Origin of the sequence: Streptomyces sp. MMG1121 (assembly GCF_001280015.1) — a bacterium.
Lineage (GTDB): Bacteria > Actinomycetota > Actinomycetes > Streptomycetales > Streptomycetaceae > Streptomyces.
The window spans coordinates 1-54,107 of record NZ_LGDV01000206.1 but is presented as its reverse complement, the minus strand read 5'-3'; the positions used below and the strand labels follow the sequence as shown (position 1 = coordinate 54,107).

Annotated in this window: 50 protein-coding genes and 3 pseudogenes; 24 read left to right on the top strand and 29 right to left on the bottom strand. The window is 69.7% G+C overall.

Annotation, left to right across the window (positions count from 1 at the left end; all coding sequences use genetic code 11):
* Window positions 1-235: 235 nt before the first annotated feature.
* Both ADK64_RS28340 and ADK64_RS28335 read left to right on the top strand, forming a co-directional pair.
* Window positions 236-886: a papain-like cysteine protease family protein gene (locus ADK64_RS28340; protein ID WP_053663407.1), complete on the top strand. Its 651-nt coding sequence runs from the start codon at window positions 236-238 to the stop codon at window positions 884-886.
* A 4-nt stretch (window positions 887-890) separates the two neighbouring features.
* The gene (locus ADK64_RS28335; RefSeq protein WP_107093114.1) at window positions 891-1,793 is read left to right on the top strand and encodes a hypothetical protein; all 903 of its coding nucleotides are present in this window, start codon (window positions 891-893) and stop codon (window positions 1,791-1,793) included.
* 715 nt (window positions 1,794-2,508) lie between these two features.
* On the opposite strand, the gene ADK64_RS28330 is transcribed toward ADK64_RS28335, so the two are convergent.
* Entirely contained in the window at window positions 2,509-3,270 is a 762-nt protein-coding gene (locus ADK64_RS28330) for an ATP nucleotide 3'-pyrophosphokinase (RefSeq protein WP_053663405.1), read from the bottom strand.
* Window positions 3,271-3,873: 603 nt separating this feature from the next.
* On the opposite strand from ADK64_RS28330, the gene ADK64_RS46150 reads away from it, so the two are divergent.
* Window positions 3,874-4,563: a hypothetical protein gene (locus ADK64_RS46150; protein ID WP_159046347.1), complete on the top strand. Its 690-nt coding sequence runs from the start codon at window positions 3,874-3,876 to the stop codon at window positions 4,561-4,563.
* A 1,892-nt stretch (window positions 4,564-6,455) separates the two neighbouring features.
* Here ADK64_RS46150 and ADK64_RS46145 read toward each other — a convergent pair.
* Window positions 6,456-6,722, bottom strand: coding sequence for a hypothetical protein (locus ADK64_RS46145; protein WP_159046346.1), 267 nt, complete (start codon window positions 6,720-6,722; stop codon window positions 6,456-6,458).
* 318 nt (window positions 6,723-7,040) lie between these two features.
* On the opposite strand from ADK64_RS46145, the gene ADK64_RS48495 reads away from it, so the two are divergent.
* Both ADK64_RS48495 and ADK64_RS28315 read left to right on the top strand, forming a co-directional pair.
* Window positions 7,041-7,172 carry a hypothetical protein gene (locus ADK64_RS48495; RefSeq protein WP_267888567.1) on the top strand — a complete coding sequence of 44 codons (132 nt, stop codon included), beginning with the start codon at window positions 7,041-7,043 and terminating at the stop codon, window positions 7,170-7,172.
* A 284-nt stretch (window positions 7,173-7,456) separates the two neighbouring features.
* Window positions 7,457-8,020 carry a GNAT family N-acetyltransferase gene (locus ADK64_RS28315; RefSeq protein WP_053663399.1) on the top strand — a complete coding sequence of 188 codons (564 nt, stop codon included), beginning with the start codon at window positions 7,457-7,459 and terminating at the stop codon, window positions 8,018-8,020.
* A gap of 123 nt (window positions 8,021-8,143) precedes the next feature.
* On the opposite strand, the gene ADK64_RS28310 is transcribed toward ADK64_RS28315, so the two are convergent.
* Window positions 8,144-8,677 (bottom strand): GNAT family N-acetyltransferase, encoded by a 534-nt coding sequence (locus ADK64_RS28310; RefSeq protein WP_053663397.1) that lies wholly within the window; start codon window positions 8,675-8,677, stop codon window positions 8,144-8,146.
* Window positions 8,678-9,231: 554 nt separating this feature from the next.
* On the opposite strand from ADK64_RS28310, the gene ADK64_RS28305 reads away from it, so the two are divergent.
* From ADK64_RS28305 to ADK64_RS28295, 3 genes and pseudogenes are all read left to right on the top strand, one after another.
* The gene (locus ADK64_RS28305; RefSeq protein WP_053663395.1) at window positions 9,232-9,618 is read left to right on the top strand and encodes a DUF4440 domain-containing protein; all 387 of its coding nucleotides are present in this window, start codon (window positions 9,232-9,234) and stop codon (window positions 9,616-9,618) included.
* Window positions 9,619-10,341: 723 nt separating this feature from the next.
* The gene (locus tag ADK64_RS28300; RefSeq protein WP_053663393.1) at window positions 10,342-10,839 is read left to right on the top strand and encodes a peptidylprolyl isomerase; all 498 of its coding nucleotides are present in this window, start codon (window positions 10,342-10,344) and stop codon (window positions 10,837-10,839) included.
* A 100-nt stretch (window positions 10,840-10,939) separates the two neighbouring features.
* Window positions 10,940-11,278 (top strand): annotated as a pseudogene (locus tag ADK64_RS28295) (Tn3 family transposase); the annotation flags it as partial.
* Between the two features lie 34 nt (window positions 11,279-11,312).
* On the opposite strand, the gene ADK64_RS28290 reads toward ADK64_RS28295, so the two are convergent.
* Complete coding sequence (locus ADK64_RS28290) at window positions 11,313-12,134, bottom strand: class I SAM-dependent methyltransferase (RefSeq protein ID WP_053663391.1); 822 nt, start codon at window positions 12,132-12,134, stop codon at window positions 11,313-11,315.
* 73 nt (window positions 12,135-12,207) lie between these two features.
* Here ADK64_RS28290 and ADK64_RS28285 point away from each other — a divergent pair, with 73 nt between their 5' ends.
* Window positions 12,208-12,822, top strand: coding sequence for a TetR/AcrR family transcriptional regulator (locus ADK64_RS28285; protein ID WP_053663389.1), 615 nt, complete (start codon window positions 12,208-12,210; stop codon window positions 12,820-12,822).
* Between the two features lie 581 nt (window positions 12,823-13,403).
* Here ADK64_RS28285 and ADK64_RS28280 read toward each other — a convergent pair.
* Window positions 13,404-14,483 carry a polyprenyl synthetase family protein gene (locus ADK64_RS28280; protein ID WP_053663387.1) on the bottom strand — a complete coding sequence of 360 codons (1,080 nt, stop codon included), beginning with the start codon at window positions 14,481-14,483 and terminating at the stop codon, window positions 13,404-13,406.
* 777 nt (window positions 14,484-15,260) lie between these two features.
* On the opposite strand from ADK64_RS28280, the gene ADK64_RS28275 reads away from it, so the two are divergent.
* From ADK64_RS28275 to ADK64_RS47575, 3 genes are all read left to right on the top strand, one after another.
* Window positions 15,261-15,617 carry a hypothetical protein gene (locus ADK64_RS28275; RefSeq protein WP_199829727.1) on the top strand — a complete coding sequence of 119 codons (357 nt, stop codon included), beginning with the start codon at window positions 15,261-15,263 and terminating at the stop codon, window positions 15,615-15,617.
* A gap of 351 nt (window positions 15,618-15,968) precedes the next feature.
* A complete protein-coding gene (locus ADK64_RS47580) occupies window positions 15,969-16,340 on the top strand; it encodes a transposase family protein (RefSeq protein WP_053663383.1) in 372 nt (123 codons plus the stop codon).
* A gap of 138 nt (window positions 16,341-16,478) precedes the next feature.
* A complete protein-coding gene (locus tag ADK64_RS47575) occupies window positions 16,479-16,628 on the top strand; it encodes a hypothetical protein (protein WP_053663381.1) in 150 nt (49 codons plus the stop codon).
* 100 nt (window positions 16,629-16,728) lie between these two features.
* Here ADK64_RS47575 and ADK64_RS28260 read toward each other — a convergent pair whose 3' ends face one another.
* The gene (locus ADK64_RS28260; RefSeq protein ID WP_053663379.1) at window positions 16,729-17,562 is read right to left on the bottom strand and encodes a PIG-L family deacetylase; all 834 of its coding nucleotides are present in this window, start codon (window positions 17,560-17,562) and stop codon (window positions 16,729-16,731) included.
* Window positions 17,563-18,115: 553 nt separating this feature from the next.
* The gene (locus ADK64_RS28255; RefSeq protein WP_053663377.1) at window positions 18,116-18,367 is read right to left on the bottom strand and encodes a hypothetical protein; all 252 of its coding nucleotides are present in this window, start codon (window positions 18,365-18,367) and stop codon (window positions 18,116-18,118) included.
* Here ADK64_RS28255 and ADK64_RS43525 point away from each other — a divergent pair.
* Window positions 18,341-18,547, top strand: a complete 207-nt coding sequence (locus ADK64_RS43525) for a DUF4240 domain-containing protein (RefSeq protein ID WP_078992878.1) — start codon at window positions 18,341-18,343, stop codon at window positions 18,545-18,547. The two genes, ADK64_RS28255 and ADK64_RS43525, sit on opposite strands and share 27 nt — an antisense overlap.
* Before the next feature lie 106 nt (window positions 18,548-18,653).
* Entirely contained in the window at window positions 18,654-19,025 is a 372-nt protein-coding gene (locus ADK64_RS28250; RefSeq protein WP_053663375.1) for a hypothetical protein, read from the top strand.
* Window positions 19,026-19,424: 399 nt separating this feature from the next.
* On the opposite strand, the gene cspE is transcribed toward ADK64_RS28250, so the two are convergent.
* Window positions 19,425-19,634 (bottom strand): transcription antiterminator/RNA stability regulator CspE, encoded by a 210-nt coding sequence (cspE, locus tag ADK64_RS28245; protein ID WP_053663373.1) that lies wholly within the window; start codon window positions 19,632-19,634, stop codon window positions 19,425-19,427.
* A 111-nt stretch (window positions 19,635-19,745) separates the two neighbouring features.
* Between cspE and ADK64_RS47570 the strand changes: the two are divergent.
* Both ADK64_RS47570 and ADK64_RS48490 read left to right on the top strand, forming a co-directional pair.
* A pseudogene (locus ADK64_RS47570) lies at window positions 19,746-19,934 on the top strand (hypothetical protein); the annotation flags it as partial.
* Between the two features lie 345 nt (window positions 19,935-20,279).
* Window positions 20,280-20,711 carry a helix-turn-helix domain-containing protein gene (locus tag ADK64_RS48490; RefSeq protein ID WP_324614445.1) on the top strand — a complete coding sequence of 144 codons (432 nt, stop codon included), beginning with the start codon at window positions 20,280-20,282 and terminating at the stop codon, window positions 20,709-20,711.
* A 128-nt stretch (window positions 20,712-20,839) separates the two neighbouring features.
* Here the strand turns inward: ADK64_RS48490 and ADK64_RS28235 are convergent, their stop codons facing one another.
* Window positions 20,840-21,937, bottom strand: a complete 1,098-nt coding sequence (locus ADK64_RS28235) for an alkene reductase (RefSeq protein ID WP_053663369.1) — start codon at window positions 21,935-21,937, stop codon at window positions 20,840-20,842.
* Window positions 21,938-22,059: 122 nt separating this feature from the next.
* On the bottom strand, window positions 22,060-23,019 hold the full coding sequence (locus ADK64_RS28230; RefSeq protein ID WP_053663367.1) for an Lrp/AsnC family transcriptional regulator: 960 nt from the start codon (window positions 23,017-23,019) through the stop codon (window positions 22,060-22,062).
* Between the two features lie 454 nt (window positions 23,020-23,473).
* Here ADK64_RS28230 and ADK64_RS49125 point away from each other — a divergent pair.
* A pseudogene (locus tag ADK64_RS49125) lies at window positions 23,474-23,621 on the top strand (IS5/IS1182 family transposase); the annotation flags it as partial.
* A gap of 383 nt (window positions 23,622-24,004) precedes the next feature.
* Here the strand turns inward: ADK64_RS49125 and ADK64_RS48485 are convergent.
* Window positions 24,005-24,133: a hypothetical protein gene (locus tag ADK64_RS48485; protein ID WP_267888566.1), complete on the bottom strand. Its 129-nt coding sequence runs from the start codon at window positions 24,131-24,133 to the stop codon at window positions 24,005-24,007.
* Between the two features lie 59 nt (window positions 24,134-24,192).
* Between ADK64_RS48485 and ADK64_RS28225 the strand changes: the two genes are divergently transcribed.
* Together ADK64_RS28225 and ADK64_RS28220 are read left to right on the top strand one after the other, a co-directional pair.
* Entirely contained in the window at window positions 24,193-24,882 is a 690-nt protein-coding gene (locus ADK64_RS28225) for an SDR family NAD(P)-dependent oxidoreductase (RefSeq protein ID WP_053663365.1), read from the top strand.
* 305 nt (window positions 24,883-25,187) lie between these two features.
* Window positions 25,188-25,541, top strand: a complete 354-nt coding sequence (locus ADK64_RS28220; protein WP_053663363.1) for a hypothetical protein — start codon at window positions 25,188-25,190, stop codon at window positions 25,539-25,541.
* A 48-nt stretch (window positions 25,542-25,589) separates the two neighbouring features.
* Here ADK64_RS28220 and ADK64_RS28215 read toward each other — a convergent pair whose 3' ends face one another.
* The 6 genes from ADK64_RS28215 to ADK64_RS28190 form a co-directional block, all read right to left on the bottom strand.
* Window positions 25,590-28,115: an acyl-CoA reductase gene (locus ADK64_RS28215; protein ID WP_053663360.1), complete on the bottom strand. Its 2,526-nt coding sequence runs from the start codon at window positions 28,113-28,115 to the stop codon at window positions 25,590-25,592.
* Window positions 28,112-29,278, bottom strand: a complete 1,167-nt coding sequence (locus tag ADK64_RS28210) for an acyl-protein synthase (protein WP_053663358.1) — start codon at window positions 29,276-29,278, stop codon at window positions 28,112-28,114. The genes ADK64_RS28215 and ADK64_RS28210 overlap by 4 nt, the downstream gene beginning before the upstream one ends.
* Window positions 29,275-30,408 (bottom strand): GNAT family N-acetyltransferase, encoded by a 1,134-nt coding sequence (locus tag ADK64_RS28205; protein WP_053663356.1) that lies wholly within the window; start codon window positions 30,406-30,408, stop codon window positions 29,275-29,277. Before ADK64_RS28205 ends, ADK64_RS28210 begins: the two co-directional genes overlap by 4 nt.
* Window positions 30,405-31,676, bottom strand: a complete 1,272-nt coding sequence (locus tag ADK64_RS28200; protein ID WP_053663354.1) for an MFS transporter — start codon at window positions 31,674-31,676, stop codon at window positions 30,405-30,407. Before ADK64_RS28200 ends, ADK64_RS28205 begins: the two co-directional genes overlap by 4 nt.
* Window positions 31,673-32,935: a phenylacetate--CoA ligase family protein gene (locus ADK64_RS28195; protein WP_053663352.1), complete on the bottom strand. Its 1,263-nt coding sequence runs from the start codon at window positions 32,933-32,935 to the stop codon at window positions 31,673-31,675. Before ADK64_RS28195 ends, ADK64_RS28200 begins: the two co-directional genes overlap by 4 nt.
* 997 nt (window positions 32,936-33,932) lie before the next feature.
* Window positions 33,933-34,646: an SDR family oxidoreductase gene (locus ADK64_RS28190; protein ID WP_053663350.1), complete on the bottom strand. Its 714-nt coding sequence runs from the start codon at window positions 34,644-34,646 to the stop codon at window positions 33,933-33,935.
* 102 nt (window positions 34,647-34,748) lie between these two features.
* Here ADK64_RS28190 and ADK64_RS28185 point away from each other — a divergent pair, with 102 nt between their 5' ends.
* Window positions 34,749-35,585 carry a helix-turn-helix domain-containing protein gene (locus ADK64_RS28185; protein ID WP_053663347.1) on the top strand — a complete coding sequence of 279 codons (837 nt, stop codon included), beginning with the start codon at window positions 34,749-34,751 and terminating at the stop codon, window positions 35,583-35,585.
* A 662-nt stretch (window positions 35,586-36,247) separates the two neighbouring features.
* On the opposite strand, the gene ADK64_RS28180 is transcribed toward ADK64_RS28185, so the two are convergent.
* From ADK64_RS28180 to ADK64_RS28165, 4 genes are all read right to left on the bottom strand, one after another.
* Window positions 36,248-38,065 (bottom strand): hydroxysqualene dehydroxylase, encoded by a 1,818-nt coding sequence (locus ADK64_RS28180; protein ID WP_053663345.1) that lies wholly within the window; start codon window positions 38,063-38,065, stop codon window positions 36,248-36,250.
* A 71-nt stretch (window positions 38,066-38,136) separates the two neighbouring features.
* Complete coding sequence (locus ADK64_RS28175; protein WP_053663343.1) at window positions 38,137-38,487, bottom strand: DUF3224 domain-containing protein; 351 nt, start codon at window positions 38,485-38,487, stop codon at window positions 38,137-38,139.
* 406 nt (window positions 38,488-38,893) lie between these two features.
* On the bottom strand, window positions 38,894-40,024 hold the full coding sequence (locus ADK64_RS28170) for a PP2C family protein-serine/threonine phosphatase (RefSeq protein WP_234384724.1): 1,131 nt from the start codon (window positions 40,022-40,024) through the stop codon (window positions 38,894-38,896).
* A gap of 929 nt (window positions 40,025-40,953) precedes the next feature.
* Complete coding sequence (locus ADK64_RS28165; RefSeq protein ID WP_234384723.1) at window positions 40,954-41,985, bottom strand: Lrp/AsnC family transcriptional regulator; 1,032 nt, start codon at window positions 41,983-41,985, stop codon at window positions 40,954-40,956.
* A 189-nt stretch (window positions 41,986-42,174) separates the two neighbouring features.
* Between ADK64_RS28165 and ADK64_RS28160 the strand changes: the two genes are divergently transcribed.
* Window positions 42,175-42,891 (top strand): SDR family NAD(P)-dependent oxidoreductase, encoded by a 717-nt coding sequence (locus ADK64_RS28160; protein WP_053663338.1) that lies wholly within the window; start codon window positions 42,175-42,177, stop codon window positions 42,889-42,891.
* A 4-nt stretch (window positions 42,892-42,895) separates the two neighbouring features.
* The gene (locus ADK64_RS28155; protein WP_053663336.1) at window positions 42,896-43,870 is read left to right on the top strand and encodes an amidohydrolase family protein; all 975 of its coding nucleotides are present in this window, start codon (window positions 42,896-42,898) and stop codon (window positions 43,868-43,870) included.
* Between the two features lie 113 nt (window positions 43,871-43,983).
* Here ADK64_RS28155 and ADK64_RS28150 read toward each other — a convergent pair whose 3' ends face one another.
* From ADK64_RS28150 to ADK64_RS28130, 6 genes are all read right to left on the bottom strand, one after another.
* The gene (locus ADK64_RS28150) at window positions 43,984-44,547 is read right to left on the bottom strand and encodes a GNAT family N-acetyltransferase (RefSeq protein WP_053663334.1); all 564 of its coding nucleotides are present in this window, start codon (window positions 44,545-44,547) and stop codon (window positions 43,984-43,986) included.
* Between the two features lie 717 nt (window positions 44,548-45,264).
* Window positions 45,265-45,924 carry a DUF5825 family protein gene (locus ADK64_RS28145; RefSeq protein WP_053663331.1) on the bottom strand — a complete coding sequence of 220 codons (660 nt, stop codon included), beginning with the start codon at window positions 45,922-45,924 and terminating at the stop codon, window positions 45,265-45,267.
* A gap of 43 nt (window positions 45,925-45,967) precedes the next feature.
* On the bottom strand, window positions 45,968-47,926 hold the full coding sequence (locus ADK64_RS28140; RefSeq protein WP_053663329.1) for a RiPP maturation radical SAM C-methyltransferase: 1,959 nt from the start codon (window positions 47,924-47,926) through the stop codon (window positions 45,968-45,970).
* 94 nt (window positions 47,927-48,020) lie between these two features.
* Window positions 48,021-48,143, bottom strand: a complete 123-nt coding sequence (locus ADK64_RS48480) for a hypothetical protein (RefSeq protein ID WP_267888565.1) — start codon at window positions 48,141-48,143, stop codon at window positions 48,021-48,023.
* A gap of 56 nt (window positions 48,144-48,199) precedes the next feature.
* A complete protein-coding gene (locus ADK64_RS28135; protein WP_053663327.1) occupies window positions 48,200-50,041 on the bottom strand; it encodes a prolyl oligopeptidase family serine peptidase in 1,842 nt (613 codons plus the stop codon).
* Window positions 50,038-51,495, bottom strand: a complete 1,458-nt coding sequence (locus ADK64_RS28130) for an MFS transporter (RefSeq protein WP_053663325.1) — start codon at window positions 51,493-51,495, stop codon at window positions 50,038-50,040. The genes ADK64_RS28135 and ADK64_RS28130 overlap by 4 nt, the downstream gene beginning before the upstream one ends.
* An 840-nt stretch (window positions 51,496-52,335) precedes the next feature.
* Between ADK64_RS28130 and ADK64_RS28125 the strand changes: the two genes are divergently transcribed.
* Window positions 52,336-52,746, top strand: a complete 411-nt coding sequence (locus ADK64_RS28125) for an RICIN domain-containing protein (RefSeq protein WP_053663411.1) — start codon at window positions 52,336-52,338, stop codon at window positions 52,744-52,746.
* A gap of 340 nt (window positions 52,747-53,086) precedes the next feature.
* Here the strand turns inward: ADK64_RS28125 and ADK64_RS28120 are convergent, their stop codons facing one another.
* Window positions 53,087-53,401, bottom strand: a complete 315-nt coding sequence (locus tag ADK64_RS28120) for a hypothetical protein (protein WP_234384721.1) — start codon at window positions 53,399-53,401, stop codon at window positions 53,087-53,089.
* Window positions 53,398-53,538 carry a hypothetical protein gene (locus ADK64_RS46720; RefSeq protein WP_199829726.1) on the bottom strand — a complete coding sequence of 47 codons (141 nt, stop codon included), beginning with the start codon at window positions 53,536-53,538 and terminating at the stop codon, window positions 53,398-53,400. Before ADK64_RS46720 ends, ADK64_RS28120 begins: the two co-directional genes overlap by 4 nt.
* Before the next feature lie 350 nt (window positions 53,539-53,888).
* Here ADK64_RS46720 and ADK64_RS28115 point away from each other — a divergent pair.
* A partial coding sequence (locus tag ADK64_RS28115; RefSeq protein ID WP_324614444.1) for a tectonin domain-containing protein occupies window positions 53,889-54,107 on the top strand: 219 nt, incomplete at its 3' end.

Sequence of the window (54,107 nt, the reverse complement as noted above, 5' to 3'; positions counted from 1 at the left end):
CCACCCCCCTCTGTTCGTTCACCTGTGAACGTTCACTTTCCCGTCCCAGTGCGGGGCGTTACGTCCGCTGCCACCCGCTGGTACCTGCTGTGGCGTTCACAACCGTACGGGTGGAGTTCACTTCGCCGCCAGGCCTGTGGATAACTTTATTGACCTGGACCCGACAAGAGATCGATGCTGCTGTCGCAGCGTCCGGACGCGCTCCTCCACCCCCACCCTGACTGGGAGGAACGCCATGTCCATTACCACCAGGGGTCGTAGAGGGCCGGCGTCAGCGGCCCTTGCGGCCGTCGCCGCCCTGACGGCCGCCCTCATGCCGACGGCCACCGCTCACGCCGCCCCGCATTCCGCTCCGCATTCTGCTCCGCACGCCGATCCTCGGGCCGCCGCTCACCTGGCCGTTCCGGCCGCCAAGCGCCTCAACATCACCATGCAGGAGCAGGAGAGCAGCAACTGGTGCTGGGCGGCGAGCGGCGACACCATCGCGTCCTGGTTCGGGCGCAACTACACCCAGAACCAGTTCTGCGACGCCGCTTTCAACCGGCCCCAGGGCAGCACCTGCGGCAACTGGCAGGCGGCGCTGGACGACGTGCAGAACGCCCTCGACTGGATGGGCATCAACCCCGGTACGTACGTGCGTGGATATCTGCGCTACGGCACCGTGCAGAAGGAGATCGACGCCAACCGTCCCGTCGAGACGCGCATCGAGTGGAGCTCCGGGGGCGGGCACATGCATGTGCTGTACGGCTACGACACCTCCGACAACCAGGTTTACTGGGGCGACCCGTGGCCCTCCAACTACCGCTACAACTGGGGGGATTACGACTACTACGTGAGCAACAACTTGTTCACGTGGACCCACTCGCTCTACGGGATCGGAGCGTGACCCCATGACCCCGATCCGCACGTCGCCGATCCAGACCGCACCGACCCGGACGCCATCGAGCGGCACGTCACCGAAGCGCCGGACATCGAACCGGCACGCGCACGCCGGCCGTAGGCCCGTCCGCAAGAGCGCGACGGTCGCGGCGCTCGCCGCCATCACTACCCTCTGTGCCCTCGCCCCCGCCCACGCCGCAGCCGGCGACTTCCCCGCGCCCTTCACCGCCGCCGACACCGCCCGGGCGCGTGAGGCGGCGTCAGCCCCGGCCACCCTCCTCACCCTCTCGCGCTTCTTCGCCCGCGACGGCGCGATCGCGCAGAGCGCGGCCCGGCCGCACCTGGTCGGACCGTCGGTGACCGTCTACTTCCTCGACCCGGGATTCGTCTCCGGACGCACGGGCGCCCCTGTCGCCGACCCGCAGTTCGTCGCGAGCAAAGCGGTCTCCGCGGACGGTCAGGTCGCCTCGGTGTGGACCGTACGGACGGCGAAGGGGTGGAAGGCCGTCAACATTGCGACCGGCGGTGACGAGAGCGACTACGTCAGCAAGGCGCACGGACTCGGAACCGTCTTCCGCGAACCGCAGATCGACGCCTGGTACGTGGTGCGCGACGGCCGTGTGCTGCCGCTGGACCCCGATGCGCGGCGCGCCGTGGGGAAGAACGGCGTGACCCTGGCCGCCTACCAACGTCTGGTGCGCGCTAAGTACGGCGACAAGCTCCCGGGGTCCGACTACGACCGAGCGGGCGAGGGCGGCGGTTACGGCGGTACGGTCGCGCCCCCGCGCGCGTCCACCGCATCCGCGGCGACCACCGGGGCGGTAGTCACCGTGGCCTCAGCCTCTGCCGTCGCCGCCTTGTGCGGCGCCTGCTTCGGCCTTCGCCGCATGCGGCGGGCGCATCGCGCCGGCTGAGTCGCCTTCCGGCCCAGCGCCCCCGTGCCCCAGGCCCATCCGGTCTGGGGCATTGGCGGGGTGGTGGCACCCGAACGTCAAGCGGAATTCGGCCCAGAAGCGGATCTGCACGGTGGGTGAAGCGGATATGTGAACCTTCCCCTTCGTCGCTGAGCAGCCGCGACCAAGCGCCGCGCACTCTGCGGGAGCTGGTGGAGGGACGGCATGCCGGGGTGGTGCACGTGGAGGTTGAACCGGCGCTGGCGTCCGGCGGGGCCGGGGTCGTGTTCTGCTCACGGGTAGCTCTTCGGCGACCCACTGGCCGACGGGGGTGGGCGCCTCCAAGGAGCGCCCGGGAGCACCGCACATGACGAACACCCCCGTTGCAGCCGCGCTTCCAGAACTGCGGCGCCTGACCGGCCCGCCGTTCAGGACCAGCTGGAGGCGTTGCCCGCCTCCCTCATGCTGATCGGCCTCGGGTCGGACGGCCAAGTGGTCGTCGTCGAAAGGACGCCGCCGCGCACGTCCTGGTGTGCACAGGCAGCGGCGGTGGCATCACGACCCTCCTGCGCCCCTGCGCCCCTTCGCCGCGCGGCGACCGCGCCGACCGCGGCGGCGACGCCGACGACCTGCCGCGCCCGGTGGTCGTGCTCGAGGGCGCCGACGTCACATTCCGGCAGCTGACCCGCCGCTGGGACACGGCCCGGGAAGGGAACCCGACCACATCCCCGACCGGTCAGGGTGTGGCAGGAACCGGCACGGGGGCGGTCGGGTTGGCGGGAGGGGCGAGGCGGTCGGCTCCCGGTGGTACGGGGACGGCGTTGAAGACGGCGTCCTGCTGGGCCTGGAGTTGCCTTTTGCGGGCTTCGGTGGTGGAGGGCAGGCGCTGTTCCTCGTAGAGCAGGTGGGTGACTTCCTGGGCGTGCTTGCTTTCGGGGGTGTGGAACTGGATCTCGAACAGCTGGCCTGAACGTGGCGCGCGCCAGCCGGTGTTGAGACCCTTGTAGCCGCTGGTGCGGTTCCAGGTGTTGGACCACTTGGTGGAGTCGTTGCCCCAGGCCGCGAGGACGGCGGAGGCGTCGGTCACGCCTGTGGTGTAGGTGGTGTCGGTCCACTGGAGGGTGTAGCGGACGGCGTCGGTGAGCCGGGCCAGGACGGTGTCCACGTTCTGTCCGCGGTTGTCCTTGAGGGAGGTGGCGACTTTCCGCTTGAGCGAGTCGGCGGACTTCAGCCTGTGGTCGAAGCCGACCAGCTCCGCGCCCGAGGCGAGGGCTGCGGTGCGCACGTCCGTGCTGATCGACTTCTCGGCCTGTCGGGCCCGGTTGAGGTAGGCGTCGACCTTCGCGTTGTCGGCGCTGTTCAGCGTGAGCCCGCCGGCTCCCTTCCAGCCGTCATGGGTTGCGGCGGCCGCCGACGGCCCGGCCGACAGGGCGACGGCTGTGGTGAGCGCGGCCGCGAGCAGGCCCTTGCCGATGGAGTGGGTGGTGGTGACCGTCATAGAACGTCCGCCTTCACGCTGTTGGAATACCTTGCGGCAGGCACAACTGCCCAGGCGGAGAACGAGTTACTGACGCGGGGGGGGTGTGCGGTTCCGCGGTGCGTCGAACGTGACACCCGGGCCTGGCTCACCAACTGGGACGAACAGCCCAGGCCGTCTGTCTGGACAAAGGCCGCTCACGAAATCCTGGGCAAGGTCGCTGTTTACTGCCGACGAATCTCAGACTCGGGTCACGCGTAGTGTTTCGCTGACCGGGCTGAGTGCGACGCCTGCAAGCCCATTCGGCCCCACGGTTGCACGTACACCGGCTTGTCCACCCGACCGGGGAAGTAGGTCAGCCGCACCGAGCCCGCGAATTTTTCCATGCCTTGCCCCCGAGCGAGGAGGCCGCCCCACAGGCAGGCCGCCCGCCGTGCCGGTCACCCGGCCGAAGCTGCCCGCGACGTGCTCTTCCGCGCCTGACTGCTGCGGTTGGGTGACAAGGTGTACGGCTCCCCGAGGATGTTCACGATGTGAAGAGTTGATTCCTTTTAGCTTCTTCTGAGAATCGTATGTGTCGCCCAGCAGGTGGCCGCATGCGTCAACCCCCATGGAGGTCATCGGATGAATATTCGCCCCTGGGTAGCGCCGCTGGCGGGTGCGGTTATCGCCCTCGTGCCCTCGTCGGCCGACGCCGCTGCGCAAGCGTCTGCACAGCAGGCGTCCAACTCCCTGTGGCACCAAGAAGGGGATGGGCGCCGCGGTCACCACAATCCCTGGCGTAACTGCCACAGCCGCCGTCGTGTCGTGCTCATCGACAAGGGCACGAGGGCGATTCTGACCAATGGCCGGCGTGGGCCGGAGGCTGTCGTCCTCGTGGGCTCGGGAAAGTCTTCGGCGCCGGCGGCACCGTGGAACACCTTTTCTGTCACGACGTATCTGGACGTGAACTATCCCACCCAGACCACGTCCCAGTATGAGTTGGCGATTCGTGGCTTCTTCAGGGTGCACCCGCTCTTCGAGGTGAAGGCCTTCGACAACCACAAGCGAGAGTTTCCCTTCCCGGCCGCCCACTGCAAGGACGGCCAGGACGACGATGACCGCGAGGACGGCGCTCGTCCGCATGGTGGGAGAGCAGGTGACGGGAGTGGGTCCACCTCCCCGTCGCCCCAGAAAGGGCGTGAAAGCACGGCTGCCAGCTGGCGCGCCGACCTTCTGAGCACGAAGTACATCGTGATCGCGGCCGGAGGTTTGCTGATCGTTCTGGGAATGCTGGCTATGGCCTGGCTTCGCCGACGGCGTTCTGCCGAGTGACGGCCGGTCAGAAGGGCGAACCGGCAGCACCCTTGGTCTTGGGCATCATGTCGCATCGGGAGCCTGATGTGCTGCCGCCCCAGTCCTTCCAATTGACGAACAGCCGGCTTCCGGGGAGGGGGCCGGACTGGCCGCGCCGGGACGGCGCGATATCCGGGCAGCTCCGTCCAGTGGCCCACGGAGCCGTCGGACAGGCGCAGACGTTGTGCTCCGTCGCTGGATTTGCTCGTAGAAGACTCGCTGTGTTGCCTGCCTGGCTATCACGGTCCGGCACTGGCCGGCCGACCCCGGTGTGGGGTTCGGGGCGAGAACCGAGCAGGTCTTCATCCCTCGGCACCACCTGTTGTGCGACCGCCACCGGCGGGTGCGCACCGCCACTGCCACTGGTCACCGGAGGTCTTTCGGCGGAACTGGTCAGGAGGACCTGCTGCTTCTGGCCGTGCCTGCTATATCCGAGGGGGCTGGATGTGGCCGTGGGGCTGAGGGTGGCCGAGTCGTCGGGCCTGGCCAAGTGGCTGAGTGCGGCCGGTGAACTGCTGCTTTCGGGGGAGGCCGACGTGGCTGAGGGACTGGGTGTTTGCGAGGGGCTCGGGCGGGGGTCGTGGCGGCAGATCCACTCCGGATCTTTGAATCCGTAGCTCAGGCCCCACTCCCTGTCACAGCCACCCCAGTAAGGTCTCACCCAGCCGCAGTAGGGGCCGCCGTAGCTGTAACAGGGGGGCCCTTGTTCCTCCGGATCCGGATTCGTGAGGGGTGGCTGGAGGAATTCGGCTTCGCGCGGAGAGATGCCGGAGGCGCTGACCATGCGGACCTGTGTGGCACCGGAACCTTGGGGCATCCAGTCCGTGAAGAACAGGGGCAGGCCAATGGCTGAGGCAGAGACCGCTACCGTTGCGGCAGTGAGAGCGCAGCGGGTCAGGTGCATGACTGATCCTCTCGGCTTTGTGGTCTGGGGCAGGTGTGAACGAATTCCGTGCACGGACACCACCGCTGTGAGCACTAAAGCTGAACGTATGTTTTGCAGACCGTCTTAACAACCAGCGAACCGCCAGCCAGGGTGACATGCTCCGGTTTTTTCACTCAAAGAGTCTCGCCTCGATCTATTTGTCGCGTGACACCGAACTGCACTCTTCGCGCAAGCCGCTCTGTGGCGTTCGTCCTCGCCGCAGGCCAGGCCAGTGATGCGCCCGCTCGCACCTGTGTCATGGCCCGCCTGCGCGTTTTCCGAAGACGTGGCGGCGCCGGGGTGGCAGTTTGCCGGTATGACGTCCAGTGCTCCAGCGAGGGTGGGGATACGGGCCGTGTGGGTGCGGCAAGGGTGTTTCCCGGGTGGGTCTTTGAGCTGATGCCCGGCGTTCCTGTCCTTTAAATCGTCGGGGTCGTGGTCGGAGATGGCCCCGGATCGGTCGGTCAGGGTGGATGGGTCGGTCGAGCGACGGAGGGTGTGTGTTCTCCCGGGCGTGCGCGGTGTCTGGGCGGTGCGCGGTGATCAGTGGTTCGGGCCGGACGCGGGAGGCATTTGCGTCTCCGGCTCGTGCGGTAATGGGCTTACTGGCTGTCCTTGGGGGCTGGGGGCTCAGTAGGGGTTGAGGCGGGCCTGGTCGTAGTGCGGGTAGTTGAGGGGGCTGCTCGCTGCTGGTGACCGGGCGTCAGCGCACCGGGAGCAGTTTCAGGTGGCCCCGGCTGCCCGGCGTGAGTGGTGTGCAGCCGCTCGCACCGAGCAGGGCGCCCCCACATCTCGTTCGAGGTCAGGGCTGTGTCTGGGGCAGTACCGGGTGGCGTTGGCCGTCGTGCGGCCGGCGCTGCCAGCAGGCGGTGCCTCCATCCGCCGAGGGGATCCTGCGGCCGGGGCACCGTGAAACGGGCCTCGCCTTCCACACCCTGGCCACGGGTCAGGGTGTGGGGCCGGTGCGGCCGGCGACGTGCTGGGCGAAAAGGGCGTTGATGCTGCCGAAGGTGTGTTCTGTTGATCCCTTGGCGGTGGGGGAGCGGGGCGGGGCGGGCTGCACGCTCACTCCCAGGGTTTCGCAGTCGGTGAGGAAGGCGGCGGAGACGGACCCTCGTCCGAGGTCGATGACGATCATCTCGGGCACCGTCGCCGGCCGGGCCGCTCCCTGCGACGGGCGTTCATCCAGGGCCAGCAGCCGTCCGTAGGGCACGACGGCGTGGGACAGGTCCGGCGCGTACGGCCAGGTGGAGCGGCCGACCCGGCGACCAGGGCCACTCGTGCGGCACCGGGTCCCGCCACCCTCTCGCATCCGGTGGACCAGATGGTCGAGCTCACCTCCGCCGACGGCGGACGTGTCCTCACACGACACCTGGCCACCGGGTGTACGTGGCGGGCGGCGGCTGGATGACCGTGTCGGAGCCCGCCACGTACACCCCCTGGCGGGACGAACGCAGCCGCCGGGCCGCGGACACTGGCAGCGCCGCAGACAGCCCGGGACCTCACGGTCGACCACCTCCACACCTTCTACGTGCTCGCCGGCACCACACCCGTCCTCGTCCACGACTGCGACGAGATCCCCGGGATCGGGCACAGACCGAAGCTGCTTGCCGACCACCTCGCCAGTCGGCGCGGGAAGCTCACGGAACGGGACACCAGCTGAGGCTCACGAGTCGTCTACGACCGGGCCACGAGGGCGCTGGTGGTGCAGACGCCGCACACCATCTACGCCTGCCAGTACACCGCCGAGAGGTTCGAGAGAGGCGGGTTCTGCCGGGAGAACGCGTTCGACGTGACGAGCGGCCTGGCGTGCTTGCCGTCGAGAATCTTCATTCGCCAGGCGGTTACGCCCGGGACAAGTGCGACATCTAGTGAGCTCGCCGTTCACGTGCTGCCTCAGGGGTGGCGAGCCTGGAACTTGCGTGCGGCAGCGTGATCAAATAAGGGATGACATCGTTCTGGACCGGCAAACGGGTGCGCCTCCGCAGTATCGAGCCAGACGACTGGACGGCGTTCATGCGCTTCGCGGAGGACGAGGAAGGGCTGGGAGACCTGCTGCAGCTGCCTCGTTCCGCCGAGGGCTACCGCGTCTGGGCGAGGGAGCAAGCCGCCGCCAGGTCTGATGGCGACTGCTTCCAGTTGGCGATCGAGGCCGTCGACACGGGAGCGATAGTCGGTGCCGTCGGGTCACATCTCGCGGATCCCCGTGCCGGCTGGTTCGAGTACGGAGTGACGATCGGTTCTGACCACCGGCGCAAGGGCTACGCGGCGGAAGCCGTCGAGCTGCTGCTGACCTTCATGTTCGCCGAGCGGCGCTATCACAGGTGCCAAGCGCGGGTCTTCGCCCACAACGAGGCGTCGTTGGTACTCCACCGACGGCTCGGATTCACGGAGGAAGGGCGTCTTCGCGATCACGTCTTCCTCGCAGGCAGGCACCATGATCTCGTCATGATGGGCATGCTCGCCGACGAGTTCGCCGAACTGCGCCGTTCCGCAGTTCAGCAGACCTGAACGCAGCCTTCGTCTGAGCCGGTGCTCCGTCACAGAGGCAGCGGAACAGCGCGAAGGGTGTGGTCGTCAGCCTGGTGGATGAGGGGCCTGCGGGATGCGTTCGCTGAAGCGTCGGGCTGCGGCTCACGCCTGGAACTCGGTGAGATCGATGGTGTGCACGCGCAGCGGATAGCCGTACACCGGGTGTGCCGTCTCGCGCTCCAGCACCATGCCAAGCTTGCGGATGACGTTCTCGGAGGCGTGGTTACCCACCCGGTTGATGCTGATGACGCGATCGAGGCCACGGTCCTGCAGCGCGAACTCCAGGGTGGCCTGGGCGGCTTCGGACGCGTATCCCTGGCCCCAGAACTGCGAGCCGAACCGCCAGCTGATCGCCACGGCGGGCAGCACCTCCGGCAGGAACTCAGGCACGGACAGACCCGTGAAGCCGGCCAGTTCGCCCGAGGCCAGCATCTCGACGGCGAAGAGGCCGAAGCCCTCCTCGTCCCACTCCTCCTCCCACCTCTCGATGTCCTCCGCCGTGCGGTCGAGGTCGAGCACCGAGCCGTCGTCGATCCAGCGCATGACCCGCGGGTCCGCGTTGACGCTCGCCAGGGGCGCGAGGTCGTCGTCATGCCAGCGACGGAGGAGGAGGCGGGGGGTGCGGATCTCGGTCATGGCACCCATCCTGCCGAAGGCAGGGGCTTCAGCGGTAATCGGCTCTCACCCATGGTGCCGCTCTGCGACAACCAGGGCGCGGACCAGGACTCTCCGCCGGCCTGTCTGCTGGTCGGGCAGCCCATCCTCAGACCCACCATGAAACGCGGCGTCCTGGCGGCGCTGGCGCAGCAGACAGTCCTGCGTTACACGATGCCGGGCATGACCTCGAAGGAGACGACCTGTTACGTCGCCCACCACCTGAAGATCACCGGCCCCGGACCCGCTGTTCACCGAGGACGCCCTCACCCTGATCCACACGACCTCGCGCTGCTATCTCCAGGCGGTCAACAACCTCTCCGTCGAGGAACTGGCCGCGTTCGCCACCGGCAAGAACCTCGTCGACGAGACCGTCGCCCGCACGCCCGTGAGCCAGGTGGTCGGCACCTGAGTTCTCGAACCCCGGTGAACGGGAAATACGGAAGGCCAAGCTTGATCAAGGATGGGGACGGTTTCGCCGGACGGCAGATGAAGACAGTTGCGGCGGGACTCGCGGCCCCGGCAAGGATACCTCCATGGACGATGCAACAGACGATGTGAACCAGGCGATCGCGGGTGAGTTGCAGCTCATGGATCCGCGTGTCCGCGCCTCGCGAGAACGCGCCGCACAGCTTCTCGACCCGGAGTTCGTGGAGGTCGGCGGGTCGGGGCGGCGATGGACGTATGACGCCATGCTCGCCGAACTGCCCGACCATCCGGGCAGTTCGGCGGACGGCCCGCGCTATGAGCCCTCGGAGATCTCGGGAGTGCTGCTCGCGCCGGGTCTGGTGCATCTGACCTTCGAGACCACGCTCGGCGAACGCAGGACCAGGCACAGTTCGATCTGGCGCAAGAGGGACCAAGCCGCAGGCTGGCGGATGTACTACCACCAGGCCACGCGCGTGCCGCCCGGAGTGGACTGAGACCAGCGGCACCTCCCGACGAAACCGACCATTCGCCGACGACCGCCCCGCCGGGACACCGGCGGGGCGGTCGTCGTCCCCCTTCGTCGCCATCGTGACCGCCGCCCTCGTCGGCATTTTCAACGCCGGGCAACATGGCCCTGGCGGCGGCCGTCACTGCCTACTACGCGGTGCACGCGGACATCACCTGGTTCGGGCTCCTGTCAGCCTCGCTCGCCTGGGGCGCAGCAAAGCTTGCCCGGCCCGGCGGGCGGGAGCGGTGGCCGAGCGGCAGCGACTGCGCCTCGGGCTGGCGGATGGGAGGGCGTGAGTGGACTCGCGCTCCTATATCCGCGTCTTCCGCCATGAGCCGCACCGGGTGCAGTGCGGCACCAATCACGCACGGTAGAGAGAACAGCGCACTGCGACCGCTGCGTCGTTGGCCGCACCAGCCTGTTCCCGCGGGTGATCGCGAGCGTGCCGTTCAGTGTCACCGCACGGCTGCCCCCGCCGGCGCGCCAGGTCCGCTCGAGCAGCACGGTGGCAGGCGCGGGTGAGGGTGCCGTCGTAGCGTCAACCGAGGCGGCGGCGGGAGGCCTGAACGGCCCGAGGGCCGCCGGGCGACGCCGTCGGCTCAGCTATGCCCGGGCCGGTACCGGCAGTCGATGGCTCCGGTGGTTCCCGGCCCGTGTGATCGGTGACCCGTTCGGCGTGGCCGGGACCGGGGGTGACAGGATGAGACCCATGAGCAACGTTTACTTCGACATCAGCATCAACGGCGCCCCCGCCGGCCGTATCGTTTTCAATCTCTTCGACGACGTGGTTCCGAAGACCGCGCGCAACTTCCGTGAGCTGGCCACCGGCCAGAACGGCTACGGCTACGCCGGTTCGGGCTTCCACCGCGTCATCCCCCAGTTCATGCTGCAGGGTGGCGACTTCACCAACCACAACGGCACCGGTGGCAAGAGCATCTACGGCGAGAAGTTCGAGGACGAGAACTTCCAGCTGAAGCACGACCGCAAGTACCTGCTGTCGATGGCGAACGCCGGCCGCAACACCAACGGCTCGCAGTTCTTCATCACCACCGTCCTCACCCCCTGGCTCGACGGCAAGCACGTCGTCTTCGGTGAGGTCGTCGAGGGCCAGGAGCTCGTCGACCAGATCGAGGCCCTGGGCTCCCAGTCCGGCACTCCCAAGGGCAAGGTCGAGATCACGGCCTCCGGCGTCGTCGACGGCCACTGATCCCAGCCTTTCGCCAGGACCGCGCCCGGGTCGCAGTCTGCCTCACAGGCTTGGACACCGACCGGCCGGCGCGCGTCCTGGCCTGGCTGGTCCTCGACCACGGGCCAACCTCCAGGAGGGCCGGCCCTCCCTCGCACGGAAGGTCTTCCACGGCCGCTCCGGGCAGTTCTGCAGCGCTACCGGAACGGCATGGGGGACCGGATCGGCGCCCTGGGCCTGGTCCTCGACGCTCTCGTACCGTTCAACACTCGGTACATGGACGCCGCGGTGAACCAGCTGCGTGCGGACGGCTTGGACGTCCGCGATGAGGACGTGACCCGCCTCTCGCCGTGCGCGCGGCATCACATCAACATGCTCCGGCCGGTACTCCTTCCCGCTCCCCGAGCTGTCCGGGGGCCTGCGCCCGCTGCGTGATCCGGGGGTTTCCGCGGACGAGTGACGTGCGCGGGGCCCGTGCACCGTGTGGCAGTGGATCAAGGGGTACCCGCGCGTACGGCGGTGGTCGCCAAAGTGGTGTAGTGCATCGTGAAGCGGCCACCCAGGGCGTCGATGGCGTGGCCGACTGCGTCCAGTATCTCGGCCAGCTGATCGGGACGAAGCCGGGTGAGGCCGCCGGTAGTGGGGAGCAGGTCCAGCCACTGGTCGCGCGTGTAGGACTGCTCCCAGTCGAATCGCCACTGTTCCGGGTCGTTGAACTGCTCGGTCTCGCGGATCTTGTCGGCGATCTTCGCGTATCCCGCTTGGTACATGGCCAGCGGACGTCGCGCCGGCTGGTTGCTGAACGGTGAGTCGGGCGCCACCCGACGGTAGGAAGCCGCGAACGACTCGGCTACCTCGGCAGGCGGCTCGAATACGTGCCCGAAGATCGCCAGGCGCCCGTTCGGACGCAGCGCCTGGGCCGCTTTCACGGCACCGGAGGCCGGATCCAGCCAGTGCCACGACTGGGCGGCGATCAATGCGTCGAACACCCGGCCCGCCGGCTCCCAGGCTTCGAAGGCCGCCACCTCGACCCGCAATCCTCGGGCCTGCGCGAACTCGGCCATCCGCGCATCCGGCTCGACACCGAGCACGACGCAACCGGCGGCCTGGAATTGACGGGCCGCGATGCCCGTGCCGCAGCCGACGTCGAGCACGTCGGGCCCCGGGCTCCCGGCGACGATACGCGCCACCAGGCCATCGGGGTAGCCCGGTCGGGCCTGGTCGTAGCGTTGCGCATCCGTGCCGAAAGACTCGGCCATCTGTCGAGCCTGATGCGGTTGAACCGGCTCTGGTTGCTCTCGCGGTAGAGTGGGCATGCGTTCACTTTAGTGGGCGAGCGCCCACATGCTCAATGGATGCCAGGAGCCTGGCGCACGAGAGGATCTGGAAGTGCCGACCGGGGTACACCTTCACGACGCACGACAGCAGCTGTTCGGCGCCGCCGAACGCGTGCTGTTGCGGGATGGTCCGAACGGGCTGACCAGCCGGGCCGTCACCGATGAGGCGGCCTGCGCCAAAGGCGTCCTGCACCGGCACTTCACCGACTTCGACGCCTTCCTCACCGAGCTGGTGCTCGACCGGGCCGCACAGCTCGAGACGCAAGCGCATGCGCTGCGCGACACCGTCGGCACCGGCACCGTGGCCGATAACCTCACTGGCGCGCTGACCACCCTGTTCGGACCGGTTCCCGTGGCGATCATCCCGCTCATCACCTTCCGGGACGAGTTGCGCGCGCGGCTGCGGCAAGCCAGGCCCGGAGGCGGCATCGCGATCCTCGCCCAGGTCACGACCGCGGTCTCCGCTTACCTGACCGACGAGCGCGCCATGGGCCGCATCTCGGCCGACGCCGACATCGACTCACTCACCCTCTCCTTGGTCGGAGGCGGACATCTGCTGTTCGCGGACCGCGACACCGACCCACCGACCACGGCAACCGTCAACCAGCTGGTGACCACGGTGCTGGCCGGAGCCATACGACGGCGGCCACGCGTCAGGGGGGCTTGAGGGAGCGGGGGACATTCCCCGCCTTCTCGTTCGGGACTTGGCCATCAGCAGCAGCTCGGACGCGCCCTGCTCGCCCAGATGCGTCAGCCCGGAGTGGCGCCGCTCGTGCAGGTCCCAGCCGGAGTCGGGCCCGCACAGGGCGGTGCGCTGGTCCAGCAGTACCGGCTTGCCCGCGGGATGGACGGGCCAGACCGGTGTCCGGGCACACGTCCCGCGCGGAGACCACCTCGCCGGGGCCCGCGCACCGGCGGGTGACGAAGACCGGCCCGCGGGTGCGGCTCCGCAGCAGCCTCGGCAACAGCCGGGCCGTGCCTGTACCCCGTACCGCCAGGATGGTCAACAGCGTCGACCTGCCGGCGCCGTTCTCGATGACGATCCCGGACAGCCTGTCCGGCTCCAGGTCCAGGTCGATGCCGCGCCGGACCTCCCGTCGGCGTAGGCGTACCACAGGCCTCGCACTTGCGAGGTCCGTCCTCCCCTTGCTCGCTCCGGCGCGTCTTCAACGGCTACCGGTCAAGGGCGGATACATCGTGTCAACGTCTGCACCGTCGGGCCGTTCGATCGGGCAGGGAGGCGCGGGACTAGCTGGTCCTCCGGGTGTTCCACGAGGGCAGTTGCTCGAATACGGCGACGGCGTCCTCTCGCCAGTGCCGACGCCAGGACGCGGCTTCGGCGGAGGCGGCTTCGGCGTACCGGTCGATGGCTGATCGGAGGCGGTTGTGCACGTCATGGCGGTAGGCGATGTCGCGGATACGGTCGATGGTCTGCGGTGTGCAGTCGGGGTTTCCGAGAGCGGCCTTGACGGTGTCGTGCTCGTCTGCGTCCGTGGCGGCAAGCAGGTCACGGACCAGGTAGGTGAGGCGGCCGGCCCGCAGGTCGGCACCCATGGGCTTGCCGGTGACCTCCGGGTCGCCGAAGAGGTCGAGGTAGTCGTCACGCATCTGACCGCTGATGCCGGCCAGTGTGGCGTAGCGGCGCAGGCTCTCCTCATGCCCGGCCACGTCCTCACCCGCGGCCAGCAGGCCCAGCCGCAGGGGGGCGAGGATGGTGTAGCGGGTGGTCTTGTACTCGCACACAGTCTCCAGCAGCCCCTCATCAGCTGAGGAGGTGACGTCGCGTTCGAGGTCGAGGATCTGGCCCATGACGGTGTCCGTCGTCACACCGAGCTGGACGTCGAGCATGGCCTGCTTGCGGTCGGCGGGCAGGTCTGCCTGGACCAGAATGCGCAGGGCCAGGAAACCGGCGAGATCACCGACCATCATGGCCAGTCCCATCGCGGCCTGCGGGTTGTCCGGGAGGTCTTCGCGGCACGCGTAGTACGTCGAGAGGCCACCGCGACGCATGGGCGAGTCGTCCATGATGTCGTCAAGGATGAGCGCGTGGCTGTGGAGCAACTCGAGACTCAGCGCGGCCTCCAGCAGCCCCGGTACCTCTTCCTCCGTGACGAGGCGTGCCGCCTCGTAGAGCAGAGCGATCCGGATCCGCTTCCCGCCGCGCAATGACAAATCCGCCAGCAATTCGAGACACCGGGGCGTGAAGCGGCCCAGCCTCGGACCGCTGAGGTCACGGGCGAGCTCGGCGAAGTACTTCTCGAAGGACGATACGAAGCGCTGCTGGTGACCGGCCACACGGTCCAAGGCGCTCAGGGCACTGCTGTTCATCTGCGTTAAGGCCGGCCTTCCTCATGAATGTCGGTGGCCAGCCTGCCATCACCGTGGAATGTGCGGCAACCGCCGTCGGTGGCGGCGCTGGAGGTCAGCCTTGTGGTGCGGGGAGAGGTGCTCGGCACGCTGTCACGCACTCCTGGTGCGCGCCAGGCGCATCTCGGCTGATCACCATGCGCCTGATCACCACTCCTACGATGACGGTGCCATTCGTGTTCTGCCGTCTGGGAGGACGGGCAATCGTGGAGACTTGTTCCAGCCGCCGGAGCACTCCTCGGCCCGTCGACCGCCGCGGCCCGGTCCCCGGGCACATCGCGGTCATCCTGGACGGTATCCGTCGCTGTACGCGGTGTGCCCGGACAACCTGCGGCGCAAGGACACCTCCGTGGCCGCCAGTCGCCACGCGGTGCCCGAATCGCCGCAGCAGCTCGCCCGGGACGTCCGCCCGGCTCTGGAATCACCCTGGGGACTGAGGCGCGGGTCGCCCGCGTGGGGGAGAGAGCGCGGCCTGTCGGATGATGCCGTCGAGTGCTGGGTGGTGACATCGTGAAGCGATCGGTCCGCCGCGCCTCACCGGAGTCCCTGATGTCCCTGACGCCCTGTCGGTTATCGCCGTCGGACACCCGGATTGCCGCCCCTCGCTGGGCAGTCCGGGCGGCCTGGGCGACCGTGCTTTGTACAGTGCCCTCGTGTGTGTGGCGGCTCTCCCTCGGGTTCGGGGTGGGTGTCGGTTTCACCGGCCGACTCGGTTCGATGTACACGGGGACCTCAATCATGGTCTACGTGCTGATCCTGTCGGTGGCCTCGCAGGCAGCCGCCTGTCTGACGCTTGGTCTGGTGAAGCCTTGGGGCGAGCGGGTCCCACGCTGGGTTCCACGGTTGGGCGGCCGCCGCATCCCGCCGCTGGTGGTGGTCATTCCTGCCGCAGCGGGCGCCATCATGGTGACAGGGCTGTGTGCGGCGGTCACGCTGCTGCCAGGAGGGCCGCTGGACAACCCTGACTTCCCGCACGGCACAGCGGGCGTGATCATGGATGTCTGCTATGCCCCCCTCCTGGGCTGGGGGCCGCTGGTCGCCGCTCTCTGCATTGCCTATGCTCGGCGCCGCCGGGCGGGCGAGCAGGTCGGGTGAGCCGGAGCGCCGCTCGAAGGTGGCGTGGAGAGTCCGGTCGGGGAAGTCGCCCAGGAACGAGCCAGGGCCCCGGCCTGTGTCTGTGGCTCCCATCCTCTGCCCTTGGCCCGCACTGCCGTGGCACGCCGTTGAGTTTGTGTGACCAACACCAGAGAGTCGGTCAGGGGGCACCGGCTCCCTCGTCCACCAGTGTCGTCTGCCGCTGTCCACCCGTACCGTGACCCATGTCGCCGACCTGCCGCGCCGCCGCCTGAAGCCGATGCGCCCGCGTCGGCGTGCGCTGCGGGCCCGGGAAGATCACGCTGATCGTCCTCGCGGTGCTGCGGCACGACCAGCGTGCGCCTGGCTGATATGTCCGACATGCCCGACGGTAACAGCATCTCCGCCACCACTGCGCGGATTCGGCGCGACGAGAACATCGGCCTGCTCACTGCGAAACCCGCGAGGCCGGGCCGCGCCCCGAAGAAGACCGCCCAGCGGGGCAGCGAGGTCGTTTCGACCGACGGCACTCCTATCCCCACCCAGCGCCGCACCGGCGTCGCGAACCGCCCGGACCATTCCCGGGAACACCACCGTCACGGCCTGCACGTCCTGGCCCTGACCGACGAGCGAGGCCGGATGATCTGGATCTCCGCTGACCGGCCCGGCCGCACTCACGACATCGCCGCCGCCCGACGCGACCACCTCTTCGCGCGCCTGTTGCCGCCGGTCTCGCCGCCCTGACCGATCTGGGCTTCATCGCCTGGACGACGACCAGGACGCCTCCGTGGTCGTCGACCAGAAAGCCCCCTTGGTCGTCACCGGGCTTCAAGACCATCCCGAGCGGCCAGGCTCACCACCGGTCAGAAGGAAGCCAATCGGATGCTCGCCAGCGGACGCGCCCCGGTCGAGCACGGCTTCGCGCATCTGCCGAGTTGGCGGATTCGCACCAAGCTTCGCACTGACCTCGCCCGTGCCACCCACCTGATGCGTGCCCTGCTCGTCCTGTCGAACCTCGACGGACTCCGCTGACGGACGGTCTACGTCGCAGACTTCGGCCCACGATCAGCACGAGCACCCTCGCACAGCACCATGCCAGACCCCTGACCAGGTACTTCAAGATGGTGCATGCTCAGCGCAGTCCGGCGAAGAGATCGTTCTCGGGCACGGGAGCGCCGGTGGTGTCCTGAACACGTACGAAGGTCTCCATGCCCATCAACTCGGTGAACCTCTCCTGGCCCATCTTGAGGAAGAAGATGTTCTCGCCCTGGCTGGCGTGCGCGGCCAGCGCATCGAATTTCTGACCGCCGAACGCGGTGGTGTCCACCCAGGTGGTGATCTCCTCATCGGGGAGCCCGATCTCGGCCATCGCGGCGGCCTCGGCGGGATCCGGCTCCTGCCAGTCCCCACCGAATTCGCGCATGATCTCCCCGAATCGCCGCATCATCGAGCGGGGCATCGTGGTCCAGTACACCTTCGGTGTCAGCTCGGTCATCTCCAGCGCCGCCATCGTGATGCGGTTGGCCTGGATGTGGTCGGGGTGGCCGTAGAAGCCGTTCTCGTCGTAGGTGACGACCACATCGGGTCGGTAGTGCCGCATGAGTTCCGCGAGTCGGGCGGCGCCTTCCTCCACGGGGGTCTGCCAGAAGGATCCGGGGGCGTCGTTGGTCGGCCAGCCCATCATCCCGGAGTCGGCGTAGTCCAGCATCTCCAGATCACTGACCTTGAGGACGTCACAGCTTGCCTCGAGTTCTTGACGCCGCATCGAGGCGATGGCCGCCGGATCGTGCCCGGGATCGCCCGGTTTGGCGCCCCCCGGTCCGTCGCCGCAACCGCCGTCAGTACACGTCACGAGGACCGTGCGGATGCCCTCCGCCGCGTACCGTGCGAGGACACCTCCCGTTCCTGTGGCCTCATCGTCGGGGTGGGCGTGCACCGCCATGAGCGTCAAGGGCCGGTCAGTCATGAAACAGTCCTCCTGTGGGAAAAGGCCTCGGTCCGGGTCCGCGACGGGCGTACCGCGGACCCGGGGGCCCGGATCGCGTCGGGGCGGACGACCCTGTGGTCTCCCTGTTGCCCGCCCGCGCGGCGCCGGTCCCTCGGCCAGTGCAACGCTGCCGGTCAGACCGGATGTTCCCGCCGCGCACGGGAACATTCCCGGGCCTTGGTGCTCGTTCCGGTATACCTCGCTTCCGGACTTGCCCGTGCGCCTTCACGAGATCGGCGCGTACGTGCCCAAGAGCGCAGACGGCCCGACTACGTCACCCCGCGCCTGTGGATCCCGCGCACCGACGTTCAGCAGTGACCGCAAGAACGCACGCATGGCCGACACCACGCAGGTCCCCGCTGAGGGGAGGGCGACCTGGCCCGTCTTCTGGCGACCAGGCCCGGGCCGCCCATGCGCCAGCACCGTTGTCCGGCTCCGCCCGCGTCGCGGGGAGCCCGGTATCCGAACGGCCTTGTCGGCGGACCGATGCTGTGGCCCGCCCAGAGGTGGTCGAGGCGCCCAGCAGGAAAGTTCAGGGAAGCCCGCCCTCGCGACTGCTGGCCTCGGCGTCGCGGCCGACCCTCGGCTCGGTCGTCAGGCTCAGGTGAGAAAGCGCGGCGGTGAACATCGGCGACTTCGGGCCGATTGTCCAAACGGTCCGTACCGACGTGGCCTCAGCCTCCAGTGATCCGAACCGGACGCTCGCAGCGGTCCTCGCCGACCGGCTCGCGACGACCTCGAAACAGACGGTCCCCGAATCCGGCAGTGCTTCGATCAGCTTCACGCGGCGAGCTTTCGCTGGGACGCGTGGGCCGCCGGCTATCTGATCGGCGGAAGCTGCTCCGACGACGCCTTCATGGACTTCCGCGCCGGCCTCGTCGCCCGCGGCGGCGACGTGAGGCCAGGAGTTCGATTAACCACTATTTGGCGAATTCTGACCCTACTGTGCACCTCAGATCCTTAGGCATTATTTGAGCATGCGTGCCGCCAGGAGCCTGGCTCATGTATCAGCGCGGTTCGACTGGTTGCGCACGGCTCGCCGAAGATGTGACAAGAACGGGGGAGGGCTCATGCCCTATCGGATCAGCACCATGTTCATCCTGCCCGTCGCCAGCCTCCTGGCCGTCGCGGTGGGGGCATCGCCAGCCGCAGCCGCGGGAGTTGCCCACGGCGACTTCCTCTACACGACCGGTCACGGCCTGTCTATCGGACTGCGCAACCCACCGACGGACAAGTGCAATCCCCTGGTGAGGGACGGTGCGACGAACGGCACCAACGCAACGGACAAGACGGCGCACATCTACGCAACCAGCGACTGCCACCAGCAGTTGGCTGTCGCTGCTGCGGGAAACCCCGGGCACGGCACCGCATGGAACACGCCGGACTTCCAGCCCACCGCGCACTCGGTGTGGTTCGAATGCGACAAGCCCGTCGTGTGCTGAGCCGTGATGAGACCCTCCTCCGTGCGATTGCGCCCTCACGCAACTGGGGCTACCAGCGAAACGGCCCCACAGGCGACGGGACGACCGTCCCGTAGTGAGTGGCTCGGTCGGCCGGTATCCGACGACGTTCGCGCCTCGGCGGACTCCCAGTTCTGGAAGCCGTGAGGGGAGCAGCATCTCAGTCGTGTTCACGCGACCGAGTGGGGTCGTGGTCGTGGCGACGACCTAGGCGGTGCTGGCTTCGCTCGCGGAGCTGCGAGAGGATCTCGGCACCGGCGCCTGGGTGCCGGCTCGGCGCGGAAGGGCGCTCCGCCCGCGCCTGCCGTAACTGGAACGAGCGGCTACGGGCGGAGCGAAGCGTCGCGGGCGCGCGGGCCGGTGCTCCCGCTGGCAGTCCGGTCAGATCGCGGTGACGTTCACGGCCGCCGGGCCCTTCTGGCCGTCCTGGATTTCGAACTCCACGTTCTGCCCCTCGGCAAGCGTCTTGAAGCCGTTCCCCTGGACGGCGGAGAAGTGCACGAAGACGTCCTTACTGCCGTCGGCCGGGGTGATGAACCCGAAGCCCTTGGACTCGTTGAACCACTTGACCTGCCCCTTGATCTTGGCCATGGCTGCCGTCCCTTCCTTGACCTCGCCGCGTTCATGAGCACGGCGTTGCGATGGCGTCACCGTATCGACGTCTCGTCACCGAGATGATCGAATAGCGGGAACTCGCGGCGAATGGCCGGAAGCCTCTCGTCCCCCAGCGCTCACCAGCATGAGGCCGCGAGGAACATGGGCCTGCTCGCCGGGCGTGGGGGCGAGGTTGCGGGGATCATCCGCTGGCCGGAGCAGGCGGGTGATCTGCTGGCGGCGGGCACCGAGCCTGTCGTGTGCGGCCTGGAGTCGGCGGCGGGCGCTGAGGTCGCTCCTGGGTGAACTGGGGGTGGACGTCCGCACCGGGCAGCCAGTGTGGCGGCTGCTCCTCACAGACGGGAAGGCCACCGGTGTCGTCTGCGGCGGCGAGACGATCCGGGCCCGCCGCGCCGTCCTCGCCTCGGTGAACCCGACTGCGCTGTACAGGGAACTGCTGCCGCGCGATGCCCCGGTGCCGCGGGTCGTACGCGATCAGGCCCGGCGGTTCCGGTACGGACGCGCCGCGACGCAGATCAGTACGGCGCTGTTGCGACGCCGTAGGACTGTGAGGATGCTGCGGTGCCGTCCTGGGCGGTGGTCTGGTGGCGGAGTGGTTCAGCTGCCCGGGGGTGCTGAACGGTGGCGTTACGGGCACGGATGGTGGAACTGAGCTGGTCCGGACAGCGAGTGCTTGCCATCGCGGATGAGTCGGGGTGCAATCCCAGGACAGTGCGCCTATGGCTGCACCGCCTTGACCGCTTCGGCCGGGTCGGACGTCCGCTGTCAGGTCGGCTGACCGTGTGGGCCGGCGGAGAGCCGGCCGCAGCGGATCAGGCCGGGCCGCCGGAGTGGACCCTCGGCGCACTGGCCGCCGAGGCCAGACGGCTGGGCATCGAGAACGGCCGCAACCAGGTCCGTCGGATCCCGCTGGACGCGGAAGTGCGCTGTCGCCGCACCTGGTCGTGGCCCCCTCCACAAAGCCGCCCCCCGCGGGGCAGTACTTCGCCGGCCCACGCGAGATGGGCGAAGCCACCTTTCACCTGTGTAGGCCCACTGACCATCAGGCAGTAGGCCCGGTGATCGGTGGGATCGCATTCCACACCCGGCTCAAGCGCCAACAGGACGGCGTCGATGCCACTGCCGGCCATGGCGATGGCGACGGTGTCCAGACTCCGACCGCTGCGCGGTGCGGACCGCGGTCAGGACGGGACCCCTGCCAGGGCGGGGTAGTCGGTGTAGCCGCGGTGGTCGCCGCGATAGAACGTGCTCTCGTCGGCCTCGGCGAGCGGCGCGCCGGTGCGGAGGCGATGCACGAGGTCGGGGTTGGCGATGAACAGCGTCCCGAACGAGAGGAGGTCAGCCAGCCCGTCGTCGATCAGATGAAGCTGTCGGGGCCCGGCGGGCCAGTCCTGGTGGGTCTCGTGCGGGTTGAGCATGAACACCCCTGCCCAGCGCTCCCGGAGCCTCACCGTGAGGTCACGGTGGCCGGGGAACTCGAAGACGTGCAGATACGCGAGGGCAGGTGGAAGGCCGTCGGCCAGCGCCGGATAGAGCTCGTGCAGGTCGGGCTCGTCGAGGCCGAACGCCGTGCAGCCGGGGGAGATCCGCAGGGCGACCCGCTCGGGTCCGATACGCGCGGCGACGGCGTCGACGAGTTCCAGCGGGAACCGGATCCGCCCGGCGACACTGCCGCCGTAGCGGTCGGTACGGCGGTTGGCGTTTCCGGAGAGGAACTGCTGGATGAGGTAGCCGTAGGCGCCGTGCAGTTCGACACCGTCGAACCCGGCGTCGATCGCGTGCGCGGCCGCGTCGGCGAAGTCGGCGATCGTGTCCGCGATCCCCTGCACCGTCAGGGTTTCCGGCACCGGATAGGGCCTGCGGACGGCCGGTTCGCCGCCGTGGACGCGTACGACGCCTTCGGCTGCGACCGCGGACGGCGCGAGCGGGCGCAGCCCGCCGCCCAGGAGTTCGGGGTGGCTGTTGCGGCCGGCGTGCATGAGCTGGGCGTAGATGCGGCCGCCCGCGTCGTGCACGGCGGCGGTGACCGGGCGCCAGGACCTGACCTGTGCCGTGTCGTGCAGGCCGGGGGTGTCGGTGTAGCCCTGGCCGACGCGGCTGGGCTGGGCGGCTTCAGCGATGATGAGCCCGGCGGTCGCGCGCTGCCGGTAGTACTCCGCCATGAGCGGGGTGGCTGACAGGCCGTCGCCGTAGGCGCGGCGGCGGGTCAGTGGGGCCATGGCGACCCGGTTGGGCAGGCCGAGCGGGCCGACCGTGATCGGGTCGAACGCGTTGGGCATCGGGGCTTCCTTCTCGGAACGAGGATTCTTCGTGCTCCGGCAGCATCTCCTCGCTCCGGCCCCCGGTGGCAGGAACACCGTCCGGGTCGGCGATATCCGACACAGACAGTTCTCTCGCGGGGTTATCCGACGATCGGGGACGCCTGCTTGACCACCCGCGTACTCGGCGCTGTCTCCACCGACATGAGCCCGGGCAACGCCGCCACCGGACCGGTCAGGTACGCGTACAGCGCCGCACTGGAGGGACACTGCACGCTCGCGTACAGGTTGGACACACCGGTAGTGGCAGCCGCGAAACTCACCTGCGGATGCTGTGCCAGCGCCTCTCCCGCCGCTACCAGCTCACCCGGCGCGATCTTCAGCCACACCCCGGCCGACGTCCGCAATCCCAGCAACGCCGGGTCGACATCGACGTCGAAGTACGCCACCCCGCCCGCGCGCAGTTCGGCCAGCCGCCGCCGCACGGTCGTCTGTGACCAGCCGGTCACCGCGGCCAGCGATCGGAACCCGGCCCGCCCGTCCAGCGCGAGCGCGTCGAGCAACAGGTTGTCCTGCGGGGACAGTTCCTCCGGATCGGCAGGGCGCTCGGCCCGCGGGGGCCGAAGCTGCGCGCACTGCTCGGCCGTGAGCGGTCCGTTCCTCGTCAGCGGACTCTCGCTGCCGCCGAAGAACGTGTGCAGTACGCAGTGCGCACTCACATCGGTGACCCGTGGGGTGCGGGGGAGCCGGGACAGCACGCCCGCCTCACCGGCCGGAGCGTCCGCCGCCTGTGCCATGCACACGATCTCCGCACCACCCGAGGCGATTTGTACCCACGACGTCTCTGCCTGCTTCGCCAGCGCACGCGCAAGCCCGGCCACCGCCTCCGGCGCGCACCGCACCCGCACCAGCCACAACTGCCGCCCCACTGCCTCCGGCCACACCGCGCCGAGCACGCGCACACCCATCTCGGCCCGCAGCCGCGCGTACCGGCGCGCGACCGTCTGATCCGAAACCCCCAGCACCGCACCGACCAGCGAGAACGCGACCCGTCCATCGATCTGCAACGCTTGCAGCAGCCCTCGTTCGACCTCGTCCAGCATGTGACCTCTCCACCGACCCAACCCACTCAGCTCACCCGGTACGCGCTCCGTACCTGCAGTGAGGCAAGGAGTCGCTCCCCGGCTCCAGCAGGACGCACGCTCCGGCCATCCATGACGGACCGGCATACGGCCGGCCGCGCCGCGCCGCCTGGCTTGGACGTCCACGCCGGTCATCACGCCACGCCATGGTGCAGCAGCGGAAGGGCGGCCACCAAGTCGCTCTGGGGCATCCATTCTCGATAGCGAAATGCCGCCCACGATGTTCCAGCGCGACCGCTTCTGGGACCTGTCGAGCGGCCGGCAGACCGAGGACCCGCCCCCAGCAGAGCGGGTCCGTACGCTGAATCGTTCTGGCCCACAGTGGTGCTCTTGACGGCGCGGGCGTGACACCAGCACGTGTCGTGCACGATGGCGCGCCTCGCCATTCGAGTGAGTGGCGGCACTACCCGGTCCGGGCAGGTCGCGGAGCCTGCACCTGGCAGACAGAGCGCTACTGGTCACGGCGTACTGGCGCACGAACGCGACGAAGGGCCAGGTCGCTCCGCTGCTTGTATCTCCACGTCTCAGCCGACCGCATGGTCGACCACCTCAGCCCCCTGCTGTTGCCGATGAGGCCCACTCCTCCCGCGCGATCCGCGAGCACCTACGCAATCGCGGCATCCGAGCGGCGATCCCCGTCCGGGAGACTTGCAAACAGCGCAACAGGACCCCGGAGCCGTTGCCGGTCGGGTCCCCGCAACGAAGGATCCTCAGTGCGCCACCGACAGCGGTCGTCCGCCGCGAGGTGGATCTTCGTGGTCAGCCCGCCGCGGGACCGGCGATGGCGTGATCGTCGGGCTTGCCGACCGGGACTTCGCGCCGGCTGCCCGCCCCGCACATCACGACGAGTCCCGTTTGGCCGGCTGGAGGCTGGCTCGGCCCGCTGACGACTCGGTCCGCGATTGAGTTCAGGACGTGTCGGCCCGACAGTTAGGCCGGCAGGTGATCAGCAGGCCGACTGTCGGGCCAGCACCAGCTCGGTGCTCCGCTCGCGGCGGGTCGGTCGATGGGCGGAGCGGTCCGGGACCAGCGAAGCGATCGCACGACGGGCCTCGGCGCCCTGGTCGAGCCGCATCGCGGACCGCGTTGTAAACCACTGGGCGATCGCATCATCCCCGAGGGAAGCTGTGCCCTATGACGACAACCTTGATCACCGGGGCCAACAAAGGCCTCGGTCACGAGACAGCCCGCCAACTGATCACCGCGGGCCACACCGTCTACCTGGGGGCGCGCAACATCGAGCGGGGCGCGGCGGCCGCGGCCGAGCTCGGCGCCCGGTTCGTACAACTCGACGTCACCGACGATGCGTCGGTCGCCGCCGCGGTGGCCACCATTGAGGCCGACGGCGACCTGGACGTCCTCGTCAACAACGCCGGAATCGAGGTGCGTTCACCGCGAGGCGACATCATCGGCGCCGCGGAGCTGACCGCCGACGTGATGCGGGAGGTGTTCGAGACCAACGTCTTCGGCCTGGTCCGGGTGACCCACGCCTTCCTGCCACTGCTGGAACGCTCCGCCGCCCCGGTCGTGGTCAATGTCAGCAGCAGCCTGGCCTCGCTGGCCCAGGCCGGCAAGGGCTATCCCGGGGTCGCCTACCCGACTTCCAAGACCGCGGTGAACATGCTGACCGTGCAGTTCGCCAAGGCGTTCCCCCGGATGCGGATCAACGCCGTGGAGCCCGGCTACACCGCTACGGACCTGAACCGGCACGAGGGCGTGCAGACCGTCGAGCAGGGCGCCGAGATCATCGTTCGGATGGCTCAACTGGGGCCGGACGGCCCGACCGGCGGCTACTTCGACGCGGCGGGCCCTCTGCCCTGGTAGGCGACGAGGTTTACGACGCGGTCCGCGATGCCGCTCGATCAGGGCAGCGACGTGACAACGGCCGCACACGTTCTTCGAGTGCGACCAAGAAGTGAGCCCGTGCAGCCTCGACCCATCCTGCCTTCTGGGGCCCGCGGGGGCCGGGCCGAAGCACGACCCGGTCTTCACCGACCTAGTCGGCCCTTGCCGGCCGACACCAGCGTGAACATCATGCGGAGACCGTTCGCGACTCCACGCAAAGGCCCGGTACCTGCCCCGATGCGAGGCGGGTCGCGATGCCGCATCCCGGATGGCAGGATCAGGCGGTGTCCGTCATCAGCAAGCTGCAGATCAAGCCCGGTCAGAGCGTTGCCGTACTGGGCAAACCCGACGACGTCCAATTGGAGCCCGAGGCCCTGGGTGACGCGGCTTCGGCCGATGCGGTGCTCGCCTTCGTGACCACTTCCGGTGACCTCCTGGCGGCGGGGGCGCAAGCGGCGGTCGCCGCCGCGCAGCGAGACGCCCTCGCCTGGGTGGCCTACCCGAAGGGCGGGAAGCTCGCCACGGATCTGAACCGCGACACCCTGGCCGCCGCGCTTTCGGCGCGGGGCCTGCGCCCCGTGCGGCAGATCGCCATCGACGACACCTGGTCGGCGCTCCGGTTCCGACCAGGTGACTGATCCGCGCCCGACCGTCCGCCCACAGGGCGTCGGCGCGGGCAGCGGCCGTCAGGCGGAGTTTCGCCGCAGGTCGATGACCGTGCGGAGCTTGCCGCTGGTCGGGGTGCGCTCGAAGGCCCCCCTCCCCACGCTCTGCACCGTGAGGGAAAGCAGGCCTTCCTCCATTGCCGAGGCCAGCTCGGGGACCTCGGTGGTGAGCGCGGTCCGTGTGGCGTCGGGGTCGGGGGCGTACTGCTCGTCTAGGCGGACGGCCAGCTCCTCCCGGTCGGCACCGGACGCCACCGACAGCTGCACCTCGCCGTGATACGCGAGCCGCTCCTCCAACGCCCTGACGATCCGCCGGTAGTTGACGAAGTACGTGCCCACGCGCAGCACATCGCCGTAACGCCCGAGCAGTTCCAGGCGCGGCACGGTGCTGCCGCACGCGCAGGTGCCCTCCACCGCACGTCCCAGATCACCGATCTCGTAGCGCTCAAGGCGCTGGCCGGCCCGGGCCCGGGAGGTGAACACCAGCCGGCCCGGTTCGCCCGGAGCCACCGGCCGGTCCTCCCGGGGATCCAGGATTTCCAGCGTGTGCAGGTCGGTGAGCACATGGTGGACCGAGCCGTCGCAGGACGTGCACTGGTAGCCCAGAGGCCCGAGGTCGGTGCTGCCGTAGGCCGCGGAACGGATCACCTCGACCCCGAAGTCGTCGGTGAGCACCCTGCGTTGTTCGGCGGTGAAGTGCTCGCCGCCGTAGAACACCTTGCGGATGCCGCCGTAGGCACGCAGCCGGTCGGCCTCGGCGTGCAGCAGCTGCCACAGGTAGGACGGCATACCGAAGAGGGCGTCGGCCCGGTGGGCGACCAGTGCCTCGGCGACCACGGCGTGGTCGGGGCCGGCGGCGATGGGGAACTGCGTGGCGTTCAGGCGTTCCAGGATGGAGAAAAAGCTGATGAAGCTTCCGTACATGCCACCGCTGTAGAAGAGGTTGGCCGCCCGGTCCCGTGCCGGGTCGAAGCCGGCGGCGAGCAGTCCGTCCGCTGCGGCGCGCATCTGGTTGTCATAGTCGTCGCAGGTGAACACGGACAGCGCGGGTGCGCCCGTGGAGCCTCCGCTGCGGAAGTACAGCTGTGCGTGACGCGGATCCAGGGTCGCGAGCGCGCGCTGCACGCCTTCCTTGCCCAGCAGCGGCGCGTCCGGCGCCGGGGGCAGTGCGGGTGGCGCCACGAGGTCGTCCAGACAGGGCACCGTACGGAAGTCCGTGTCCGTGGCGCGCACGCTCACCCTGCGGCTGTAGCGCTGCAACGCGTAGACGCCGTCGTGGGGTTCGCCCTCGTAGCCCTCCAGCATGGAGCCCACCGGGGTGACGCGGGTGACGCCCGCGGCGAACACGGCGCGGGACACCTCGGCCACGTCCGCACGGTCGCCGGCGATCGCCGCGGTCTGCAGGTAGCGGCGCATGGGCCGCAGCGTCGCGGTGATTGCGTGCCGGGGGAGGGGCTTGACCCAGACGCTGCGGTGCAGCGGGGAGGCGGCGAGCGCGGCACGTGTGTCGGCCAGGACCCGCCAGGATCCGTCCTCGGCGGCGAACACGCGGGTGAGGCCGAGGTGTTGTTCGAGCCGGGCGAGCTGCTGCACCGTGGTGATCTCCGCCTGCTCGGCGGGGTCCGGTGCGGGGGCCCGACGCGCGTCGGACACCTTCGCCAGCCGTTCGGCGAACCGGCCGGCGAAGGCGAAGAGCGCCTCGGAGCCGTCGGTGTCGTCAGTGTCGAGATACACCACCTGCGGGCTGGAACACGCCTGCTGCTCCAACCGGCAGACGTCTTCGGCGAGCGCGTCGAGCACGCCGTCCTCGGACGCCGCTCCCCGGGTCAGGTAGGCGAAGGAGATCCGGTGGCCCCACTCGACCACCCGGCAACCGGGCTGGGACAGTTCGCCCGCCGCACGCACCGCGTCCTCACCACCCCACACCGCGATCGCGTCCGCCGGCTCGCACAGCGCCTGAAGCCACTCACGGCGTGCGGAGGAGAAGCGCAGCGCGACGATGCGCTCGGCGACCAGCCCGGACGGGTCGGCCGCACCGAGGGCGTCGAGCACGTCGAGGGCGAGGGCCGAGTCGGAGCTGCTGGTCTTCAGCACGTTCAGGTTGCCGGCGAGCAGTCCCTCGACGACGCTCAGCGGGGCCACGGCGGCGGCGTTGCCCGGCGCGATGTGCACCAACAGGCCGACGGGCGCCCACGCCTCGTACACCGTCTCGCGGGCGTCCGGCCGGGTCAGCCGCTCCGGGCGCGGACCGCCCAGCTCCCGCCGCAGCTTGCGCTCCAGCGCCTCCCGGGTGAGTGCGGCCGCCAGCTCGGCCAGCAGGGGCGCGACCTCGTCCGCGGGCAACTGACCGGCCAGCCGGCCGTACAGGGCGGAGGCGGGGTCGGCCAGGTCGCGGCTGACCGCGGCACAGGCGCCGAGTACCACGTCGGTGGGCAGGGGACGCGTCAGGACCCGCCCGGCCAGCTCGGGCAGAGCGGCGAGCCGCCGGCCGGCCTCGGCGTCGTCGACGAACTCGCCCTGCCAGAGGTGGAGTACGGAGGTGCTCACGACATTCCCTTCATCAGTTCGGCGGCGGCGACCGCGCAGCTGCGGTTGCGGCTCACCCCGGCACGGCCGTGCACGGTGAACCAGCCGGTGGACAGCGGACAGGGACACTCCGCGCCGGGGTGCAGCGACGCGAGGTCGCCCATCACCACGCTCTGCGCGGGGACCGAGGTGATGTAGGGGCTGACCAGGTGCAGGAAGCCCCGCTCGCCGTACGGCAGCGGACGCAGCGTCCCGGTGTCACGGACGGCCGCTCGCGACCACACCGGCACGTGCAGCCGGTGATGGGCGCACTCGACGTACGGCACGCAGTGCTCGACGGAGCCGAACGTGTCGCGGACCCGCTCGGCGGGAATCCCGAGGCGGTCGCTGACCTCGGCGTAGAAGGTGTCCTTGCCGATCTGCCGGTCGGCGTGTCCCTTCCAGCCGCCGCCGAGCACCACCAGCGATCCCTCGGGCAGCCTCAGGGGCGGCAGGCCCATCGCCCGCATTCGCTCCAGAGTGAAGTACAGGAAGGCGGGGAAGCCCAGGATGCGGACCGGGACGTCGTCCTCGGCGTAGCGCTGGAGTGCCGTGATGCAGCCGTTCACGTCGAACTCGTGGCCGGTGCCGGTGTGCCGCAGGGCGTGTGTGGTGTGCCGGGCCGGGGCGAAGTCGCACAGGTAGTTGTCCGTGAACGACGTGCCGAGCTTCAGCGCCGGAGCCGGCTCGTAGCTGTACAGCAGGTAGTTCACGGGCTGTTCGGGGGTGATCCAGCCGTAGTGGTCGAAGATCCGGGCCACCATGCGCTGCGCCGAGCGGATGGTCCACTCGTCGAAGAACATCTGTGACTTCTGGCCCGTGGTGCCCGAGGAGGTCAGGTGCAGGAACACCTCGTCGCGCGGGATCGAGAGCAGCTCGTGGCGCTTGAAGAAGGCGGCGGGCACCAGCGGGCTGCGCACGCCGTCGCCGACCGTGGGGGCAGGTGCTTCGGCCGGGTCCTCGAGCAGGGCGGCGAAGAAGGGGGACCGGCGGGCGTGCCAGGCGTTGGCCTGCGCCATGGCGGCGGTGAACAGCGCGTCGGTGTCGGGGCCGTAGGCGTACGGCTCCGCCAGGTCGCACAGACGCTGCACATGGGCGAGCGCCGCCGGGTCGGGGACCTCGACGGGAGCGAGATGGGGTTTCATCGGCAGACCTCGTGAAGGGGCAGGTAGGTGGTGGTCCAGGCACTCAGGTAGGCACTGAGGTACGGCTGGAGCAGCGGGCTGACGGCGGTTGTGCGGAAGTCGATCTGACGGCTGGTGCGCGAGAGCACGACGTAGTCGTGGAGCCGGTCGTTCACGCGGCGCATCGCGGGATAGACCGCGCTCGGCACGAACCCCGAGGCCAGGAACACCTCCAGCGCCTCGGTGTCGGCCAGTGGCAGCAGCGTCTCGACGTAGTCGGCACCGGCCCGCGCGACGGACGCGATCATCGCCTCCAGGGTTCCCGTCACCGCTGCCGGGCGGGGATGGACCGCGACCAGCGCGCAACTGCCCGCGACGGCATCGAGGTCGGCGTACGCCTCGACGCGGCCGTCGGCTGCCACCAGGACCGCGTTGGGCGTGTGCAGCGGGAAGAAGCGGTCATCCGCGGTGGGGAACACTTCCAGGAAGCGGCGCCGCACGAAGGCCGGGGCCGCGATCAGCTCGATCGGTACGGCGTCGGCGGTGGCCGCCGTATCGCGGCAGGGAGCAGGCCGGGTCCGGGTGTAGTCGATGCCGACGCCGCAGGAGGCGGCGGACAGCAGAGCCGACAGTCGCCCGGGCACGCTCGCCACGGGCGCACGGCGCTCCAGCACACCGTCGGCGTAACGGGCGAACAGCGCGAGTGTTTCGCAGCCCTCGACCTCCACGGCGTTCGGCAGCAGGCCGAGCGGGCGGAATCCGTTGCGTACGACGACCTGTTGCGGACCTTCGGTGACCAGACGGACGGTGGCGTACACCGAGTCCAGTAGTCCCGTGGCGAAGGCCTGGTCGCAGACCGCTTCGGTCAGCCGGGAGGCCAGACCGCCGCCGCGATGGGCGGGGTGCACCGCGAGGCCGACCAGTTTGCCGATGCGGCTGCCCGGTTCGGTCAGCACGACCGCGGAACCGGCCAGGCCGCCCGCCGGGCCACGGGCCGTGAGCCAGTGTGCGGTGCCGTCGGTGATCAGGCGGCGCATCACCACCGGGTCGCTGCCGAGCGGCACCGGGTAGCCGTGCCCGTACACGTCGAAGTACAACTGCCGTAGCTCTGCGATGTCCTGGACGGACGCGGGGGAGAGGAGGGCCGTCACGAGGCTTCTCCCACGGGGACCGGCGCCGCTGTGTCCGGCCTGTGCGGCCCGGCGGGGTCCGCGCGACTGCCGAGCCACCACAGCGCCAGCGCGACCGGCACGAGTCCCGCGCCCTGGGCCAGGCACAGCGTGCCGGCCGTCAGGTGGTCGCCCAGCGCGCCGAAGACCAGGGACGACACCGGGAACGTGGCGCCCAGCACGGCCTGCATGACCGCGAAGAAGGCCGGTTTGTCGTCGGCGGGCACCAGCCGCTGGAACAGCGCGACGAACCGTACGCCGATCACGCCGACGCACCACCCGGCCACGGCCATCGATGCGAGGGCCGCCGCGTGTCCGGCGAGCAGGCCCGGCAGAGCGAGGGCCGCGGCCATCAGGGTGAGGCACAGGCTGCCGACCGTGACGGGACGGCCGGGCAGGCGTCCGCCCGTGAACGACCCCAGCAAGGTGCCCGCACCGAGGGCTGTCTCCAGTGAGGCGACGGTCGAGCCGGTCGCGTGCAGCACCTCCTGGGTGTACAGCGGCATCACGACGTAGACGGCGGTGGTGAAGACGTTGGCTGCGGCGAAGCAGATCAGCACACGGCGGATGAACGGCAGACCGGTCAGTACCCGGCGCAGCGTGCGCGGCTCGGGGGCCGGTCCGTTTCCGGCGCCACGGTGCCCGAAGCGCGTGGAGCCGATCAGCAGGGCAGCGAGCAGGTACGCGGCGCCGCACGCGGCGGTGACGCCGCTCAGGGCGCCCGCGTCGACCACGAGAGGGCCCAGGAGCCCGCCGCAGAGTCCGGCGACGGACTGGGTGGACAGTTCGAAGCCGGTGGCCGACTCGATGTCGGTGTCCTCCACGAGTTCCGGCACCGAGGTGGTCAGACAGGGATCGAAGACCGCTTGGCAGGCGGCCAGCACCAGCCCGACCGCGTAGGCGGCGGCGATGGGCAGGGCTCCCGTGCAGGCCAGGACGCCCGCGGTCACCGCCACCGTGCCCGCGACGGCTGCCGCGCTCGCCAGCACCGTGCGGTGAGCGTGCCGTGCGACGATGCGGGCGACCACCGGAGCGAGGGCCACCGCGGGCACGGTGCTCACCATGAGGAACAGGCCCGAGTCCAGCCCGCGGTGGTCGCCGCCGGCGGACCCGACGAGCCACCAGACCGCGCCGACCTGGAACATACGGCTCGCCGCCTGGGTGAGTAGCTGGCCGCCCCAGACCCTGCCGAAGGACGGGTTGCGCACGACCAGCGGCAGACGCCGTGTGTGCGCAGGCGCCGCGCTCATGAGTGGGGCCGTTCGTCGACGACCCGGATGAGCTTGCCCGAGCGGGAGTTGACCGCGAGATCCTGGTGCCGTACCCATGCGACGTCGAGCGGGTTCACGTGCCCGGCGGCGATCGCGCCGGCGTAGAAGGGACGCTCGGCGAGGAGCGCCGCCACGACGGCCTCCTCCAGCGCGGCGGGCACCTTCCCGGGATCGGTGACCGCGAGCCGCAGCACCAGGCCGTCCCGGCCGTCCCGGCGCCGGACCACGAGCTGCAGGCCGGTCACCTCGCCTCGGGTGTCGGCGGCGGTGACGACGTCATGGACGTCCTCGGTGTAGAGGGTGACGGGGCCCACCCGTACGCCTTCCTCGGCGCGCCCGAGGATGCGGAAGACACCCGCGTCCCGGTCCACCCACTCGGCGCGGTCGCCCGCCGGATAGCGAAGCACGGGCATGAGCCGTCTGCGCAGGTCGGTGACGACCAGCCGCCCCGGCATGCCGTTGTCGGCAACGGGTTCGTCGGTGTCGTCACAGAGAATCTCGACCACGGTGTGCGGGGCGAACGCGCGGTGCACGCGCGGATCCCCGCCGGGCACGGCCTCGCCGAGGAGCCCCGCGTCGACGCTCGCATACCCCAGGGAACGTGGTTCGGCGTTCGGGAACGCCTGTCGGAGCAGGGGGAGTTGGTCTCCGAAGAGGCATTCTCCGCCGAAGAAGAGCAGCTCCACGTCCGGCAGGGTCCGGTCTGCGCCGGCCAGGCGTTCGGCGAGCGAGCACAGTGTGGTCGGGGTGCCGGCGACGACCTGGACCCGGAACTCCTCCAGGGTCGCCACGGTGGACTCCCAGGGCGTCGCGCCGCCGATGGGCAGACGGACGTTGGACACGGGAGAGCGGTGCAAGGAGTCGAGGACGAAGCTGAAGCTCGCGTACAGGTCGCCCGCGTAGAAGAGGTCCGCCACCCGGTGCCCGGGGCGGAGCCCGGCATGGACGAGCCCGGAGCCGAACGCCGCGGTGAATTCGCGCCATTCGGTGCGGGTGTAGTAGGAGAACTTGGGTGAGCCCGTGGTTCCGCCGCTGCGGAATACGACCGCTTCGTTGAGGGGGGCGGTCAGCAGCCGGTTGTCGCGGGGGGTGTTGGCTCGCCAGAAATCGGCCTGGGGCACCACCGGGAGATCCGTGAGACGTGTCACGTGATCGGGGAGACGGGTGTAGAGATCGCGGTAGAAAGGCGAGTTGTGCCGGGCGAAACGTATGAGTTCCGCAATTGGTTGAACGGACATCAATTCCTGCTCGAAGGCGTGGGCCACCGGCGCGGGAAAGGCCGGCGGAGTGCGACGGTCGGGTCCTCTGACGTGGACCTCGTTCGCTGAAGGTGTGAGTGATCGGACGCTCTTGAAGGATGGGCGCCGAGAACTGAGCCTATCTCACCATTCGGGACGGGGTTGCGCCAACTGGCCACTCGCGGCAGGGGTATTGCCGCCTCGCGGACGGGTTGTGGAGAACTTCGGTTCCCGGGGGCTCGGAGATGGTGATCACATCCAACGTGTCACCTATAACCGCTCTTTGAGAGTGACTCAAGGAAACCCTTATGGAAAGCCGGTCCTTGGCAATCCGTTTCCTGGCTTGAATACGACTCCGTCTGATCCGGAGAATCGGAAAGGCCAGGGGCTCGCCGCTGCGTGGACCTGGGCCGGATCAGCGGGCGCCGGCCGGTGCGGGCCGGGACGTCGGCGACCCGGATGCCGGGCCTGGCGCGGTGGGCCGACGTGCCCCGGTGCTCGGCTGTCGGCCACGACGACGTGGTGCGTCACCCGAGTAGTGGTCCCCGGGCCGACCGGGACTCCCGACCGGGAGTCCCGGTCGAAGAGCGTTGTGCGCGGCGCGCCGAGGTGTCTCCCAGGTGCCTCTGGTCGGACAGGACCCGCCACGGCCCGGGCTCCAGCAGCGAGGCGACTTCGCCGGCGAGCTGCGCGGCCTCGGTCGGCTCGCGCGGGACGGCGGCGATGAGGCGGGCGGTGGGCGGGGCGCCCCCGGAGCTGCCCAGGACGAGGCTGGGCCCCTGCCGGGCTGCCCGGGGTGACGCTGAGCCGCCTGCCCTCCAGTCAGGCATCCGCATGCCCGAACCGGTCCAAGACCTTGGCTGGGCCGGGCTGTTGGAAGGGAACGCCGGTCGTGAGCGAGCGCGCAACAGCCTCCTGGGCCCATACGCGTCGCGGGCGCCGGGCGGGGCCGGCGCGACGTGGTCGTGGGCGGGTGCCCGGGTGCCCGTGCGCCGGATCAGGTGAGGCGGTGTCCCCCGTCGACGTGCAGAACGGTTCCGGTGATGAATCCGTTGTGCATCACCGACAGGAATGCCTGGGCGATGTCGTCGGGGGTGCCGACACGGCGGGCCGGGAGTCGCTCGGCCAGCTCGCCGAAGGCCGCCTTCTTGTCCATGCCGAGCCGGTCCCAGATGGGGGTGTCCACCCAGCCGGGGGAAACCACGTTCACTCGCACAGGCGCCAGTTCGATCGCCAGCCCGTACGCCAGCGACGCGAGCGCGCCGTTGGCCGCGGCCATGATCGTGTTCGACCCGTTCGGCCGGTACGCGTTGATGCCCGAGGTGTACGTGATCGACCCGGTGACTCGCCCTGCCGCATGCTTGCCGACGAGCCAGGCACCGAGCAGCTTGGTCTCCACGACGGCCCGTGCTGCCGCGACGGTGACGTCGGTCGTCCGGCCGTACACACCGGTCGTGTCCGCCGCGGTCACCGCCACGTGATCCACTCGCCCCACCTGGGTGAACAGTTCGTCCACGTCCTCCTCCCGCCCCATGTCGGCCGTGATCGTGCTGATCTTCCCGTGCCCGGGTCGTTCCAGTTCCGCCCGGGCCGTAGCGAGCCGGTCCGCGGACCGGCCGACGATTGTCACATTCATGCCCTTGGCGAGCAGGGTCCGGGCCAGGGCAAGGCCCATGCCGGAGCCGCCACCGATGATCATCGCGTCAGTCATGATTCGAGGCTGCGCCGCCGGACCTGTTCCAGGAAGGTCGCGCGGTTCCTGGGTGTGCCACGGCCCCCCAGGAACGGACCGACCGGTGGCAGACTCCAAGCCATGAACGCATTGGCCGAGTTCCTTCGTATCCGGCGCGGGCAGATCGGCCCGGCCGACGTCGGGCTGCCCACCGGGCCAGGCGCCCGGCGCACACCCGGGCTCCGCCGCGAGGAGCTGGCCGCGCTGGCCGGCGTGAGCGTGGACTACTACACGAGGATCGAGCAGGGGCGGGAGACCGCGCCCAGCGACGCGGTACTGGGCGCATTGGCCCGGGCCCTTCGGCTCACCGCCGACGAACACGCCCACCTGCTCGGCCTCGCCGACCAGGTCGCCGGGCGGACACCACGCCACCGGCCGGCCGACCCGCGACCGGCCGGCCCTGGCCTGCTGCTCCTGCTGGAGTCGATCCGGCCCTGCCCGGCATACGTACTCGACGAGGTCAACGACGTACTGGCCGCCAACCCGGAGGGCCTTGCGCTGATGCCCGGGCTCAGCGACTGGCCGCCCGGACAGCGCAACACGATCCGCTACACCTTCCTGCACGCGGCCGCACGGTCCCTTTTCGCCGACTGGGACCGGGTGGCCCGCAACAGCGTCGCGCACCTGCACACCGCCGAACTGACCGCCCCGGGGCGGACCGCCGCGCTGGTCGCCGAACTGACTGCGGCCAGCGGCGAATTCGCCGCTCTGTGGGGCCGGCACGAGGTATGGGTGAAGCGCGCCGGCGAGACAGCGTTCCGGCACCCGGTGATCGGCCCGGTCACCCTCGCCAACGAGGTGCTCAGCCCTGCCGGCGACAGCCAGCGCATGCTGGTCTACCAGGCCCCGCCCGGCACGGCCGAGCACGACGCTCTGGTCCTGCTGGCCATGACCACCGATGACGTGGGAACCCCGTGAACTCGCAGTTCGAGGACGTGATCTGACGGTCGGCCGCCGCTGACACCGCGGCAGGCCGGCCGTGTGTGTCCGGTGCCAATGAACCTGGCCCGGGGCTTCGAACGCATGGCCGGGGTGCCCTTTGGGCACATCGCCCGCGCCGTTTGCACTGTCCGCGCCGGGATTCGCTGGTGACTCTCCGGCCGGGGCGGATTGCGGTGCTCGCCCGGTCATGCGGACCGGGGCCGTCCGGGCGAGCCGTGTGGCGGTCCGGGCGCGTGGTACCCGTTCCTCGACCGCCTCACCATCATTTGACTCGCGTCTCACGCAATGAGGCAGCCGGTCGTACGTGGGCCGCGCGAACGAGTGGCCGCGCCGTGTGTCAGGGCACCGACGCAAGTCTTGCAGATGGGGCGTATGAGCGGGGTGCAGGACGGCCCAAGAACCCAACGCCGGCAGCCGAAAGGCAGCAGGAAACCGGGACACGGAATCGGCACCTTCGTGCGCTGTCCAAACAAGAGCCGGAACCGAAGGGCAAGTTGGACACCATCGGGGACCGTCCGCGCGCCCGCCGCCCCCAGGATTCGCATGAACATCGACAAGCTGGTCCTCGGCGGGGGCGATCCAGGCCCATGGCAGGCCACCGTGCGCATGTCCCGGGAGCGGTCCGACTGCTGCGGTGCTCATCCCAGGTCGAAGGTGTTGGGTAGACCCAGCCTGTAGCGCACCTCGTCGATCCGTTTCAGGGGCTCCATCTCCGGCGGCCGGTACAGCTCCCACACACGACACGGCTCGGCGTCGTAACGGTCCGCGTCGAGGAGGGCGTTGACGGCCCGCCGTGCGGACTCGTTGGCGCCTTCCATGGTCGCGAGGTCGACGTCGGTGCGCACGTAGTCGCCCGCGAGGAAGAAGTTCGGGACCGCCGTCCGCGCCGAGGGGCGATGGTAGAGCGTGCCCGTCGGGTGGATGAGGAGCTGTTCGCGGTTGTGCGGGTCAGGGCCGCCGAGGCCCGTCACCGCCGGGTCCATGAACCAGCCGAGGCGGTCCTCGTCCCTGAGCGTGGTCTTGCCCACGTCGTTCAGCCCGTCCTTCAGCTGCGCCCACAGCTCGGCGACGATCTCGTCCCTGGTGCACTCCCTGGCCGTCTTGCCATACAGGATGCCGGGCTTGTCCCACTCCGAGATGATCGCGGAGAGGCAGTCGTGGGCCCGCCCGTCGCCGTAGTCGTGCGAGAAGTCCCGTTGGTCCCAGAACTGCGCCTGGCCGACGGCCGTCACCGACCAGGGTGAGTCGAGGCAGTTGATGTGACCGTGCACGACGGGTGTGGGCGTGCGCAGGTAGAACATCACGCCGGTCATCCAGTCCGTCTTCAGCGCGTCGCACCGGCCGAGCTGCGGGTCGGCGGCGCGCAGGGCCCTGCCCCAGGTGGCGCGGGCGTGTTCGACGGGCATCGCGGAGACGTAGTGGTCGGCGGTGACCGTGCGCTCGTGGCCGCCGTCGCGGGCCGCGACGAGGACGCCGGTCACCCGCCCGCCCTCGTACCCGACCTCCAGCACCTGCGTGCCGGTCACGAAGTCGACGCCGAGGGAGCGGAGATGCGCCTCCCAGGGGTCGATCCAGGCCTCGCTGGTGGGAGCGTTCAGGACGCGGTCGATGTCGGCGTCGCCGTCCATCCCGCGGCCGAGCAGGCCCCACAGGATCAGGGCTTCGATGATGACGCGGCCGACCGTCCTGGTCGACGCGACCTCGGCGCGGGTGGCGACGAGGTTGCGGGTCTGTCCGATGCCGAGGAGTGTCTGGTACTCCCTGCTCATCTCTCCCGCACGGATGAAGTCCCACCAGGGGACCTTCTCCCACTGGTCTTCGCGCCGTGCGTCGCAACTGGTGAGGTGGACCAGGAGACGGTCGGCGAAGTAGGCGACCTCGTGGGCGGGCAGGCGGGTGCCCACGTCCAGGACAGACAGGATCTGGTCGCGGATCCAGGAGGTGGTGATGTCGCCGGGCGCCGGCGGGGTCGTGATCCGGCGCAGCGGGAAGTGCAGGTCGGGGCGGTCCGAGCCGCGGGCGAACAACTCCTCGGTGGCGTTGCGGAGGTTGCCGTGGACGCCGCCGGTGTTGCCGGGGAAGGGAATGCGCCGCATCGTGTCGGGCAGGTTCCGGTAGAAGCCGGGGAAGAAGCGGAAGCCGTGCTCGCCGGGCAGGGGCTTGCGGCCTCCGGTGGCCGTGCCGGGGACGTCCATCGAGCGGGCCTTGCCGCCGAGGGTGTCGTAGTACTCGTAGACGGTGACGGCGTAGCCGCGTTCGGCGAGTTCGTGGGCGGCGCTGAGTCCGGAGACCCCGCCGCCGAGGACGGCGACGCGCCGGCGGGAGCGGGTGGCGGCGGCCGCCCGCGCGGCGGGGCGTAACGCGGTCGCGCCGACCGCGCCGCCGGCGGTCGTGAGGAAACGTCTGCGGGAATGTCCGACGGTCGGCTGGGGCTGCTGCGCGTGTCCTGTTGCCATGAATCCGGGAGAGTAGGGAGGGTTCCGGGAGCCCGGAAGCCTGTTTCCCGTCCTCCACAGCATCCTCACCATCAGCCGAGTTGGCAGTCGAACCAGATGCGATGCGTGCCGTCAGCATCGACGGTCGTCCCGCCGGATCCATGGATCCCAGCCAGCGCGCCGGTGCCGCTCGAGGGCGCGATGGTGAAGAACTCCGCGGTGCGGGCGCTGCCCGACGTCGTCGCCGAGCGTACGAAGTTGAAGGACCCCTCCCGCCCGTGCAACGAGCCCTCGAACGACTCCATGGCCACATAGGTGCCGATGCCGGTCGCCTGATCGAGCGCGGCAGTGAAGGGTCGCCGAACGCCCGCCCCCTGTACGACCCCGCCGACCCCGCCCTGGCCACTCCCCGTCGTCGCCGCCCCGTAAAGTCCACTGGCCACCTCTTACGGCCGTGAGGGCAGTACTGGCCGCGGCCTGCGGACGTCGAGGTTCTTCCGTCCTGGTGGGTGCTGCTGCGGGACCACGACCGGTGGAAGTCGGCGGGCGCTACCGCGAGGCTCTCGGACGCCTCCGGCGGCTCAGGATCGGCGCGGACCGCCGCACCGTGGGGGTGGTCATGCGAACGGGCCTCTGGTGATGAAGCGGCGCGGGCGCGAGGCGAGAACCTCGGCCTCGCCGGACGGCCAGGCGTCTGTGCAGCGCTTCCACCATGCGTTCGCCCTGGTCAGTGGGCGCGAGCAGGGACGCGTGACAGTCCGAGGGGTGGGGTTCGTGGCGCACCGGGCCGGCTTCCTCCGGTCGGGAGGCGCGGCGAACGAGTTCCGCGAGCCTGCGCGGGGGAGAGCCTCATCTCAGGCTCAGCGGCTCGGGGCGCCGCCGGGCGATGAGAACGGCGATGTCGTCGTCGAGCTCACCAGCGCTGTAGCCGAGCAGGTCGCGGTGGAGGTGGTCGAGGAGCTGGTGGGGGGTCTCGCCACTCCATGAGCGGATGCGTTCGGCGAGTGGATAGAAGGCGCCGGAGCGGTCGCGGGTTTCGGTGACGCCGTCGGTGTACAGCAGGAGCTGGTCTCCGGGGTGGAAGGGAGCGACGTCGACGTGGTACCCCTCGCCCACCAGCATGCCCAGGTTGAGCGGCGGTGAGGGAGCAGTGGGCTGCAGCTCCCGGACCTCGCCTCGGTGCAGCAGGAACGGGGGCGGGTGCCCGCAGGTGACGGTCCGGACGACCGGTTCGTCGTCCGGGATCTCGGCGAGGAGAGCGGTGATGAAACGTTCAGCGATCTCCGAGCCCGGGACCCCCGGGTGGTGGGAGGCGTGTCGGTTGATGCTCGTCTCCAGACGGCGTGCGAGGTGGGGCAGGTCGGGCGCGTCGTGGGCGGCCTCACGAAAGGCGCTGAGGAGCGTCGCGGCCGCCTGGATCGCGAGCAGGCCCTTGCCGCGTACGTCGCCGATGAGCAGCCGTACGCCTTGCGGGGTGTGCATCGCCTCGTAGAGGTCGCCGCCGATCCGGGCTTCCGCCGCGGCGGCCAGGTACAGGCTCTCGAGCGCGACGTGTCCGAGGTGGCGCGGTACCGGATGCAGCACCGCCAGCTGGGCGGTCTCGGCCACTGAGCGGACCTGGACCAGCTGATGGGCGCGCCGGTCGAGCAGGCGGTTGAGGAAGACGGCGAACGCCCCGATTGCCACGAGGCTGGCCAGCTCGGAATAGGCGGTCGCATCCCGCAGCGCATCGAAGTCCACCATCAAGCCGACGAAGACGGCGCACGCGCCCACTCCGATGAGGACGGTTCCCCACAAGGGCAGCAGCGCGGCGGCAGAGACCATGGCCGTGGCGAGGAAGGCATCCGGTCTGACGGTGCTGGGTGTGACGAGACCGATGAAAAGGCCGGTGAACAGCAGCAGTGCAGGCAGGGCGGCCAGCAATCTGCCCCGTGCGACAGCACTGTGTGTGACTCCGCGTTCCTCAGGGGACCTCGCCACCGTGCCGCTCCCCAAGGTCGCACAGGTCGAGTGGCAGCCCAGGTATCGAGGCCAGGCCGCCGATTTGGATAATTTTATCTGTATTCGACCGTAGTCTACTAATAACGACTCCGTGACCTGTGCAAGGAAGATTCGGCATGGTCTCCGCTGGGCGCGCGTCGGATTCGATCCGGCGGATGCATGGCGTCTGGCCGTCGCGGAGCAGTACGGGCCCGGGCCCCCATCGCGGCCCAGGCGCCACCGGGAACGCGGATACGGGCGGCAGGTCCTCGAACGCCACTGCCAGGGCCGGCGTCCGTCCACCGCTGTCGAACCACCTGCCCGTCGGGGTCGAGGAAGACTGCCTCGGCCCCGGTGCTGTGATCTGCCGCCGCCCGCTCTGCCCACTCGGAAGCCCCGGACTGCGCCTGCGGTGATCACCTGCGTCGGCCAAGCCGCCGACACCGCCGACACCGCCGGGCACCGTCGTCTCCGTGCGGGCCGCGCCCGCCCAGGACCCGGCAGGCGGCTGCGTCACAGTCCCGCCAGCGCCGGCAGGAAGGCCGCACATGCCTGGAGGCTGCGGCAGGAGATCAGGGAACGGGGCCGTCCGGACGGCTACGGCAAGGTCCGCAACCACGTGAGCAGCACTTTGCGAGGCAGACCCCAGCCGGTCAGGCCCCGGTCGCCGTCCAGTGGCAGGAGGCATCAGCCGGGGGCTGGGCCGCCCACGCCGCCGACGTTGCGCGACGAAACCCTGGCAAGGGTCCCCGCAGTTCAGCGGCAGGGCGGCCGTGCAGATACAGCAGGCACGAGTCCCCGCGCCCACTACGATCTCGACAGCCTGCACGGGAGGGGCGCGATGAGCCACGAGACCGGTGAGGATGCTCGGGGCGGGAGTTCTTGGGGACACGCCGGACCCGCCACTTCCTGGGGCGGTCTCCCTCAGGTCACGCTCGAGTGCGTGGTGTCCCGACGAGGCGGTCGCCGGACAGCAGCGTGCCAGCCTGCTTGACGTGCTGCAGTACGGGTGAGACCTCCATGCTCTGCAGGCCGGCCAAGGACCCGATGCGATCCGAAGTGAACTCGAATAGTTCGTCGAGGTCGCGGCAGTGTGCGACGGCGTGGATGTTGTAGGGCCCGGACACCGCTGCGGCGAAGGCGATCTCGGGTTCCTGCGCAAGCGTGCGTCCGACAGTCTTCACCGCTGACGGATGCACGCGCAGCCAGAGGTTCGCCCGAGCGTGATAGCCCAAAGCGGCTGCGGCGATCTCGACATCGATGTGAACGACGCGGCGCAGGAGCAGGGTGTGAAGGCGGCGTGATACGCGCCCTGGAGTGGAGTCCGCCGCTGCGGCGAGGTCGACGAGACTGGCGCGACCGTCTGCGGCGAGAGTGGTGAGGATCTTCTCGTCCTCATCGGTGAGGTGCACGGGATCGCGAGTGACGACCGGGGATTCAGTGAAGGGCGAACCTTCGCTCCCGAGCATGGCCTCCTGCTCCGGGGACAGGGCGCCTTGTAGGGCGGCCCAGTAGTGGCCGCGGCCTCCCATGAACTGACGGAGCATGGCGAAGGCATTGATGTCGAGCACCGCCGCAGTACGCGGTAGTCGTCGACCGAGCAGTTCTTCGCGCTGTTCCCGAGTCCGCGACTGGGTCGCGCAGGTGATTTCGCAGCCCGCTGCGCTCAGGGCGACCCAGTTGACATCGTCGCGCTTGGCGAGTGCGTCAGCGATCGCTGCGACGCTACCGGGGCGGCAGCGGAGTCGCACCAGCCACCTGCTCTGTCCCAGCGCCCCCGGGTTGACCACGCCGGCGACACGGATGACGCCGTCGGCGCGCAGGCGCCGGTACCGGCGGTTGAGAGCGCCTTCGGTGAGGCCGAGCGCGACCGCCATCGAGGCGAAAGAAGCCCGCGGAGCGATCTGCAGTGCGCGAATGATCCGCACATCATTGGGCTCCACGGCGACGGACTCGGACATTGATGCACCTGTCATGAGGGGAATCCTACAAACGGGCTCTTCCGGTTCGCTCGGGCGGCAGCACGGCGGACAGACTTGCAACGCACGGATGAGGAGCCACAGCGGCATTGCCGACCGAAACCGCCCCCGGGGTCTCGGTGGCCAACACACGCAGTGAGCTCACCACGTAAGGAACGGAGATGACGCTGGATGCGATCGATTGTCACAGGCCGGCACACGCCGACCGCTCTCATCGTCGGGGCCTCGCGCGGCCTCGGTCACGCGATGGCGGCCGAATTCTTCGACAGGGGTTGGAACGTCATCGGCACGGTCCGCGACACCGCTGCCCGGACGCCCCTGCATGATCTTGCAGACCGAGCCGACGGGCGCGTCACCATCGAGCATCTCGACGTCAACGAGCCCGACCACCTGGCGCCCCTGCACGAGCGTCTCGCGCAACGCCAGCTCGACCTGCTCTTCGTCAACGCAGGCACCACGAACAATGAGCACACACCGATCGGCGCGGTTTCGACAGCCGATTTCGTCGAGGTGATGATCACCAACGCTCTCAGTCCCGTGCGCGTCATGGAAGCGCTCGAAGACCTCGTATCCGACACCGGACTCATCGGAGCGATGTCGTCCGGGCTGGGCAGCATCACGAACAACACGACCGCAGGCCGCGAGGTCTACCGGGGAAGTAAAGCAGCCTTGAACATGTTCATGCGCAGCTTCGCGACGCGGCAGGCCGGGACGCAGCGCTCCTTCGTCCTCCTGGCGCCAGGCTGGATTCGTACCGCGCTCGGGGGGCCGGACGCACCGTTCACCGTCGAGGAGAGCTTCCCGCTGTTGGTGGACGTCCTGCTGTCCAGGCTGGGCACGCCCGGTCTGGCGTATCTGGACCGCTCGGGACAGATCGTGCCCTGGTAGGCCAATGCCTCTCATCGCTGTCGAAGAACACTGGGTCATGCCGGACATCACGTCGGCCCTTCGTGCTGTGCCGCATCGCGACGAAAGCCTTGTCTTCAACGAAATAGGCGACAACCAGGAACGTTTGGAGGACCTGGCGGTCGGCCGTATCGCAGCCATGGATGCTCAGGGCATCGATGTGTCGATCCTCGCCCTGACACCGCCGGGAGTCCAGCCGCTGCCCCCCAAGGAGGCCCTGGCGCTGAGCCGCGCCGCGAACGACGTGGCTACGGCGGCCGTCGCCCGGAACGCGGCCCGTTTTCGATCGTTGTCCACCCTGCCGATGTCGTCGCCAAAGGATGTGGCGGGGGAGCTTGTAAGAGCCGCGGACACGGGGCACGTAGGCGCCATGGTCTACGGCCGGTCGGGAGATCTGCTCCTCGACGACCTCGTCTACGACGACTTCTTCACCGCCGCGTCGGAACTCGGCCAGCCGGTGTTCATCCACCCTCAACTGCCCTCAACTGCCGTCCGTGCCGCCTCCTATCGCGGATTCGACCCCATGACGGACCTCGCCCTCGCCACTTTCGGGTGGGGGTGGCACATGGACGCCGCAACAGCAGCACTGCGACTGATCCTGCGAGGCACATTCGACCGTCATCCCGACCTACAGGTCGTGCTCGGCCACTGGGGGGAGACGCTGCTGTTCTGGCTGGACCGAGCCGACAGCCTTTCCCGTATCGCCGGCTTGCAGCGAGCAGTATCGGACTACATCCGGTCCAATTTCTATATAACCGCCTCCGGCATGCTCAACCCGGCACTCCTGCAGCATGCCCTGTCCGTCACCTCCGTCGACCGATTGATTTTCTCGACCGACTACCCCTTCCAACGGCCAACCAGAGAGGAGATCGATTCCTTCCTGACCCACTTCTCCTCAGACGCGGAACGTCAACAGTTCTCGTCGGCCAATGCGGCGTCCTTGTACGGAATTGACCTGTAGAGATCTCAACGGTGCGGGTTACGCGGCCGCCACGCCAACGTCGCCGCCACCGCTGCCGTCCACCCACCGGTTGCGGTGGGCCGTGGATGCGGAACGCTCGTTTCGTACCGTGGCTACTGCTGCTCCCACTGCTCCTTCAGGATCTCGTACCGTACGCCTCCCTGCTCGGAGCCCTCAATCATCTCCATGTCGGGAGGCGTGGGGACGGTGTCCGCGAGCGTCATTTCGAGCTTCTTCATGACGTTGCGCGAACCGTGGTTCACGGACATCGTCTCAGCCCAGACCATGCGCACACCGAGCTCCGTGAACGCCTTGCCCAGCAAGGCCCGCGAGCCCTCGGTGGCATATCCCTTGCCCCAGGCCGCCTGCCGCAGGCGGTAGCCGAGTTCGACTTCGTCCAGCGGGCCCTGCGGCTCGGGACGCAGGATGAACCAGCCGATGAACGCGCCGCCGTCCTTCTCGTGCGCGGCGAACAGTCCGAGGTTGCCGCCCCACTTCTCGTAGCCGGCGAGGATGTTCGGCAGGTAGCGCTCGCGGACCAGCTCCGGCGCGGTCGGATGGCCGCCGGTCAGGTAGCGCATCACCGCCGGGTCGCTGTCCAGCTCGATCAGCAGGTCCGCGTCATCGGCGGTGAAGCGGCGCAGGGTCAGGCGCTCGGTTTCCAGGTAGGTGTCCACGAGTCGATCATGTCTGAAGCAGGTCCGGCAGCCCAAGGGTTTTCCTCGGCAACTCGAGGGCGTTGCCATGACGTCGCCGGACATGGAGACGGGTACGGCATGGTGCTGGCCCGTGGGTGTCCCAAAGCCCGGGTAGCCGTGCAGACGCGGCTGCGCGTGGACACGGTGTGCACTTGGCGGGGCCGCTTCGCCACCGGCGGCCCGCCTGACCTGGCCGACCGCAAGCGGTCCGGCCCGGCCGCTCTCGCTCACCGTGGTGCGGGGGTGCCGAGGGCAAGGTGTTTTCCAGTCGCCCGGCGACGGATGTCGGCGCGCCGTCCGGCCGGGCGGCCCTGATGGGACTTCAGCGTGGCCAGCGCGTTCATGGCGGCCTTCCTGTGACGGTATGTGGTTGGCAGCCGGTCGGGATGTTCGCGCCAGGGCCCAGCCCGCGCCTGCGGTGGGCCGGATCCCGAGCGGGCCGAACTCGTGGAAGGCGAAGGCCCGGTTCGGAAGGTCGAGGTCCTCCTCGGTCCGGTCCAGCTTCGTTACGCGGCTGACGCAGATCACCCGCCCTGGACTTCCGCAGGTGGGTGACGAGTTGGCGCAGCGGCCAGCGGATGAGGGGCTGACCCGGCTCGGTCGGGCGGGTGGTGGCCGTCGCCGCGACGAAGCCTCGCCACAGCCAACCGCCAACCCCCTTGACCACCGACCCGGCGCACCTGTGCGGTCACAGCGCTAGACGGCCATGGCCTCTTGCAGCCAGCGAGAAACGCGGTAGGGCAGCCACCAGGCGAGGCCGTCCGTCCGTAGGACGAGGTGTTCGGCGGTGAGCTCCTCGAGGATGTCGTGGGGAATGTCCGCGGGGCGGACGCCCCGGTCGAGTCGGGCGACGGCCGCGGGGTAGCGGGGATCGTCGGCCGTGAACCGGCGCAGATCTCCCCAGCGCCGGTCACGGATCTGCAGAAAGCCCGGACCCTGGCGCCAGACGAGTTTGCACAGGTAGTGGCGTGTGCGCCAGGCATGGAGGGCGGTCTCGGGGTCGGCGAGGCCGGCGATCGTGCGGGGCGGGTGCAGGTGGGACAGCACCTTCCACAGATGGTCGGCTCGGTCCGGCGGCAGGCGGAGGTCCCAGTCGATCTGGACAGCTCGCGCCGTGAGGTCGCGGACCAGGCAGAGCCGGTCGATCGCTGATCGGTCGGCGGCCTGTCCGGCCTCGGCGAGGTCGACCGGAACGTCGAGCTCGGCCCGTCGCACGCCCAGGTTCCACAGGCGCGAAGCGTCGCTGGAATCCGAGGTGAGCGGGATACGGCCCAGGGACATACCGGGCAGTGTCCGGGCCTGTGCGTCATGATCGCGCCAGCCTTGGACGGCCGGGCGAGGGGTGCTCAGGGGCATGGTCGGTTCCTTGTCGGTGTCCGGAGCGATCGCGGGCCCGAGGTCAGGGCAGGGCGGGGGCCGGCGAGGTCCGGCCCTCGGCGACGGGTTCGGCCGCGGTGTCGGGCAGGGGTCGGGCGTGCGCGTGGCGCATGTAGTCCAGGCGCAGCAGCTCCTGGTTGACCGCGCTCGGCGCGATGTGGACGTACTGACCGGCGTCGGTGAAGGTCACGCCCAGCGTCGTCCATTCGTCCAGCAGGGCCTGCACATCCTGCGGGGTGTGGTGCGACGAGGCCGGATCCGCTGTCGCCTTGCGGTGCAGCGCCGCGGGGGAGTGCGGCTGGTCCAGCAGACGGAACAGGGTGATGGCGAAGGGGTCGGTCAGGCACAGGGTGTGCCAGTCGAACGAGCGGCGCCGGCTGACCAGCATGATCTGGTCTCCGAGGTCGGTGTGGGTGAGCCTGGCGTCGGTGTGGTTCTTCTTCCAGGCAGCGATGGCGTCGTTCAGCCGGGTCACCGTGGGCTCGCCGATGCCGCGTTCGGGCGCCTGGAAGACGTAGGCCAGGTCGTGGAGTTCCTCCTCGGGCAGGTCGTAGGTGAACAGGTAGTGCTCCTCGGGGCGCAGACCCGTGAAGCCGAGTTCCGGCCGGTTGAAGTACGGACTGAAGCGTTCGATGGCGATCCGGGCGGACAGGTCGACCGGCGGATTGAGATGCTCCAGCGCCGGGAGTTGACGGATCACGGGGTCGTAGTCGTCGGCGGACTCACCGGGGAAGCCGTGCAGGTAGTTCCAGGACACGGACAGTCCCGTCTCGGCGGCGTCCCGGAGCATCCGCACGTTCTGGCACCCGCTGACGCCCTTGTCCATGAGGTCGAGCACTCGGCTGTTGAGGCTTTCGATGCCGGGCTGGACGTAGATGAGGCCGGCGTCGGAGAGGGTCTGCAGCTGTGGGCGGCGCATGTTCGCCTTGATCTCGATGTGCATGCGCAGGTCGTATCCGCTGTCGATGATGCGTGGCAGCACGGTGGACAGGTAACGCATGTCGAGGATGTTGTCGACCACGTACATGTCCAGAACGCGGTGACGCTCCGCCAGGTCCATGATTTCCTGGTAGAAGGTGTCGGGACTCTTGCTGCGAAACTGCATGAACGAGCCGTTCAGCCCGCAGAACGTGCAGTGGTGTTTTTCTCCCCACCAGCAGCCGCGGGCGCCCTCGACGACCAGTTTCGGCTCGACCCAGTTGCGCGCGACGGAGCCGGCGAGGCGTTCGAAGTACCCGCTGTAGTCGGGAGGCAGAATCGCCGACGGCGGTAGCGGACCGGACGGCATCGGGTTCACGACCGAGGAGGTCCCGTCGGCGCGGTGGCACAGCCCCGGAACGTCCGCGAGAGCAGTGACCGGCGTCCCGTCCCGCAGAGCTTCGAGCAGCCGGGGAAAAGCGTCCTCGCCCTCACCGCGCACCACGAAGTCGACGAAGGGGAAGTTGCGGTGGACGGCCGCCCCCTGCTCGGCGTCGCAGTTGGCACCGCCCATGACGGTCCTGATGTGCGGGGCGAGCTGCTTGATGTGCCGTGCGGCGGCGAGGGCGGCGGTGTTCTGCTGGAAGGTGGACGTCAGCCCTACGACGTCGGGTGCCAGGTCCACCACCCGCCGTGCGATGTCCTCGACGAATTCCGGGACGATCTCGTGCAGCTGACGGGTCATGCGCATCCGCTTCGAACGCAGCTTGCCGGTCATCATCTGGGTGAACTCGGCATCCTTCCAAGCGGGATCGTGGTACAGAGCGCTGGAGAAGACCCAGTCGCCGCAGCCGAGGAAGTAGGAGGAGAGTGCGTAGTACTCGTAGTCCTCGGCGGTGAACTCAGTGCGCCGGGTGATCCAGTCGGTGAAGTCCAGGTTGGCGTGCAGCACTTCGCACGTCGCCCCCGCGACGCGCTCGTCGACGCTGCGTTTGAGGATGCCCAGGGCAAGGGAGGGCAGGTCGATCGGCGACCAGGGCATGTTGAGCAGGAGAACGCGCACGGTCGGCTCCTTGGGGCGCTGCGAGGCCGGTGACGGGACGAGGGACCGGGAGCCCGGCCGGCCCGCGTGCTCTGCGGGCCGGCCGGGCCGTTGGTCACTCCTCGTCGTCGCCCTCGTCGGCGTTGCGGAACGGCACGGTGATGGTGATGCCGATGCCCGGCTTACGGTTCTCCTCGTCGCCCGCGAGCGGGTCGTTGTGGATGATGTCCTTCTGCACGGTGCTACTCCTTCTGCGAGTGGGATGGTGCTGTGCCACCCGGTCCCGCTGTTGCCTCAGCGGGGCCGGGGTCCTCCCGCCGGAGCGGGCGGACGTGTGAGGGCACCGGATGCCGCGGCGGGCAGCCGGTCGCGCAGGAAGCACAGGGACCGACGCAGCACGGCGACGTGCGTCGCGCCGTCGTATCCGTCGTGTCCTGTCGCCAGCCACATGGCCTCGTGCGGTACGTCCGCTGCGGCCAGCGCGGCGAGGTAGGTGCGGATCTGCCCGGGCGGGCACTTGGCGTCGTGGGCCGCGCCGACGACGAGCAGCGGTGCGGTGACCGCGGCTGCCCAGGTGAGGGGCGAACTGCTGGCGTAGCGTTCCGGTACCTCATCCGGGGTACCGCCGAACAGCCGGACGTCCAGGGCACGAAGCGCCGGGGTGGTCGCCCGGTGGGCGGCGACCCAGTCGGCGACCGGCTTGACCGCGATACCGGCCTGCCACAGACCGGGGCGGCTGCCCATGGCCAGCAGGACCAGATAGGCGCCCCACGACACACCCCACAGGGCGCTCGCGTCCCGGGCTACGAGACCCCGGGCGACGAGGTCGGCGCGGACCGCGGCCAGGTCCTCTACCTGTGTGTGGCCGACCCCGGCCGGGAACTCCCGACGCCAGCGCGGACCGTACCCGGTGGAGCCGCGGTAGTTGACGCGGGCGACGGCGTAGCCGGAGGCCACCAGCGAGTGCACCGTGGCGTCGTAGGCGTCACGGTCGTGATCGGCGGGTCCGCCGTGGACCAGGAAGACAGCGGGTGGCGGCTTCGATCCCGGCCGCTCAGGCAGGCTCAGCAGGGTGTGCACCCGACCCGAGGGCGAGGGCGTCCACAGGTCGGTGTGCCGTCCGGGCACCGCGGTCGCGGAATGGCACGGAGGCAGGGCGATGCCGTCCGTGGCGCGCAGAACCGGAGGGTGGGCGGTGTCGGTCCACAAGTAGTCGACGGCTCCGGCGGCCCGGGGCGCGGCGTCCAGGACGCTGCCCGAGGGCGTGGGCACGAGGACTCGCTGCCGCGCGTCCAGATCCACGCGGTACAGCAAAGAGCGGCTCCGCCGGTCCTGACGCACCAGCACCGCACGCGCGTCCGGGTACCAGCGGGCGCTGACCTCTGTGTCGAAGGTGCACCAGTGATGCGTGCGCAGGCCCTCCTCCGGTGTCCATGTCTCGAGGACGTAGCTCTCCCCGAGGTCGCGCACCAAGAGCAACTCGCGTCGGCGGGAGCGGGGCGAGAAGCCCTGACACCACAGTCTCGTTCCGGCCGGCGTCGGATCCGCCGGACCTGGGGCGGCGCCTTCGCCGGGCCCGGACGCGGTGGATCCGGGCAGGGTGACAACCGTGCGGCCCGCACGCGACACGACCCTGACGGCGGCAGCGTCGTCGGCGGAGGACGCGAGGGCGATCAGGGCGCCGTCCGGCGTGATACCGCCCAACCGGAGCGAACCCCGGGCGCTCCACACCTCTCGCGGCGCTCGGCCGCGCGGGCCGACCACGGCCACGGTGCGGTCGGCACGCTCCACGGCTGCGGCGACCGTCCCGTCTGCGGTCACCGCCAGCCCACGCGGCCGTCCGGCCCGCGCTCCGGGCAGCCCCGGCAGCCGGGGGCCGCCGTCGAAGTGCTGAAACCACCAGTGGCCGTACTCGGTCGCGTCCTCCTCGAACCACCACACATAGCCCGCGGCGTCGATCGCCCGGTGGACCGTGCCCTCGGCGCTATCGGTGACCTGTCGGGCCCGCCGGACTGCGGCGTCCCAGGTGAACACCTCGCAGCGGCCCCCGGCGTCCGCCGTGAACACCATGCGGCTCGGGTCCGTCGGGCACACGTCGGGCAGCGTGGTCACGAACACGCGGTAGGAGTTGGTCATCGTCCACTTCCCGCAGAGGTACCGGTGGGGCCCGGGTCCTTGTCGCCGTGAGCGGGCGCGAGGGGGTGCAGCACGGTACGCGCCGAGCTCTGTGTGTGGACGGCCAGGAGAGCCAGGACGACGGTGCAGGCCGCCGCAGGAGTTCCCGGCCCGCCCCAGGTCAACAAGAAGGCGGCCGCTGCCGGGGCACCGGCAGCGGCCAGGGCGCCCGCCGATCCCAGTACGGCACCGGACCGGGACTGCAGCTCCGGGGGGACCGCGCGCACCGCCGTCGCCCCCAGGACGGCGGTGGCCACCGGCAGCACGAGGCACAGGCCGCAGAAGCACACACCCCACGACCACGGTCCGTGGGCGACGTACAGCGCGGCACATGGGGGCAGAAGCAGCCAGGCGGACAGGGTCAGCGCCCGGTGGGCACCGAGCCGGCGCACCACCCGCGCCGCCACCAGCGAACCGGCCAGACCCGCCGCGCCGGAGGCCGCCAGCACCCCTCCGGCGGCGGCGCTGCCGGCCTCGCTGCCCAGGACGAACAGCGCGCTGTAGGACAAGAGGGCCACCGCTCCTCCGGCCACGGACGACCACAGCAGGACCAACCGCAGCACGGGTGAGCGGACCACCGCGGTGAGCCCGGCCCGCATCGCTCCGGAACCGATCGTGCGGGAGACGGCGGTGCGGGAAGAAGGGGCGGTGTGGGAATTGTCCGGGCCGGAACCGACTGTGCGGGGACCGGCGGTGCCGGTGCACATGGTGTCGACGGGCGGGTCCGAGGGGGTGTCGGGCGAGTCGAGAGCCGTCGCTGACATCTTCGGGGGAGCGTCCGCGATATCCCCGGGGACGTCCGGTCCGCCGGGCCGGTCGGCTGGTGGGCCGGCGGGAGGGTCGATCGGAGGGCTGGCGGGAGGGTCGATGGGTGGGGCGTCCAGGGGGGTGCGTATCGCCCGCACCCCGAACGCAGCCGCCGCGTAGGAGACGGCGTCCGCGGCGAACGGCAGGAGAGGGCTCACGCCGAACATGACCCCGCCGAGCGCTGGACCGAGCACCAGCGCGGCCTGATCACCCGCCTGGACTCCGGCCACGGCCCGTGGCAGCTCACCGATGGGCACCAGCCGGGACAGTGCACCACGTGCCGCGGCCTCGTACGCCGTCGCGCACAGGCGCTCGGCGAGGGCGAGGCCGAGCAGCACCCACAGGGGCGGGTGCCCGAGGCAGCAGACGGCCAGCCCGGTCATCGCCAGGGACGCCGACACCGACGCGCCGGTCATGAGGGAACGTCGGCGTCCTCGGTCTGCCGGCAGGGCTACGAGCGGGCCCAGCACTACCCCGGCGAGGGCGGCGGCGCTGGCGAACACGCCTGCGGTACCGCGGCTGTGGCCGAGGTCGAGGAGCAGGAGCGGGAACACGAGACCGGAAGCCTGACTGCCGAGTCCGTCGACGAAGTTGACCCCCCAGAGCACGTCCAGATCGCGTCTGGAAGCCGTGCGGACCCGGGCGTTCGCCGCTGGAGGCGCGGCGTCAGGGGTGGTCGGCGCCACGCCGGAGCGCCGCGGTGGTCGAGACCCGCCTATGTCCTCCACCCCTCCCTCGGTGTCCGGCGGACCCTCGCGGGATCGCCGGAGTGGGCATGCCGGCACGGCTGTTGAACCAGACGTTCTGGTCACTGTGTGTGGAAAATGTGTGGGACATGCGAAAGTGAGCCGGAGCCTAATCACCACACGGCGGCCGGAACAAGGGCCTTGAAGCCTTCCCCTCGTCTGTGATCCGGACCCCGAATGGCCGACAGGCGTCTGGCCCGACGGGAGCCGTGGTCCTATACGACGCCTCCCGGACGCCCCCGCCCCGCGAGGTCGTCGGCGGCGTTCGCGGCCGCGTACGAGCCCGTCCGAGTTCGCTGCTCGTCCCGCCACCGGCGACTCTCGCGGTGGGGCGAGGCGACGCCTTTCACCGACCCCGTACAGACGGCAACGCACCTGCGGGTCCTGCTTTCCGAGCGTTGCGCCGCGAAACCGGAGTGACCCATCACGGGGTGCGCGCTGTCGCGTCCGCTCGGTCACACCCATGTGTGCGGCGAGGCGCTCGCCGCAATCGACCGCCTTGGGGGCGGGTCAATTGGCTGATAAGGATTCCCATCCGCCCGTAAAGAGCCACCAGGTGCGTTCGGGCGCCCCGGACCTCGATTCCGGTTTTGGCCCTGGCGTCCCGGCGGTCGGCCGCGCACCGTGACGGGGAACGGAACTTCCACGGCCACGTGCACCCACCCGCAGTCCTGGGCGACCAAGACGATCAACGCTGTGGTCGTGGGCGTAGCCGGGCAGCAGGGACGCCTGGTCGGTTACGGCGGCAAGTGCGTGGACGTGGCCCATGGCAGCTGCACCGTGGCCACCCCGGTGCAGGGCTACGACTGCAACGGCACGAGCGCGCAGTGGTGGAGCCTCGGCGTGGACGGGACCGTCCGCGCGCTCGGCAAGTGTCTGAACGCGGTGTGGGCCGGCACCACGAACGGCACCAAGGCCGAGATCTACGTCGGTGTCGCGGGCACCCAGAGCGAGCAGTGGATCCCGCAGACCGACGGATCGCTGAAGAACGTCAACTCCGGCAAGTGCCTTGACGACCCGGGCTTCAACACCGCCGCCGGAGCCCGGCTCGGCATCGGGGTCTGCAACGGGGCGACCAACCAGAAATGGGTCCTCACCCCCCTGGTCTGCTGATCAGCCCGTCAGCTGGGTGCCGGGTGTACCGGCCACACCGCAACTGCTGTCGGCTTGTCCGCGTGACGGCGGCCATGCCAAGTGGTTGCTCTCCACTTCCGCCCCGTTTGATCCGCCCCGGGCGGCAGGATCCGCCACCGGGACCGGATCGCTCTCAGGTGGCGCCGTAGCAGATCGGCGAGGTGTTGACGGTGTGCGTGGACAGCGGCAGTCGGCACTGGTAGGCAAGCGGGCAGGTGTCCTCGGCGTGCTCTTTGGTATTCGTCACACAATTCCAACAGCCGTCGGGGGCACTGTGGTTACGCCCTCGCCGCACTGCCCCAGGCGGTGGTGGAGCAGTTCACAGGCGGGTGGTGAACCGGCCGTCGGGCAGTTTGCGCAGCCAGCCGCGGTCGACCAGCCTGACCAGCTTCGCGCGCAGCGGTTCCAGCTTGGCCCGCACGCTGCTGTCCACGCCCAGCATCTCGCCGACCTGCCGGGCCATGACCGGTCCAGCGGCCTGCCGCACCGCGGCGAGGATGCGCTGGTAGTCCAGCGGGAGCATGGTCCCCTCCACGTCCGGTGCGCGGTGCGGGATCAGCATCACCGTCCGTCCACCCACCTGTCCGGGCGCTGGCGCGGCCGAGGCGCGCTCGTCGGCGAGCTGCTCGCTCACCCGCTCAAGGACCCGTTCAGCACGGCGAGTTCGTCCCGCTCCGCCCGTACTTCCGCCAACTGCTTGGCCGGATGTTCCTCGAGTTCGTCCAGTTCTGCGCGCCGCGCGCTGATCCGTTCCAGCAGCTCGGGATCCATGCACAGGATCGTAGAAGGCCACCCGTCCACACGGGGCAGGAACAGGTGAGCCGAGCAGGCCCTTCCGCCTCCTCCGGCACGTCCACCGCCCCGGGTCGGCCTCCCGACGCTCTCGCGCGCCCGTCGGCGTCAACCTGGTGATTGCGAATAACCCGCAAGTGGGACCTCTGATCAGGTCGCCCCTGGATCAACCGCCGGCCGCACCGTCCCAGCTCGAAATACGCGACCCTTCCGATAAACGAGGCTTTACGGACAAGAGAAGGATCGTGCCGCAAGCGCGCTTGCATGCTGAATCGTTCCCTCGCGGGAGCGTCTGCATGCAACATCGCCGACGACAAGGAGCCCGTGGAATGGCCGACTGGAAGCAGATCAGCGGTGCGCTCGTTCGGATCTCGGCCGGGTCGAGGACCAACGTGTGGGGCGTCAACGAGGCCGGGAACATCTACCGCTACACCAACAACGACGCCAGCCCCTGGGTGCAGATCCCGGGGGCACTGACGGACATCGGAGCCGCCGCGGACGGCACCGTCTGGGGCGTCAACTCCGCCGGCAACATCTACCGCTACACC

Excerpts from the sequence above, each read along its gene's own strand:
- ADK64_RS28340 (WP_053663407.1), top strand. The coding sequence starts at position 236 with ATGTCCATTACCACCAGGGGTCGTAGAGGGCCGGCGTCAGCGGCCCTT.
- ADK64_RS28335 (WP_107093114.1), top strand. The coding sequence starts at position 891 with ATGACCCCGATCCGCACGTCGCCGATCCAGACCGCACCGACCCGGACG.
- ADK64_RS28330 (WP_053663405.1), bottom strand. The coding sequence starts at position 3,270 with ATGACGGTCACCACCACCCACTCCATCGGCAAGGGCCTGCTCGCGGCC.
- ADK64_RS46150 (WP_159046347.1), top strand. The coding sequence starts at position 3,874 with ATGAATATTCGCCCCTGGGTAGCGCCGCTGGCGGGTGCGGTTATCGCC.
- ADK64_RS28315 (WP_053663399.1), top strand. The coding sequence starts at position 7,457 with ATGACATCGTTCTGGACCGGCAAACGGGTGCGCCTCCGCAGTATCGAG.
- ADK64_RS28310 (WP_053663397.1), bottom strand. The coding sequence starts at position 8,677 with ATGACCGAGATCCGCACCCCCCGCCTCCTCCTCCGTCGCTGGCATGAC.
- ADK64_RS28305 (WP_053663395.1), top strand. The coding sequence starts at position 9,232 with ATGGACGATGCAACAGACGATGTGAACCAGGCGATCGCGGGTGAGTTG.
- ADK64_RS28300 (WP_053663393.1), top strand. The coding sequence starts at position 10,342 with ATGAGCAACGTTTACTTCGACATCAGCATCAACGGCGCCCCCGCCGGC.
- ADK64_RS28290 (WP_053663391.1), bottom strand. The coding sequence starts at position 12,134 with ATGCCCACTCTACCGCGAGAGCAACCAGAGCCGGTTCAACCGCATCAG.
- ADK64_RS28280 (WP_053663387.1), bottom strand. The coding sequence starts at position 14,483 with ATGAACAGCAGTGCCCTGAGCGCCTTGGACCGTGTGGCCGGTCACCAG.
- ADK64_RS28275 (WP_199829727.1), top strand. The coding sequence starts at position 15,261 with ATGGTCTACGTGCTGATCCTGTCGGTGGCCTCGCAGGCAGCCGCCTGT.
- ADK64_RS47580 (WP_053663383.1), top strand. The coding sequence starts at position 15,969 with ATGTCCGACATGCCCGACGGTAACAGCATCTCCGCCACCACTGCGCGG.
- ADK64_RS47575 (WP_053663381.1), top strand. The coding sequence starts at position 16,479 with ATGCTCGCCAGCGGACGCGCCCCGGTCGAGCACGGCTTCGCGCATCTG.
- ADK64_RS28260 (WP_053663379.1), bottom strand. The coding sequence starts at position 17,562 with ATGACTGACCGGCCCTTGACGCTCATGGCGGTGCACGCCCACCCCGAC.
- ADK64_RS28250 (WP_053663375.1), top strand. The coding sequence starts at position 18,654 with ATGCCCTATCGGATCAGCACCATGTTCATCCTGCCCGTCGCCAGCCTC.
- cspE (WP_053663373.1), bottom strand. The coding sequence starts at position 19,634 with ATGGCCAAGATCAAGGGGCAGGTCAAGTGGTTCAACGAGTCCAAGGGC.
- ADK64_RS28235 (WP_053663369.1), bottom strand. The coding sequence starts at position 21,937 with ATGCCCAACGCGTTCGACCCGATCACGGTCGGCCCGCTCGGCCTGCCC.
- ADK64_RS28230 (WP_053663367.1), bottom strand. The coding sequence starts at position 23,019 with ATGCTGGACGAGGTCGAACGAGGGCTGCTGCAAGCGTTGCAGATCGAT.
- ADK64_RS48485 (WP_267888566.1), bottom strand. The coding sequence starts at position 24,133 with ATGCGGCTCGACCAGGGCGCCGAGGCCCGTCGTGCGATCGCTTCGCTG.
- ADK64_RS28225 (WP_053663365.1), top strand. The coding sequence starts at position 24,193 with ATGACGACAACCTTGATCACCGGGGCCAACAAAGGCCTCGGTCACGAG.
- ADK64_RS28210 (WP_053663358.1), bottom strand. The coding sequence starts at position 29,278 with ATGAAACCCCATCTCGCTCCCGTCGAGGTCCCCGACCCGGCGGCGCTC.
- ADK64_RS28200 (WP_053663354.1), bottom strand. The coding sequence starts at position 31,676 with ATGAGCGCGGCGCCTGCGCACACACGGCGTCTGCCGCTGGTCGTGCGC.
- ADK64_RS28195 (WP_053663352.1), bottom strand. The coding sequence starts at position 32,935 with ATGTCCGTTCAACCAATTGCGGAACTCATACGTTTCGCCCGGCACAAC.
- ADK64_RS28190 (WP_053663350.1), bottom strand. The coding sequence starts at position 34,646 with ATGACTGACGCGATGATCATCGGTGGCGGCTCCGGCATGGGCCTTGCC.
- ADK64_RS28185 (WP_053663347.1), top strand. The coding sequence starts at position 34,749 with ATGAACGCATTGGCCGAGTTCCTTCGTATCCGGCGCGGGCAGATCGGC.
- ADK64_RS28180 (WP_053663345.1), bottom strand. The coding sequence starts at position 38,065 with ATGGCAACAGGACACGCGCAGCAGCCCCAGCCGACCGTCGGACATTCC.
- ADK64_RS28165 (WP_234384723.1), bottom strand. The coding sequence starts at position 41,985 with ATGTCCGAGTCCGTCGCCGTGGAGCCCAATGATGTGCGGATCATTCGC.
- ADK64_RS28160 (WP_053663338.1), top strand. The coding sequence starts at position 42,175 with ATGCGATCGATTGTCACAGGCCGGCACACGCCGACCGCTCTCATCGTC.
- ADK64_RS28155 (WP_053663336.1), top strand. The coding sequence starts at position 42,896 with ATGCCTCTCATCGCTGTCGAAGAACACTGGGTCATGCCGGACATCACG.
- ADK64_RS28145 (WP_053663331.1), bottom strand. The coding sequence starts at position 45,924 with ATGCCCCTGAGCACCCCTCGCCCGGCCGTCCAAGGCTGGCGCGATCAT.
- ADK64_RS28135 (WP_053663327.1), bottom strand. The coding sequence starts at position 50,041 with ATGACCAACTCCTACCGCGTGTTCGTGACCACGCTGCCCGACGTGTGC.
- ADK64_RS46720 (WP_199829726.1), bottom strand. The coding sequence starts at position 53,538 with ATGGATCCCGAGCTGCTGGAACGGATCAGCGCGCGGCGCGCAGAACTG.